The following is a 57671-nucleotide window of genomic DNA, read 5'->3' on the forward strand; positions in this document are numbered from 1 at the left end:
TTATCATTAGCTATGATTCATATTTGGATTAATAAATTATTAGTGGGATAGGTTCGAGGAGTAAAAGGCAAACCACCACCACCACACACAGCCGTTCTAGTAGCATAAATACCAGTAGGGATTGGAGCTTCAGCAATCCAACGTACAGGAACATTAGCTAGGGCTGGGATTGAGGTAAGACTAGTAGGACATACCCAACTGAGGGCATATCGCAAAAATACCCTAGAGTTGCCTGATAAAGACGATCAAGCTGATGCCTTGGCACTAGCTTGTTACGGTTTCGATCACTTAAATAGCGATCGCAAATTTGTCCAAATCAGAGAACCAATAGTAGTTAAAATTCGCGAACTCGTTCTAAGACTAGCCCACTTGAACCGTTGCCAGTCCCCGATAGTCAATCGCTTAAGACAGGATCTAGCTTGGCAATTTCCCGAAATGGCTAAAGTTAGATTTACGCAAAACAGTTTAGCTTTACGTTGGCTTGGGGGTTCAACGGAGTCTAAAAAGTACGAAAAGCTGCTTTTAAACTCCGTTGGCTTGGGTATCTCTTCTACGGTAGTTTACCACGCCGAAAGGTTGATTCATCTCCATCAAGAAGAAATTGAGATTGAAGATAAATTAACCTTTTTGATGACTGATTCTAGGTTTGATGTTTACCGCCAAGTATTCGATCGCTTTGGTTTTGGCGATCGCATACAGGGGATGATATTAAGCCAGATTTACCCACTAGAAAACTATCTAACCGATGAAGGTAAACCATTAACCATTTATCGCAGGGGTAGAAACTCAGGCAACATTACCAAGCGTTATCTATCCCGCAGAAGGTTCGAGAAAGCTTTAGGTATTGCCCCCACGGGCGACAGTTCAGGGGATAAAGAGAGCAAAAAGATAATTGGCGGATCTGACTTATGCAGGATTGCTTTATGGCAGTGGATCTTTGTCAGAATAGAAGTTAAGCGTAATCGACCAAAAAATGAAATCGGTCAATCTTTGGGGGAAATTTGCGATCGCGAAAAGGCAACGGGTAAACCTATCCGTTTGGTGCGTATGAGAATAGCAGCAAAAGCGGTTCGGCTTTTGTTCAAGGAATTAGTTAAGGCTAAAAACTCTTAACTATCCCCAAGGGGGTAGTATGTCTATTACCCCTATTTAATGACTAGAGGGAAGTAAGAATGCGTTGATTGTTTTTACAGATAAAATTAAATATAAATAAAATTATTAGGAATCCGACTAGAAACTATTGACAGTTACTATTTAAAAAAACAGCACTAGTTAAATCAACACGTCCAACTTCCAAAAGAGCGCGGTCGCGAATACGGCAAGAATCGCACAAACCACAGGGTATCTCCTCACCTTGATAACAAGACCAAGTATCTGCAATCGGTACGTTGAGCTTTAAAGCGCGACGTACTATATCGGCTTTAGAATCTTTTACCAGGGGAGCAATCAATTGAGGTGTATTTCCTTCAATTCCTGCTTTGGAAGAAAGATTGGCTAACTGCTGATAAGCTTGAAGATATTCGGGACGACAATCAGGATAACCAGAATAGTCTACAGCATTAATTCCCAGATATATGGCTTGGGCATTTTTAGCTTCAGCCAAAGATAAAGCGATCGCAATAAAAACTGTATTACGTCCTGGCACATAAGTAGAGGGAATAATGTCTGGTTCTATACCATCTTGGGGAATATCTATCGATTCATCCGTTAATGATGAGCCTCCCCACTGGGATAAACTGACATCAATCACAAAATGTTCTTGAATTCCCAATGCTTCTGCGATTTTTTTCGCAGCTTCTAGCTCTTTATAATGACGTTGACCGTAACGAAAAGAAAGAGCAATTACCTGATATCCTTCAGCAATCGCTATTGCAGCGGTAGTGGCCGAATCTAAGCCTCCTGAAAGTAATACTACTGCTTTGTTCATAACCAAATCTTGTATCTAAATTAAAGTTACATATTAAATGAATTGTCGCTCTCTTTTCAAATTAACCTCCTTTGCCCCTTAACCTTATTATCAGACCATTAATTATAATTTGTGCCAAAAATTTCATGTCTTTGATTCAGGGAGAAACCATTGTGGCGATCGCCACTGCTATTGTACCAAGCCAGGGTAGCGTGGGTATTGTCCGTATGTCAGGAATGAATGCAGTCAATATTGCCAAAGTTTTGTTTAAAACTCCTGGTTATCAAGATTGGTCGACTCATCGCATTCTCTACGGCTATATTCGCCATCCCCACACCAAACAAGTAGTAGACGAAGCATTATTACTGTTGATGTTGCAACCCCGCTCTTATACCCGCGAGGATGTGGTAGAGTTACACTGTCATGGAGGTATTATCGCCGTCCAAGAAGTTTTACAGCTATGTATTGCTAGTGGAGCGAGATTAGCCCAACCAGGAGAATTTACTCTGAGAGCTTTTCTCAATGGCAGAATAGATTTAACCCAAGCAGAAAGTGTCGCCGAATTAGTCAATGCTCAATCTAAAGCAGCTTCTCAAGTTGCCCTAGCAGGATTGCAAGGTAAACTCGGCAGTCCTATTCGCGATTTGCGAAGAATTTGCTTAGATATTTTAGCTGAGGTAGAAGCCAGAATTGATTTTGAAGATGATTTACCCCCTCTAAATGAAGCTGAAGTTAAGCAACAGTTAGAAGATGTGTTAGATCGAGTAACTACTATTCTTGCTACTGCCGAACAAGGAGAACTATTACGCAGTGGTTTAAAAGTTGCTATTGTTGGCTGTCCTAATGTAGGCAAATCTAGTTTGCTCAATGCTTGGAGCAAAAGCGATCGCGCTATTGTCACCGAACTTCCTGGCACTACCCGTGATGTCGTTGAATCTACTTTAGTGGTGGGGGGGATTCCTGTAAAAGTTCTCGATACGGCAGGAATTAGAGAAACTACCGATACCGTAGAAAAGATTGGTGTCGAACGATCGCGCCAAGCCGCCACCGCAGCAGATTTGGTTTTATTGACTATTGATGCCATAGCGGGTTGGACCCAAGCAACCCAAGAAATATACCAACAGGTCAAAGATCGACCTTTAATCTTGATAATCAACAAAACAGATTTGGCTTCTCCCCAAACAATTACTTATCCTGAAGAGATTTCCACCGTAGTTACTACTAGTGCTGCTAATAATCAAGGAATCGATCGCTTGGAAAGAGCCATTCTCAGTCTGGTATCCCAAGGTAAAATTACGGCTGCCGACTCGGAAATGGCAATCAATCAAAGACAAGCTTCCGCATTAACTAAAGCTCAAGTAGCTCTAGAACAAGTCCAACAAACCGTGGTTGATCGGCTGCCTTTAGATTTCTGGACAATCGATCTTAGGGGAGCAATACAAGCTCTAGGAGAGATTACGGGAGAAGAAGTCACCGAATCAGTCCTAGAAAGTATTTTTAGCCGTTTTTGTATCGGTAAGTAGCTGCTTGAATTTGGCGTATTAATCTATCTTCCTTTACCTAAAATTACTACTCTCAAAGTCTTGAAGGCGATGGTTAAATCCAACCAAAGAGAATAATTTTTGATATAAAACAGATCGTATGCCACTTTTTGATAAGCGTCTTCTACCGAAGCACCATAAGGATAGGATACTTGCGCCCAACCAGTGATCCCTGGCTTGACTAAATAGCGAAAATCATAATAGGGAATTTCCTCTCTTAGCTGAGTATCAAATTCAGGACGTTCGGGACGAGGACCAACCATACTCATTTCTCCTTTGAAAACATTCCAAAGTTGAGGTAGTTCGTCAATTCTGGTCAACCGAATAAAAGAACCCACAGTGGTGATGCGAGGATCTTTCTTCTTCGCCCACTGAACTCCTTTTGCTTCAGCATTTTGATTCATCGAACGGAACTTGTGTACTTTAAATGTTTTACCATTAAGTCCTGTTCTTACCTGAGAATAAAAGATTGGTCCTTTACTAGTCAGTTTTATCGCGATCGCCGTGGGAATAGTCAAAGGAAAAGTGGCAATTAGCAATACTGCTGCTGCCAAAATATCAAAAGCTTGTTTTAATTTAGCTTTAATTCGATTGTGTAAGATATTAAACCCAGAAGTGAAGGCGAACCAATCATCTTGAATATACGCGGGGGGGATTTTTTGCCAAAACTGTTCGCAAAAATCAGCCAAGCTATAAATATAAATACCTTTGAGTCTCATATCCATCAACTCGCGAACCATTTCTTTAGATAGTTGACCTTCTGCACCATCAATCAAAATTCCCGACCAATATTGCTTCTTCCAGACAGTATTTAAAGGTTTGACGCTGTTTAATACCAGAGAATTTCCACCACTATTACGTGCCATCTCAGGTCTATTATTTCTTTTTCCATAACGTTCGGAGAAAGAAACAAATTCTATAGCTTCGTTGTTGAGTTTGCGATGTTTGCTGCTAAAAGCCAGAACTTTATCATAGTCTCCCAAAACTAAAAATCGGCTAGTTTGATGGTTGGCTTTGAGCCAGCGATCAACCAGAGTTCTACTAGCGACAGCCCAAACAGAAAAAATAGCATCACTAATGATTAAAACTCCCCTACCGACGATTGGTTCGCTGCCCCACAATCCAGTGATATAAATAGCACAGGTGACTATGGTGACAGTTAAAACAATGCCTAAGATAGCTCTTTCGGATAACCTAACTCCCGAAACTTGTCGGTTTAATTTGTAGGTATCGGTTAGATAAAGTCCAAATAAGTACATTCCCACTAGAGCATACAATAGGGGATTTCCCCAATCTAGAGACTCAGATAAACGCCATTGAAGGGCTACATATATAGAGCCAAACAGACCGATGATATCTCCAATGATTAGCAACCAGATGATAATCATGCGAGAAGTTCGACTATATATCAGGAGGTTAGATAGAGGTTTCGAGGGACGTTCAGTGTGCAACATTAGTTGATAAAAATACGAAATTCGTAAGTTTTTGTAATTTAGACATAATTTTACATGACAACCAGTATTTTTACTTAAACAATCTTATTCATTTTACTTAATTTTAAAGAGATGCTTGCTATTAGTACTTGTTGTAATATTTCTTTTAACAAAAATAAGTAAAAATGCTGAGTAAAACATTTAAAACATTTATATAGTATCTTTATAGTATCTTTACATTTAGAGATAAGTAATATTAATCGACCTTGGTAAAATTGAGTAGCTAAAATTTAATTTTGAGTACTATATTTCTGAGAACTTTTTGTAGCTTGCAACACCTTATAGATGGGCAAAAATTTAAGCGATAAAAACCAATTTATATTAAAGCTTCTAGTCAATGATTTTTAGATTGCTATTTATTTTGAGTCCGCTCTTAATTAGCAGTTGCACTTCCAGCTTGCTAATTCAACCAGAAATTGTGACGGGAGGTATCAATAGTAACTCCACAGAAGAATACCCCACTTATAGTTCGGATGGTCGCTATCTAGCTTTTGCTTCAGATCGTCGTGGTCCTAGAGATATTTTTCTTTACGATTTACAAAACAGGAAGTTAATGTCGTTACCCAATCTAAATCGTCGTGACTCTAGTCAAGATCAACCCGCACTCAGTGAAAATGGACGTTATATTGCCTACGTTTCTACGGAAAGAGGAAAAACCGATATTTTTTTTTACGATCGCTCTACTCAAAGATCGGAGTTATTAACCGCCAATGTTAAAGGTTCTTGTGCTAATCCTACAATTAATGGAGATGGTAGCAAAGTAGCATTTCAAACTAGTGAGTTGGGAAAATGGAAAATCTCAATTGTTTCCCCCAATGTAGCCAATAATTAGGGCGACACAACTATATTTTTTCAAATTAACTACTTCCAATTGGGAACTATAAATAGAGATTAACCCCAGGGAGAAGCAATTAATTAAAAATTTTTCTTTAATTGATTGCTATGTATAATTGTGTTAAAAAAAAATCAAATTAAACTATTTTTGGCGACTTCAATCGCGATCGCTATTGCTCATCATTCACCAACCGTCTTGGCTAGTAAGATCCAGACGAAAACCAGCGATCGTTTTACCTCTATAACTTTGAACGGGAAGATTATTCAATCTGCCAATCTAATTGCTAAAAAAAGTGGCGGGCGCAGTGGAGGGGGATCTTTCAAAAGCAGACCATCTCGCTCTCAAAAAAGTTCTCCCAGCAGAAACTCTAATCAACGCAAGTCAAGCTCTCCCAGTCGTAGCTATGATCAAAGAGATTCTACTTATAGAGAACGCGATCGCACTTATCCCAGACATTCTAGCCCTACCTACTATCATCGAGGCACGACCCATAGTAGAGGAAGCTCTGGTTTTGGTAATTTTATTATCTCAATTTTTATCTTAGTTTTTTTGGGGGGGCTAATTTTTGTTCTCTTTCATGTCTTTCGTCAAATGTTTGGCTCGAATTCTGATTCTTCGAGCAAGGCGGAGAGAAAAATTGCCCAAGAAAGAGATAACGATCGCGTGACAGTATCTTTATTGCAAATCGTTTTGTCTTCTGAGGCTCAAAAGATTCAACAAGATTTATTGACATTGAGTACTAGGGTAGATACCAGTAGCGATGAGGGATTAATGGAGTTGATGCGAGAATCTGCCTTAATATTATTACGTAACGACCTTAATTGGACTCACGTTTTAGCCAATTCTCATTCTTTAGATATCAGTCAAGCAGAACAAGAATTCGATCGATTGTCTTTAATCCAAAGAAGTAAATTTAGTGGAGAAAGTTTCAGCAATATAGATGGAGTGATCGAAACCAGACAAGCTCGTAATCATGATGAGTCGGGTTTTCCTGCTTATGTTGTAGTCACTTTGCTCTTTGGTACGGCTGATGACAATGCCTTATTTGCTAAAATTCATAATTCAGAAACTCTCAAAGAAGTTTTACTTCAACTCTCTTCGATGCGAGAAGATTATCTAATGAAATTTGAATTGCTGTGGACTCCCCAAACAGTCGATCGATATTTAACTGATGAGGAGTTGTTGATAGAATATACCGATGCTATGCCTCTATAGGATTAACTTCTACTCCATCCTGAGAATTAGCCTTAGAGCCTGTAAACTCAGTACAGGTTACGTGACCTTCCTTACTGATACCGTCTTTTTTGATAACCTTTTCTACGGTAGCAAATAAAATTTTCAAATCTAGCCACAGACTCCAATTATCCACATAAGCAACATCCATCTTAAATCTATCGTCCCAACCTAGAGTATTACGTCCGTTGGTTTGAGCTAATCCAGTAATACCTGGTAAAACTTGATGACGGCGCATTTGCTCTGGGGTATATAGATCGAGATATTTGGGTAACAAAGGACGGGGTCCGACAAGACTCATATCTCCTTTGAGAACATTGAGTAATTGGGGCAATTCATCTAAGCTAGTTTTGCGAATTATTGAACCAAAGGGAGTCATGCGATCGCTATCGGGTAAGAAATTACCAGACTTGTCCCTTGCATCTGTCATAGTACGAAACTTGTAGAAAGTAAAAATTTTGCCGTCTTTACCAGGACGAAGTTGGGTAAAAAATATGGGGCTGCCTAAGTTTACTCGGATTAAAATTGCCAAAATTAAAATCAACGGGGAAAACAACAATAAAGCGATCGCAGCAGCCAGGCGATCGACAGTGCTTTTAATTAATCTACTCATAGTTTTAGTGAGATTTATTAGTTATTAAAATTTTATTCTTCAGTAGTATCCAACTCTAGTTTAATCCCTGAATTTGATTTCTTCATCGATCCAAAATAGTCTATATAGGCAAATTAATTGTAGGTTTTATATGGAGCTTTGTTGGAATTTATAAATAGTTCAGTGATGTTATGGGATGGCAAATAAAGTATATAATTACATCTTAAATTATGTTAAGAATATAAAAATGTATGATGAACTCTCGAAATAGCAGGGAAGCAACGGACTATTTAAAAGGCTTGGCTATTTTTTTTGTATATGTCGGTCACTTTCTCAATGTTTTTGCTCAGCTGAGGACGGGATACGGTAATGGATTTGTTTCCATCTTTTTTTTATTAAGTGGTTATGGCATTTATAAATCTTTGCAACGCCATGACAATCCAACTCATAATATTAGAAATTTTGTACTAAATTTTTTCCAAAAACGTCTCACCAGACTTTACCCTTTATTGTGGCTTAAGTTTATTCTTCTTGGTCTCCCTACTAGTATATTAGCCTTTTTTGCTTTGGATTTTATTAATCCACAGTCGCCCTGGTTTATTCCTGCAATCATTCAATGTTATCTTGTTGCGCCCTTATTATTCCTCTACTTTCGTAAGCTTAATATTAAAAAAAGTGTGCTAATAATAGTTACTACTTTTATTTTATTAAATGTTGCTTTATTGAGTTTGGGAGTCAATCCAGTTAAAACTCTTGCTTATAGAGGATTATTTTTCCAAAACATTTTCTTGTTTCTTTTAGGATTCATTCTGGCAAAAATTGATTCGTTTAAAGCCTTACCCAAGTATGCTCTGTTATTAAGCTTCTTAATCTATTTGTTTTGCATTAACGAAACATCTCCCCTATCAGTGCTTTCTTTTTCTGGCAAAAGTATCCTATTCTCTTTGCTATTTTCCTGCTCTACTTTCTTGGTGTGCTACGCATTTTTATCAAGAAGAATTAATTTACCTCTCAGCAATTTTTTCCAAACCAGTGGAAAATACTCTTATTCTATATATCTATTTCACGGTCTAAGTTTGACTGTTTTATCAGCAATTGGCATATTAAACAAAAGCTCGGAAGCCCTTTTAACAAATTCAATTATTGCCCTGTTTTGGTTTCCAATACTGCTCGGTTTTTGCTCTCTTTTAGAGATTATTATCGGGGAATTCATCTTTGGCAAGAGAGATATTAAAAATGTAAAAACAAAAACTTTAGAAACTATGGATTCGTTGAAAAATCCTTTCTAAAGCTAAATTTTAAATTATTGATGATACATCCTAGCTAAAGAAATCAATCTTAATTCCTTTTTCTAACCATATTTTTTTCCAAGGGGAAAGATCGAGGTTTAATTCACTTTCTAACATCAATACATCTTGCTTGCATAAATTAAAAATCTCACTAAATTCATCTCGACTTAGTTGAGATTTTTTTTGCTTCTTGCTAGTGAGAAGCTGCTTTACACCTAATTGCTTACCATAATCTACTATTTTATGTAGACCAGTATTGTGCAAAAGTTTTACTCCAGAATAGACTAATTTAGAAATACTATGGTTGACTGGAGCTTGACTGGCATTCGATCTTTTAGATAAGTCATAAGATACATTTTCCGCTTCTATTTCCAACTTATCTAATATTTCCAAAGCAAAATTATTGGGAGATTCTTTTAATTTTTCAAAAAAAACAACTTCAACATTGTTTGAACCAAAAACTTTAATCCATCTAGATAAGTGAAAATAATAACGAGCAGTATCTAGTAAAATTGGCTTGTCAGGCAATGCTGCTGCCAAACTAACCTCTGGTTCAATTCTGCCTCTTTGCTTCATATGAGAATAAAAAGATACGAGGCGAGATACTGGCTCTCTTAAAGTTACCAGAATTTTACATTCAGGATTGAAATCATAAATTCTTTGGGGTGCTGACTCTGAATTAAAATAACTTGGAGCTATTTCTCCCACTTTTTGGTTTTCTTGAATATCAGTAAAATGAGAATAATACCAATCTAAACCCTGATCATATTTCTTATCAAAAAAGAAAGTTTCTTTGACTTTGGTGGGCAATGCAACTCCCTCATAATTAATCAAATAATCATAAATCCAGGTAGTTCCAGTTTTAAAAGGGCCAACTGCAATAAAATCTAATTTTTTCGACATTATTTATTTGATAAATTTATCAATGAGTTAATTGAATCAATCTAATTAATTTACTACACTTTGATAAATATGTTCGTATTCCTTGACAATAGAATCTAAAGCAAATTTTTCTACTATTCTATTTCGGGCAGCTTGACTTTTTTCTGCTCTAGCATCTGGCTCTAAATTAATTATTTCTTTCCAACCTTGGGCTAAAGCATTCGGGTCTTTCGGGGGAACAGCCTTTCCTGTATCTCCCACAATCCAACCAGAATCGCCAATATCCGTAACCACACAAGGAATTCCACAAGCCATTGCTTCTCCAATCACTAAGGGGAATGCCTCGCCAAAAGCAGAAGAAGAAGTCAAAATATCTAAAGCTGGTGTAATTTGAGGAATATCTCGACGTTGCCCTAACAAATACACACTTTTACTAATATCCAACTCGGCGATTAAATCGGTTAAAGCCGAATTTTCACTATCTACATTAGTACCAATTAAAACAAACTTAGTATCAGGATATTCTGCCAACAATACTTTAGCCGCCTTTAATAGATTGGCATGGTCTTTCATCGGATGATATCGAGCCAAAGACCCAATCAAAAAAGTATCATCAGATATGCCCAATTCCTGACGGAACTTTTGTCTGATTTCAGCAGAAGGTTGAAATTTAGAAATGTCAAAACCATTAGGTACAACACAACTGTTTTCACGGTCATAACCTATTTTTTGGTGTTGACCTTGACTTTTTTCTGATACATAAGCCACCTTACTTACGTATTTAGAAGACCAACTACCAAAACGAATGATTCCTTGAGTTAGAGGTTTTTCTGAAGGTAAATCGTGAAGGGAATGATGAATACTCCACAAGACAGGAGTCTTTTTGCCACTAACGAAATTGAAAAACTGTGCTGCTAAATTTCCATGATACATCCAACCTTGAATCAGATCTGGTTCGGCTTGTTTAATTAAACCTACAACCTTTTTAACTGATGCTAAACTTGGCTTGCCTACCAACATTCCCGCACTATGAACGGGTATGCCTAATTGTTCGATTTGTTCTCCGAAAACCCCTTTGTCCATCAATGAAATAATTGTCGGTTCAAAAAGGTCTCGATCTATCTTAGACAAAAGATTATAGAGCATGACTTCCGCCCCACCCATGTTTAAACCAGTAGTCAAGTAAACTATTTTCATGATTTTTATGGTGCTAAATCTGGTGTAAATACATCTAATACTTAGTTACTATGTCTTGTTCTAGGGCGCGATCGATTCTACTTTGTTTGCTCAAAACTGCCATAAAAGCGATCGACGTCAAAATGAAAAAATTAGTAAAGACTGTATGACTAAATATGCCCCAAATCAAAGCATAAATTGTAAAAACAAGTGCATACTTTCGATGTTCTCCTTGGGCCTGCCATACAGAAGCCAAAATTAATAGAGGATAGATAAATATTCCCAAAAATCCATATTCAATCATTCGGTCGAGATAAATATTGTGAGATCTCGGTGCTTTATCCGAATCGGGTTTAATTCCTTCGTGTTCCCCGCTACCCAAGCCACTACCAAAGATAGGACTACTGGTGAACTTTTGCCAACCCAACTCCAATAATAGAATACGAGAATCTTCTTCCTCTTCTACTATTTCTTCACTTTCAGCAAAAGGATTGGCTATAACTCTAATCCTTTCAATCGTTCCTTCATTAAATATTTCTTCCCCATTAGGAGTTTTGATATAAGACAAATTATCAACTTGCGCCGAAACAATTGTAGCTGTCACCAAAATTGAAACTATTAATATTGGTAATTGGGCGACAGGAATAATTTTGACCGCCATAAATAGCAAGACAATTAGTAACCAACATGCGATACCACCACGAGAAAAAGTTGCAACATTACCTATCAAGACAAATAAAGCATAAATCAAACGATATTTTGGTTTAATTAAACCAATTGTGAAAATCAAGCCCATATTTAAACCACAGCTTGCCATATTCGGGTCAATATAAAAACCACCAGCTCTTCCTGGTACGTCTTGAACTTCTTGTAAAATTGTTGGTTTGAGAAATTGAGCTGTCAACAGAAAAACGTTGAAGAATGTGACTATTAAAACGCTAATTTTAGTAAATTGTTGAACTACAGAATGTTCTGAAAAAATAAGCAACATCAAACTGATAAAAATCATCGATCTAATCTGATCTTCCATAATCTGCTGAATAGGAGCAGAAGAACTAGGCATAGCTAATACTACAATGGATGTCATTGCCAGATAAATAGCAAACCAAACAAAAATAGACCGAGGCAAGTATGGTAATTTTTTGAAGATTGATGGATACAAAGGTACAGCCAAAAACAGAAATCCAATCACCCACAATAAAGGTATTCCTATACCATAAGCAGTCAAAACACCGTCTAGTTTGCTAAAAAAGACCAATATTGCCGCTACTGCCACAAAACATTGGTAATTAATCAGGAAGTTGGTTTTTTGTTTATTAGTGTGCCGAGTTAAACTACTCATTATCTTTAATTAATTATTAATAGTTATTTAATTTTATTTTTTATAATCTAATAAGGTTTCGAGGTATTGAGGAACAATCTGCTCGGTTGAAAATATTTTAGCTCTTTGTTGCAAAGTATCTCTAGATGTTGGTTTGTCTAAGACATTTAACATGGCTTCTGATAAAGATTTACTATCTTGAATGGGAACTAAATAACCATATTTTCCTCCTGCCAAAATTTCCTCTGGACCACTAGGACAGTTGGTCGATACTACCGAACAACCGCAAGCCATTGCTTCTATCAAAGCAGTAGGCAATCCTTCATAGCGAGAAGATAGCACGAATGCAGTTACCCGATTCATATAGCCATAGGGATTATCAGCAAATCCTGGCAAATCGATATCATCCTTAACCCCTAAAGTATTAGCCAATTCTTCTAATTCGCTTCTTAATTCTCCTTCACCTAAAATTATTAGTCGAGCAGCTTTTTGTTGTCTAACCAAAGCAAAGGCTCTAATCAAATTAACAAAATCTTTTTGAGCAGTTAATCTCCCAACAGCTAAAAAAACAGGTAGCTCTCCAAACTTTAACCAAGGATGGGAAACAGGAGTATTGGCTTTTGCGAGTAATTCCTCATTAATGACTGGATTGTATATGGTTTTGACGGAGCCTGGGGCAAAATTCAATTGATTTTCTAAGTCAGCACTAACTCCTTCGGAAACTCCTATAATGGCATCGGCACTGGGATAAAAACGCTCCATAAACCAAGGTGTTACCTTTGCCCTGAGGGAAGTGGCATCGGCTACAGACAAAGTGTTGTGTTCTACTACTGCCAATCTAGTTTTTGAACCCGCCAGCTTGTTAGCTAATAGAGCAATCACATTAGCATGACCGAGATGGGATAATAAAGCATCTGGTTGAGTATTTTTTAAATATTTAACCAATGGCAATATAGCAGTAGCAACCCGTGGAGACTGAAGATTAATAATATTGACTCCTTCTGGCACTTGCTCTAAAAAAGAACCTTCAGCTATACCTAATACTAAATCTAAGACTAGGTTTTTGTTGTCAACCATACCTTTAAGTAGGTTTACTGATACTCTTTCTGCACCCCCACCGTATAAATTGGGCAGAAAAAAAGCAATTCGTTGCTGAGACATTTTATTTTCCTCCCCTACCATGTTTTTCTAGGATTGCTTTCTGACTCAAATCAGTCCAACCTTGGATAATTTTCTCCAAACTAAATCTAGTGCCAACTTCAGGAGCAGACTTAGCAAAATGCTCTCTTTCTTCGGGGTTTGTAATTAAACGCTCGATCGCTTTAGTTAATGCAACTTCATCCTGATTGGGTATTAAGATACCATCAACCCCATCTCTGACAAGCTCTCTTGGTCCACTAGGACAATCTGTGGCAATTACTGGCAATCCACATAACATTGCTTCGCCATGAGCCATGGGAAATCCTTCAAAACGAGAAGACATCACAAAAAATTGAGCGCGTTCCATTAATAGGAAAGGATTTTTGACTCTTCCTGGTAATACTACCTGCTCTCCTAAATTTAATTCGGCTTTTAGTTCTTCTAATTCCCTGCGAAGTTCTCCTTCTCCCAGGATAATTAGCTGCCAGTCTGGATATCGGGGCGCGACTTTGGCAAAAGCCTTGAGCAAAATATCAAAACCTTTTTGATTGGTTAAACGCCCCATGCTCATAATCCATTTGCGATCGCTATGAACTCCTGTAGGAATTTCAATTTCGGAACTAGCATTTTTGGATACGAAAAAGGGATTATATACTACTTCTTTTTTACTTTTAGGCAACCAAGTAAAATAGTCTTCTACTCCTTGGGATACGCTAACTAGTTTGGTAGCAAAGGGATATACAAAACGTCTGAGAGTTTCCCAGAATTTACCGTAAGAGATTAAATTGGGGTCGCAATGTTCTGTAATCAAAACTGGATATTTAGTTTTAAGAGTAGCTAACACCGTCAAAATATTGGTTTCGGTTAAGTGTGCCATGACAATATCTGGTTCGCTTAACTTAATGGCTTTTCTGAGGGCAGACACTCGCTGGAGATTGCTTTTAATCGCATCGAGAGGATTCTTGGATACGCCCATAATTCCCAAGGCTATTCTCTTAACGCCTGGGGGAAGCTGATAAAAATCTGTATCTTTTTCAGTTCCAGTAATAACTGTGACTTGATGTCCTTGTAGCTGAAATCCTTCTGCTAGAGAAACAACAACTCTTTCTGCTCCACCACAAAATAGAGATGGGGTTACTAAGGTAATTTTCATCTTTTTGTTGGTTACTTATTTAGAGATTTTGCTGTTAGCCAGTGACTCAAATCTCGATTGATCAATTGGGCAAGTTTTTGGATATCGGTACTAAACTCTTCCATCATATCGGCTCGCAAATCCTCAGAGAGGGGTTCGCGGGCTGCAACCTTAGTATTGAAAGAACGGATTGTATCGAGAATACCCAGTTCTTTAATACCTAACATATCTCTAGCTTTGAGAGCCACGTTAGTTAATAAAGCAGGAGGTTTTGCTGTGAAATTACCAACTGCACCCATTTTGTGAGTTTTGTTTTCGTTAATTCTTACAAATTCAGTACGTTCGTCATTAGGTACGGCTAAAAATTCTAGAACTTCGTCATAGACATCTTTAGTTGATTTAACAAAGTCTTCAAACAGAATTATTTTGACCTGTTCGGCAGGGAAAATAGTTTGTAATCTTTCAACTTGCTCTCCCAGCTTTCCCATTTCGGCGTATTGTAAAAAGGCGGCTTCTCTGCATTGAGAAGGAATTTGCTTTCCTTGCTTTCGAGTTGCTTGTAATCTCCAAGCTTTCTCAAAACTTTTTTCACTTTCATCAGCAGTAAAAACTAGTTGAGAATGAAAAGAATAAATCATGTCTACGGGGTTGCGTAGCATGACAATTATCTTTGCTTGTGAATCGTATTCTTTAATTTTGTCTAAAGCTACAGTCGAACAAAGATAGAAAACAGAACCTTCTCCAATTGCTGTATGTTTTGCGGTACTTTCAGAAAATAAGCCAGAGTATTCCGACCAAGTTTTGGTTACGCGATATTGTTCAAAATCGAAAGTAAAGTAATGTGGTTCTTTGGGTTCGCTAATATAAATATTGGGATGATCTCTTAGATATTCACTCAAAGCAGTTGTGCCACATTTGGGCGCACCAGCAATAAAAAAATTGGGTTTATTCATAATTTGGAAGATCTCGGTAATAAAATTTGATTTTATCGATCGCTAAGGGCAATTTATCAAAGTAATAAGCTGATGGTGTTACTGAATGGCGATCGATCTAAAGTTCAGTAGCTACAGAAAAAGGCAATTGTTCGGATGGCTCAATTTTAACCCTTTAAAAACTTCGTGTAACTAGACCCCGACAAAGTCTCTAAAACCTCATCATAGTTAGCTATTTTATCGGAATATTTTCCTTGATTTATGCGCTTTAGTTCACTTTTAAAAGTTATAGAATCGCTGCTTACTTCTAGAAACTCAGCGACAGAACATAAGACTTGGTTATAATCTTCCTGCATTGATTCGTAGGTTATTTCTAGTACTGACAGAGGCATTATCTTGAGTAAAGAACTGAAAAGCTTGTTATTTCTCGTGCATCTATCTAAATCTTTGATGAGATAAGAAGTGTCAATAGTGACTTGTCTGGTTTTAGACTGTACTGTATTAGAGTGAGCTATGTGGTGTTGGTTTTTTGCTGCTCTAGAAATTATGACATCGAGATAATTTTGACGAATTAAATGAATAATTCGATAATTATCTAAAAGTAGTTTTAGCATTATTTCAGGATTTTCCTGAATCTGATTGTACATGATCTTGAAGCCGATAATATCAAAATTAGTATCAGATTTGTAGCTATCTAAAATATCTAAATACTTAAACGCAGTAAAAATAGATTTTTTATTTGCATTAGTTTTGTAATCGTAATATGTAGGAAATTGCTTATCTGTCCAATTTGGTCGATCAGCTCTCCAAATAAAGGGTTCTTCAAAGGATTTTATTTTAGGATGACTATCTAGAAGAGTTGCCAACCAAGTTGAGCCACTCCTAGGGGTTGTAATTACGCAGAACTTTGGTTTTTTCTTAGACATAATACTTGGTTGATACTTGAGTGAAATATTTATTAATAATACTAAGAAATGGGAGACAAATTTAATCAATTGGGTCAAATTTTATAGATTCAGGTTATTACCTAAAATCAATTAAACTTATTTTATTTCCATGGTGATAAGTCTAACTTAAAAGCCTCAGCCAGTTTTTGATTGTGGGGTCTAAAGTAATTTTCCAAACGTTTTAAAGATTCAGTTCCCGCAGGCTCGGGAGGAGTAGTGTTGAACTTAAAATAAAATGATTTTAATAATCCTCGAATCTGACTCGTACCTAACAATGGAGCAAGTTTGAGTAACAATTTATGAGTAAATCTATTTTTAATAGCTAAGGTTTGAGTTCTTTTTTCAAAGTAAAATTCTTGATAAAAATCAGCATCAATCCCTATATTTTGGGCGAGTTTAATTAGAGTAGCTTGAGGATTTGACACCATATCTTCAAACAAGATAATGTGAATCTTGGATAGAGGAAATCGTTCCGCCCAAGGAGCAATAAAATTGTAGTAGCAATTATTGGGTAATTGAGTATTTAACCATTCGTAGAAAAAATCATTTGGGGGATAGTTTAGTTTTTTGACTAATTCTCCCGTTTCATCCAACAATAAATCTGTCACTTGCTCAAAGGTAAGATTGCTATCCAAACGGGCTAAATTATTCTGAACAAAGCTAAAAGAGGAAAATACTCTTTTAGCAGGTTTGCGTAAGAGAAAAACAACATGGGGTTGAGTTTCACATTCTGCAAAAAAGTCTAAAGCAGTTTGTTGATAAATATAGTGAGGAGTTGCTTCCAAAACAATTTTGATATCTTCAGGACAGTTGGGGAAAAAAGCTTCGTATTTTTCGATGCCGTGCAGATTATAGTTAGCCTCTGGGCGCAACAAAGAACTATCGCGATCGATAAAGTAAAAAGTTTCTTTACAGGGTGCGCCATAAACTTCTGGATGGGCAGCAAGCCAATGAAATAGAGAACTACTTCCTGCTTTAGGTGCCCCAGCAATAATCAAATTTGGTAATTTCATATTTTTATTTATTGAGAAAATTTTTCTGGCTATTTATTTTTGGTTTTGGGACTACCAAAAGAATAAAGAGAAATGCCTAACTTTTTCTTGACAGAAATAGCCTTGATAATGTTAATCACAATCAAGCTAGTAGTGGTTGCTGTTGCTGCACCATTAATTCCCCATCGAGGAATTAGCACTGAATTTAAAATTATATTTAAAATTGCGCTCAAGCCTACAGCGATCGCCGTCTCATTTTGATGTCCCGTCATATTAAGCAGTAAACCAACTGCTCCTGTAAAAGAAGTAAAAATCGTACCTATAATTAGAATATTCATCGCTGTACGACCAGGAAGAAATTCCGAGCCAAAGATTAATAATACTTGATTACCCAAAAGCATTAACAGACCTCCCGTGACCAAAGAAAACAAGAACACACTTAACATACTTTTGCGAACTATTCTTTCTAGCTGCCGAATTTTACCTTCAGAATAAAGAGTGGCAATGTTGGGACCGAGAACACTGTTAGCTGCATGATGGATAAAAACAGTTAATCTAGTAATACCCAAAAGTACTGCATAAATTCCCACGGCTTCTACACCTTTGATCGAACCTAACATGATAATATCGATCCGGGAATTGAGTAGTTGTGATGCCCCCAGAAACATAAAAGGCAAACCATCAGCAATCCATTTTTTGGTGTTATATTTTGGTGTAACTTGACTTACTTCTGGAGGAAGAGATTGCAACAACCATCTAGTACCGATAATTAAAGTGACAATCGAAGCAAAAATCTTGATTCCTAATACCCAAAAAACATTAAAGCGATCGTTGAATAAGAAATAGGTGGCGACAGTTAAGGCAATAACAATAATTGGTGAAAATAAAGAGTCTGGCATTTGCCCCAAAACAATTTTACGCAGACCCTTCATTGCTCCTAATCGCAGATTGCGTAAAGACATGATAGGAACGGCGACCATTGATAAAGCGATCGCCAAAACTACAGTAGAATCTGAATCTCCCTTAAGATTCCAAGCTGCAATTATTGCTATTAAAGTAATAGTAATACCAGCACTCAACACCATCAAATTAGCCCAACGTAGAAATCCGCCGATTAGATCGTACTGAGCTTTGTTACGATATATGGCAATTTCTCGAACTATTAATTGATCGAGTCCCAGCGCTGCGGGAATACTTAATAAGTTTGCCCAGGTCGTAGCATAAGAGTAAGTTCCCAATCCAGATGTTCCCAAAAAACGAGCGAAGATAACGCTCATCACAAAAGCTAAGAAAGCAGAGGCAACTTTCAAGCCTAGAGATCCAGCCACACCTTTGATTAGTTGATTTTTAAGATGGTTAGTTTGTCCTTGGGATGCCCAAATTAGCTGGATTTTTTTGGTAATTGCTTTGAACATTGACAAAATTTGATAATTTAATTAGTTTTGAGTAGGCAATATTATATGTCGACAAAAGAGGTATGCAATGTGAATACTCTGACTAAAAAGCCTTTCTTGTCGTTTGTCAATACTTGACTATATCCTAGATAAGATTTACCGAGGCGATATGAGATAGTCAAAGTCTTAGCATATAAGTATCAGAGATAGACGACTTCATTAAAAAATTTGATTTCTCAAACGGTCAACCAGATTTTTGCGATCGCTGGTTGTAGAATCTTCTGTTATCTTTTTGTACTATACAGTTAATAGCCTACAATAAAAAAGCAATTTTAAATTAATTGTTAAAATAACAGTCGAGTTTTATTATTTAATATTTTTCAATTAAAAATCCATCTGAATAATTAGGAAAAATTCATTCAAATGGATTATTTTCTAAAATTTTATTTTTTGCTTAATTACTTTTTTTAAACATAGCCTGGCTTTTACCAGTCATGAGCTTTATAACATCATTACTATTTAAGGGCTGTTTTAAGTAATATCCTTGACCGTATTCACAAAGAATACCTTTTACTTTATTTAATTGAGGTATATTTTCAATTCCAGTTGCAGTAATTTCTAGGCCATAGTTTTCTATATCGATTATAATATCTTGCAGAACTTCCCAAGCCTGATGCTCTTGTTCGATTCGTGACATCAAGTGTCGGTCTATTTTGACGCGATCAAATTCTCGGTAAAGCAAATTTGGTTGAACGCGACCATATAAAGATGCAACTCTGCCAAAGTTATCAATTTGTAGTTGAATTCCCAATCTTTTTAACTGGGGCAAAACATTCATTGCTACTTGAGGACTTTCTCCCAATAGATATTCTGATATCTCTAAAGAAATTAATTTAGGATTGATTTCGTGTTTATCCAAGTTATAACTTAAATGCTTAACCAAACTATTTTGCAATATTCCTTGGCTAGGAATATTAATACTAATGCCAACATCTGATGCAAAACTAGAATTTTCTTGCCAAGATTTTAACTGCATACATACAGCTTCAACAATCCAACGTTCAATAGGAACAAGTAAACCTGATTCTTCAGCTGCGCCCATAAATTTTTGGGGCATAATTAAACCAAATTCTGGATGATTCCAGCGGAGTAAAGCTTCAAACTCTTTTATTTTACCAGTCTGAAGATTCATTACAGGTTGATAATAAAGGCTGAATTCTTGATTTTCTAATGCGTGTTTCAATCCTTCGTCTAGCTCTGTTGAGGTTAATCGGTTAGATGAGGTGGAATGGGGTAAGCTCAACTGAGAGGCAAAATCACCAAAATCACTTTCTGAAATAGCAGTTATAGGATTTAGATCGCAAGTTTGACTGATAATTTTCTCTAAGTTATCTTGAGCGAGTTCTATATTAATTTGTTGATATTTGGTTTTGTATCCTACTACTAATCGATCTAGTAGGAATACGATTAAATTGGTGTCGTTTTTCTGCGCTGCTTCGCACAAAATATCTATACTCAAGTCAAAGTTTTGCGGAACAATTCGGCTGGCATTTTTAACAACTAAAACCTTTTCGTGAGAAGTACTTTCATATTCTTCTCCTTCTACTAGTAACTCTTCATAAAGTTTTTCACCTGGTCGCAATCCCGTAAAGACGATCTCAATATCTTTACCAACTTCATATCCAGAAAGGTGAATTAAATCTTTAGCCAAGTCAACAATTTTGACTGGTTGACCCATATTGAGCATAAAGATTTGGCCTTGACTATTTTTATTGCTTAAAACAGAAGCCTGTAGCACTAACTGCACCGCTTCGGGAATAGTCATAAAGTAGCGAGTAATTTCGGGATGGGTGATGGTTACAGGACCACCTTTGGCTATTTGCTGTTTGAACGTAGGAACTACACTACCTCGACTGCCTAAAACATTACCAAAGCGTACCACAGCATACGGTCTACCGCTAATTTGAGCAGCTTTTAAGACTAACATTTCAGCAGTCCGCTTACTCGCTCCCATGACGTTGGTAGGGTTAACTGCCTTGTCAGTAGAAATCATGACAAAGTTGCCCACATTGTATTTGATGGCGAGATCTAAAAGATTTTTTGTCCCCATCACATTGTTGGTGATAGCCTCGGGGGGATTAAGCTCCATAAGAGGTACGTGCTTGTGAGCGGCTGCGTGAAATACGATATCTGGCTTATAGGTACGAAAAGCGTTTTCTACTCTATCTTTGATTCGGAGGTCGGCAATAAATGGAATCAACTCAGTTAACTCTTTGTCTGGTTGTTCTTGTTGTTTGAGTATTTGTAATACTTGATCTAGTTCTTGTCTAATGTTAAAGATAGAGTTTTCGCCATGTCCGAGCAAGATTATTTGAGAGGGACGACAACGGAAGATTTGACGACATAACTCGCTACCAATTGACCCTCCTGCACCAGTAATCAGAACTTTTTTACCTTCTAACAGCTTAAAAACGCCTTGGGCATCGGTTTGAATTGGTTCACGACGCAACAAATCTTCAATTTTGACTTCTCTAAGGGTATTGACTTTATTACTATTATCAAGAATTTCGTTGGTAGCTGGCAATGTATTAACAGCAACGCCAATTGCTTGACAGACATCAACAATTTCTCGAATCACCTTACCCGAAGTGGTAGGCATGGCAATTACTACTTGACGAATGTTCTGGGCAGCTACTATTTCAGGAATTTGGAAGCGGTTGCCAACTACAGGAAGTCCTTGAATATTTAAGCCTTTTTTCTGAGAGTTATCATCAACAAAGGCAATAGGATTGAATCCTAGTTTTGGGTTACGACGCATTTCTTGAAGGATAGATACTCCTGCATCTCCTGCTCCTACAATTAAAACGCGATCGCGTCGATAAAAGTTCTTATTTTGCTGTTTTTTTCTTTCGGCTGCTCTAATACTAAAGCGAACACCTCCAATTAATATGAAAGTGAGAATACCGTCTAAAAGAGTTAAGGAGCGAGGTACTAAAAATCTTTCTAACTCTGTTATGTATTCTAAGACGCTTAAGATCATAGTATTGGCTACAACCGCACCCGCAGTTAAAACTGCAATTTGGGTTAATTCATCAATACTCGCATATTTCCAATATCGTTTGTAGAATCCACCGAAGGTAAAGATTATTAATTTAACGCAAGAAAAGATAATAGTCGCAATAATCAAACCAGTGCGATATTGCCCTAAAATCATCAGATCGTCTAGTCGAAGAATGATACCCAACAAAGGTGTTATGGAAAAAATAAGCGCATCTAAAAGGAAAAAATGACGATTATTTAATCCCAGTAATTTTTTATCTAAACTCTTTAAGTTTTTATCTATCGTTGTTTTAAATTTCATCTTTTGTTCCTTTTAAACTTTAAAACTTTCAAACTTTATATTTATCTATAATCTGATTTTACGGTGTATTCCAAAATTGCTTTGTGATCTTGTCAAGTGACATTTGGTTATTAAACAAGCAAAAAGCTCAATTGAAATTATTAAGTAGAATTTGACAATTTTGAACATTCCTATTTACATAAGCTTTGAAGGATGTTGTAGGTAAATAAAAAAGTATATGTTTTAAGTCATAAATATCTCGATTGCTTAAATAAACTGTAACTTCATTGCATTATCAATCATAATATCTAATCTGCTTTTATAAGTATATACTCGTAAACTTCATCTTCTTTATTAAGAATTTTTCTTAATAAATCAAAGATTTATGATGATGAGATAAAGTAACAAAAGCTTTAAATATCCTTGATTTTAGGTACTTTATCAGTATTGACTGTAAAATATTATGCTTACAATTTGTATTTAAAGTATCAATATGAATTTTTGATGTTTTTTTTCAAAGGAATTAGAGTGAAAAAATCATCACAAAGCCTTAACTGAAAAATCATCACAACTTGATTTGAGATAACTAAAATTTCATCAAAGTTTCACAAAATTTTCTGGGTTGTTTTGGTGTGGTAACTATTTAAGTTTTCCCGATCGCAAAATACTAATTATGAGCCAAATTCCCAACAAACTAGCTACAGCAAAAAGCACGTTACTTAAAATGGATACTTGAGTAGTGGGGGAACCTGTAGAGATAATGGCTGCCCCCATAATTAGAGAACCAACTAAAATACTAAAAGAAAGACGGTTGGCTGAATCTTCTAGGCTAAGAGCTAGAATATCGAGTCGAGCAATATCTATATTCCACTTGAGAGTTTCTGAAGTGATGCGGTCTAATAATAACTCTACTAAACGAGGAGATCGCAATGAAAGACTTTTTAAATCTAAACCTATGCGTAATAGAGTCTCTGCGGGTCTTTCTCCCAAAAATTGACGGCGAAAAACATCTGCTATGAGGGGTCTAATTTGGTCTAATAAATTAATTTGAGGATAAAAACCTCTGGCTACTCCTTCCAAATTGGCTATGGTTTTGGCATATAAACCCATATTGCTAGGAAGTCTAATCTTATTATTACGAGATACCTGTAAAACTTCATAGATCACCTCGCTGAAGTTAATCTGAGAAATGCTGCGGTTATAGTACTTTCGCAGCATGCGATCGTAATCGTTAGTTAATCTGCTTAAATTAACTTTTTGACCGCCTTCAGCTAATTCTAAGGTCAATTGGCTACAGCGATGACCGTCCAAATCGACAATTGCTAACAGCATTTCTGTCAGAATCTGTTGAGTACGAGGGTCTAAACGACCGACCATACCACAGTCGAGGATGGCGATCCGACCGTCTTGGAGATAAAAAATATTTCCTGGGTGGGGGTCAGCATGAAAAAAACCATCAATATATACTTGTTTAAAAAAAGCTTTAAATAAAATGGTGGTAATTTCGCTGCGCTGGGTGGCTTCGTCTTTACTATCTCGAACTTGGGGTAATTTCGCCTGTAAAAGAGGAACTCCGTCCAACCACTCGATAGTTAATAGTTTGGTAGTAGTTAGATTGTTATAAACCTGGGGAATGACCAATTTTGAAGAATCAAACCACTTGCTGTTTATAAGATTAGTGCGTAACTGTTCGGTATATTCCGCTTCACTAGTAAAATCCAATTCTGCTTGGAGAGCATTACTAAACTCCTCTGCCAAACCAACAATATCAAAGTTTTTGCCGAATTCAGTGCGAGAAGCTAGTTCTGCCAGACTTTTAATCAAGGAAATATCTTGAGCAACTATAACTTCAATCCCAGGACGCTGTACTTTTAGAGCCACTTGCTGTCCGTTGGTCAAAACAGCACGGTATACTTGACCGATAGAACCTGCTGCGATCGCATTTCGATCAATATCGCTAAAAATCGACTCTAAGGGTTGGGATAACTCCTGTCTAATCAGACTTTCTACCTCCGACCAAGGTACGGGAGGAACATTCGCCTGAAGATCCGTTAGGGTATCTACGTAGCGTCCTGGAAGAATATCGGGGCGAGTTGAAAGTAATTGTCCCAACTTTACATATACTGGGCCTAATTCAATCAAGATGTTGCGTAAAACTTCTGGAGATGGCAAACGGGGTTCGTCTGATTTATCTCCAGCCAATAATCCTCGTGCATAATCCCAACCATTACGAAAGACTACTTCAGCAATTTCTCTCTGACGAGAAGTGTTTTTAGTTAGAGCAAACATTTAGATTTTCAATAGATAGCCTATTTTCCCCTATAAGTTATAACGCAGCAAAGCGATCGGTTGCTTGAATTAGAGCATCTTTAATTCCTGGTTCGGATACAGAGTGTCCTGCATCTGGGATGACAATAAATTCAGCTTCTTGCCAAGCCTGATGTAGTTCCCAAGCACTCTTCATCGGGCAAACAACATCGTATCTTCCCTGAACAATTACTCCTGGCAGATGCCGAATGCGGTCGATATTTTCTAGAAGTAGATTTTCTCGTTCAAAAAAGCCTTTATGAACAAAATAGTGACATTCAATTCGAGCAAACGCTTCAGCAAATTCTGCCATGGCAAAACGCTCTTTACTAGCGGATGAGGGAATTAATTTACTAGTGCTGGCTTCCCACACAGACCAAGCTTTTGCTGCTGCGAGTCGAGTCTGTTTGTCTTCACTAGTCAGTCTTCGATAAAAAGCCGATAGCAAATCGTGTCTCTCTTCTGGGGGAATGGGTTGGAGATATTCCTCCCAAGCATCGGGATAAATATAGCTCGCTCCTTCTTGATAAAACCAGCGAATTTCGGAGGTTCGCAACATAAATATGCCTCGCAGAATTAAACCCTTGCAGCTATCGGGGTGAGTCTGACTATAGGCTAGAGCTAAAGTACTACCCCAGCTACCACCAAAAACCACCCATTTTTCGATGTTTAGATGCTTGCGTAACTTTTCAATATCACTAACTAAGTCCCAGGTAGTATTTTCTTTTAGTTCGGCATAAGGTGTACTTTGACCGCAACCCCGTTGGGCAAAAATTACGATCCGCCACTCCTGGGGGTCAAAATATTGACGATACATCGGTACTATACCCCCTCCAGGGCCTCCATGAAGAAAGATGACTGGTTTTCCTTGAGGGTTTCCTGATTCTTCGTAATGAATTGTATGGAGTTGAGAAACCTTTAATTTGCCTTTACTGTAGGGTTCTACGGGTGGATATAAATCTCTCATTTATTAGACTTTGCCTGGGTAATATACGACAATCAAAACGTTACTTGCGATCGATCATTAGAAGTTATAACCTCTGATGTCTAATATTACTAAATTACTTACGCCCCATATTCAAGATTTAGGGGGATTTAATGCCCGTCGTATTTTGCCCCATGACGAATATTCAATGGTTGGGTCGTTTATTTTCTTCGACCATTTGGGCCCTGCAACTTTTCCCCCAGGCACAGGAGTCGATGTGCGTCCTCATCCCCACATCAATTTAGCTACGGTAACTTATTTGTTTGAAGGGGCATTATTACACCGAGATAGTTTGGGATCTGTCAGAGAAATTAGGCCAGGTGCAGTTAATTGGATGACTGCGGGTAAAGGTATTGTTCATTCAGAAAGAACTCCCGAGAGCGATCGCGATGTTGAAAGTACCCTCCACGCAATCCAAGTTTGGGTAGCTTTACCTGAAGAGGCGGAAGAAATCGAACCCAGTTTTGCTCATTACTCTTGTGACGACATTCCTAACTGGACAGCAAATGGTGTAAAGATTGCTTTAATCTGTAGGCAAGCGTTATAAGTGGTGGAACTTTGTTTCTAGTCGCAAATCAAGAATCGAACAAGCCAAACAGGATTGGCAAGGGAGTAAATTCGACTCTGTACCAGAAGAAACCGAATTTATTCCTCTACCCGAAGATATTGCACCACTGTAATTTTTTATTAGAAATTGCTAGGAAGTAGGACTTAAAAAGTCCTCGTTCCTCATTCTTCATTTACCTTAACCGAACCCAATTGTTGCTTCACATCGTCGATAGCCAAGTTCAACTGAGCAATCTTATCTTCTAGACCATGACGAGCTAGTTCGATACTTTCGTCACTAGTAAAAGGAATTTCTCTACCACGTTGTAAAACTTCTGGATCTCGCTCTGAAATCTGCTTTTCGTTACGACTAGCTAATACTGTACCCAGAATACCCCCCACTACACCGCCTACTATCGAACCTATGATAAATCCACTACCGAAACCCTTTTGTTGACCCATCGTAATTAAATATGGAATACTGCTTACTTAAACTACTATTCTGGCGTTGGTATTTGAAGTATTACGTATAAAGTACTTCTGTTCCTAGTCATTAGCTCTTAGCTATCAGCTATTTTGAGTTACTTAGCTGACGACAAAATCTAACTATCATAAATTTATTTACCAACGCCCTATTATTCTAAGTCCCAAAAGAGCGATCGCCCGCATCTCCTAAACCTGGAACAATATATCCTTTGCTATTAAGTCCTTCATCAATAATAGCGGTATAAATCTCTAACCCAGGATAATTTTTGCTCAACTGTCTTAGAGCTGGGGGTGCAGCCACAATTGAAATTATCCGAATAAGTTCTGGCGACACTCCTCGACTGATAATCTCTTTCATTGCCATCATAATCGATCCTCCAGTAGCTAACATGGGTTCAAGGATGACAATTCTGGTTTGAGGAGCAAAGCGATCGGGTAGTTTGTTTAGATAACAAGCAGGTTCAAGACTAGATTCGTCACGGACCAAACCTAAATGATAAATTGCTGCGGTTGGTATAACTTTTTGGGCTTCATCCAATAGTGCCAAACCTGCTCGCAATATAGGAACAATCCCAATAGGCGTTTGGGGGTTAACAAACGTGGCAGCACATTCAGTTAGGGGTGTCTGCACCATTGTATCTACCGTTGGCAGCCAATTCCTAACAGCTTCATAAGTTAACCACCGACCCAGTTCGCTCATGGCACTTTTAAACAGTACAGGCGGTGTATTAACGTCTCGTGCCACTGACAACCAATGTTTAATTAAAGGATGTTCTGGGACGTAAACGCGCAATTGTAGAGTCATAGTGGCAGTCTGAGCTTGTGCTGAACAAAATAATGTCAAACGTTATGTTGGGTTGGCATTATCTAGTTATTCTACACAAATCTGTGTCTTCAGCTAGCAAGTTGACAGTATCTAGAGCTTAGAAATTAGCACTGCCGACGCTATTATTGGCACTTTTTTCTTTACTGGATACATTGGGTAAATCCTGGTTAACTTGATTATTCTTTTGCCAATTATCGTTATTTTGAGTAGCTGAATTGTTTTTGGTGTAATAGCTTTTACCATAACGACCATGATAAGAGTAGCGATCAAAGTCAGCTGCTTTGACCCCATTAATTACCATTCCCAATACTTTTTGTCCTGTCGTAGCTAAGGTTTCCTGGGCTAATTCCGCGCTTTCTTGCTCGACGACTCCAGGTCTGGTAACAAACAAGATTCCATCTACTAATTTGCTCAGAGTCAGTACGTCGGCGGTGACGGGTAAAGGTGGTGCATCAATCAAAATTAGATCGTAGTCTCGACGAGAACGACCAACCAAATCACTCAACCCAGGAGAATCCAACAGTGCAAGGGGGTTGGAATTGACCATTCCACTAGTTAAAAGACTCAAATTAGGCATTGGTTTGGCGATGACGGAGGCAAGACTTACATTACTAGTTATTATGTCTTTTAAACCCTTATTATTGCCTACTCCCCACAAACGATGTTGGGAAGAGCGACGTAAATCGCCATCTATCAATAATACTTTACGGTCTAATTGAGCGATCGCTGCTGCTAAATTAGCTGTAACCGTTGATTTTCCTTCTTCGGGAACGGAACTTGTGACTAAAATAACCTTGGGTGGCTTATCGCTAGTCAAGAATTTTAAGTTGGCTTGAATCATGCGATAAACTTCACTAGAAAAGGAGTCGGGTTCTTCTCTGGTAACAATTCTACCTTGATAATTAGGTGCTTCTAAAGGAATGATGCCAATGGTTTGATAAGAAAACTTCTTCTTGATTTCTGCCAAGGTTTTTAAGGAACGGTCTTGCATTTCTAGCAGAACAACTGATAAGTTAGCCAAAAACGCACCCAAGACAAGACCCAAGCCAAGTAGCATTGTTCTACCAGAAGCACCTTTTTCTGGAACAGAGGAATACTCAACAACTTTGGCATTACCGCTTTCTTGGCTGGCTGCTATTTGAACTTTCTGCAAGTTATCCAGTAAGGTTTCTAGGGTATTACCTGCTGCTTCTGCATTACGAATTAATTCTTGTTCTTGTTTTTCTAATCTGGGGATATCTTTAGCTCGTTTTAAATAGTTCTGTTGAGATTGATACAAAGAAGTAACTTGTCTTTGTAGACTGAGTTCGTCAATTTTGAGAGTAATGAATTTTTCTAATTGATTTTCTTTGATACCATTGTTTTCTTGCAATAATCCTTGAGATACGTTAATGCCCTGACCAACCGTATTGGCAATTAGTCCTTTAAGTTGACTGTTGAGGTCATTTTTCTTTTCTGTCAGACTAATAATACTGGGATGTTCTTCACTAAATCTCTGGCGTTCTTGAGCCAAGCTAGATTCTGTTTCGGTCAATTGTCCTAAAATACTCTGTACTTCCGGAGAAGCAGCTAATTGATCTGTGGCAACAGCTTGGTTAAGGTCTAAACCTAACTGACTTTGTAAAGCACTGGTTTGAGCTTGTAAGCCTTGTAACTCAGAACCCGTGGTAGATATCTGTTGATTTAATGCTCCCAAGTTAGTTACTAGTCCTTTTTTCTCTTCAGTTAAATCGACTATATCGTTTTCGCTTCTAAAAGCTGATATGTTTTGTTCTGCTTGTTCTACTTTGGATTCTATAGTGGGTAGCTCTCGATTAATAAAATCTTTGGCTGCTTCTGGCTCTGATTGGTTGCCTCTAATTTGCTCTTGAATATAGACATCCATCAGAGTGTTGACTACTTCAGCAGCAATTTTAGGATCGGGATGTTTGTATCTAACTTCAACTACATCTGTTCCACCAATTAACTCCGTACTTAGTTTTTTGCGGAAATCATCGGTTTTTAAAGGGTTGTTTTCGTCGTCGGTAAGTTTTTGACGGTCGATTACCTGTTGGATTACGGGTTCAGATTCTAGTACTTGGATTTGGGTGCTGACCGGAGTTTGATTAGGCAGAATTGTATCTAATCTGCCTGCATTCTCACCAATTCCCACTTGATCGGCGGCACTAAGCTGTTTGAAAACTAATTTGCCTTCTCCTTGATATGTTTTTTTCTGTAATAAACTCAATCCCCCCGTCACTCCCAAGGTGAGAAGAAATATGGCTAAAGCTGGTTTCCACCGTCTTTTTAATTTAACTAAATATTCGCTTAAATTTACATCAAGACTATCTCGCGAAGAAGTTGGAGACGAACTGGAGTTATTTATATTTTTATCCTTAGAGTTATTACTCAACATATTCTGTTAGAAAATTATGATTTTTTATGGTGGTACTATGATTTTTTCTAATTATTTTGACAGTATGTCAGCATTTATACTGATGCTTTACCTAAGATATATCATTCACTACAGAATAAACTGTCTCAATTGCTATAATTTCTGAGATAATTATTATTTGAGTTTTCCAATTAGTTTATTACAGTTTATAGAAATTTCTTTGACGACCTCTTCTGCTTACTTTTTGGTTATTCACGGTAGTCGAAACCTTAAGACTCAAACTGCTGCTGCTAAATTGCAACATTTAACCAGTTTAAAAATTAAGTCTAAGGATATAATAACTCAGCAAAATTACGGAAAAATCATCTTTTCTTCTTTTGAGTCGAAAACGGTTACTAAATTGGACTTTAGCCAAACTCCTTTAGTGGGAATTGCTGCTTTAGAATTAACTTCCTTATCTTTGAACCAAAGTTTGGTTGAATTCGCTCTAAAAGCAGATTCACTAGGATTTAGTCGGGTTAAAGTGTTACCTTTGTTTCTTGCACCTGGAGTTCATGTACGAGAAGATATTCCTGAAGAAATTGCATTAGCTATAAAACAAATAAAAAATAGAGTGACAATAGAATTATCCCCATTTCTAGGTAAATATTCGGGAATGGTACAACTTTTGAGCGATAAATTTTTAGAACTATCGGCTCGATCGCGAATTTTAGTCGCCCACGGCAGTCGTTTGCCAGGAGTTGCCGATTATTATGAAAATCTGGCACAGAAGCTCAATGCCACGACTGCTTATTGGTCGACAGATCCTAGTTTGGCTCAACAAGTAAAAGCTCAAATTACTGCTGGTCATACTAAAATTGCGATTTTGCCGTATTTTTTGTTTCCAGGCAAAATCGTCCGAGCGATCGCAGTTGAGGTAGCATCATTACAGGCAGACTATCCCAACGTCGAGCTAATCCTAGGTCAGCCTTTGGGGGCGACAAAAGCTTTAGCAGAATTAATTGCCAAGGAAATTTAAAGCATGAATAAAATAAAATATGTGGGTAAAGTTTATTTAGTTGGTGCGGGACCTGGAGATCCAGGGTTACTGACAGTCAAGGCTAAGACTCTACTAGAACAAGCTGACGTAGTTCTTTATGATGCCCTAGTAAGCCCAGAAATTCTAGAGATTATCAGCCCTTATGCCAAAAAAATTAATGCAGGGAAACGCAAAGGTCGTCATTCTTTGCCCCAAGCTGAAACTACAGAATTATTAAGATCTCAAGCTGAAACCAAAGCCATCGTAGTTCGTCTCAAAGGTGGAGATCCTTTTGTTTTTGGTAGAGGAGGAGAGGAAATGGCAGATTTAGTCAAGGCAGGAGTATCGGTAGAAGTTGTACCTGGTATTACTTCAGGAATTGCTGCCCCCGCTTATGCTGGTATTCCCGTAACCCATCGTCAATATAATTCTTCAGTTACCTTTGTTACGGGACACGAATCTACTGAAAAATATCGCCCCGAAGTCAACTGGCAAGCGATCGCTCAAGGTTCAGAAACTATTGTAATTTATATGGGGGTTCATAACCTACCCCAAATTATTCCTCAATTACTGGCAGGGGGGATGACCCACCAAACACCTATCGCCATGATTCGCTGGGGTACAAGACCCGACCAAACTCAATTAATAGGCACGTTGGGTACAATTGTCGAGCAGTTACAAGTAAGAGAATTCCAAGCACCTGCGATCGCCGTGATCGGTCGAGTTGTGGATCTTCATTCTTTACTACTTCCTCAATCACCTGACACCTAACCTTTAAAAGAAATTTTTGCTCAAATTGGGTCTAATAAATGGGATGATGATTAGCATAACTTGGCAACAATAGTTTTGTTGAGTATTATTGCTCTACAAAACTTTAAAGTAATCTTTGTATAATACATGATTACTTGATCTTGACAATTTATTCAATCTTCATTGAAGAGATTCACTTAGACCGTGCTTATGGGCTTTGCAGAACTATCAATTGCTGATATAGCAGCAGAATACCAAATCGAAGAACAAACTGTATTCGAGCTTTGCGATCGCTTTAAAATAAACTATAAAAACGAACGCACTTGTCTGGCTTTAGAAGATGCTAAGACAATTATTCTGGAAATCATGGCTGCCAAAACCAATTCGCAAGCCAATTAATCAATATATTATTCTAGCTCTTTTCTAGTTATAGATTCACCCAGAGCGATAAGATTGGTTACTGTTTTTTAAAATTACAAGGTATTCTGTCAAGATAAATAACTGAAGATTATGTATATTGGTGCGTTATTTAATAGCACCGCCATCAAATTAAAATTTTTGAGGAGAACAATGTTGAAGCGATTATTATTTGCTGCTGTAGCTGCCCTATTTTTGGCAATTCAATTTAACATCGGTAGTGTTAATGCAGTTGAACTAGACGAAAGTATTCGTACGGTCAAAGCTAATGACCAAGGGGAAGAAGTCGTCTTAAGTCTAAAACAAGTTAAACAAGGACAAAGGGTATTTGTTGACACTTGTTCTTATTGTCACAAAAACGGCGTAACTAAGCCCAATCCTAACGTGAACTTAGGCTTAACTGCTTTAGCTGGTGCTTATCCAGCCAGAGATAATATTGAGGGAATCGTTGATTATCTTAAAAATCCTACAACTTATGACGGAGAAAGAGATATCTATGAATTTCATCCTAATACTACTCGCTCGGATCTTTATCCTTTAATGCGTAATTTAACTGATGACGATCTAGAGGCTGTTGCAGGACATATCCTGATTCAGCCAGAAGTTCGTGGCATTCTTTGGGGTGGTGGAAAAGTTTACAACTAAAACTAATGAGTTGAAGGTTTTTAAATATCAACTTTTAGACTTAATTTTTTAGAGAGATATCTAGAGATATTTAAAGGATAAGGAATTAAAAGATTACCGTCTTTGATTTCTTATCTTTTTTTTGTGTTTCAATATAATTATTCAACATAACAAAAACGTATGAATTGGCTAGCTCATCTATTATTAGCCGAATCTAATCCTGAAGTTAGTTTGGGAAATTTACTGGGGGATTTAATTAAAGGAGAAGCCAGGGAAGCTTTAAATCCGACTTTACAAAGAGGTCTAGAATGCCACCAGGCGATAGACATTTTCACTGATAAACATCCTCTTGTTAAACGGAGCAAACAAAGGATAAGTAACGAATATCGTCGTTTCGCAGGTATTTTGATCGATGTTTTTTACGATTATATTCTGGCTAACAATTGGCAGCATTACTCTAATGTGTCTTTAGAAGAATTTACGACCTCATATAAATAATTGGCATTTAGTTAACTAAAAACATTTTATTTAGTTTTTTTACCTTGCAAATCGGCAATCAAAGTATTAACCATAACCGAATCATCCCAGTTTTGAGCATCTTCACCAACACGAACGATAACTAATTCTTGAGATGGGATAATATAAACTCGCTGGAGAGATGCGCCATCTAAATAAAAAGTATCTTGGGCTAAAAAAGGTTCTGATGAGTTAACACTATAAGCACCAGTTTTCTCTGGAGTACGAGCTTCTAGCCATATATGATAGCCATATTTAGATTCTAGAGGTGAGGGTTGAAGCATTTTCTCCAGCCAACTAGAAAGAACGATTTGTTTGCCGTCAACTTGACCGCGATCGAGCCATAATTGTCCGACTTTTGCCCAATCTCTGGGGGTAGCAAAAAGACAGCAAAATGGTTTGGGATTTCCACCGACGCGATCGAGCCATAGATAAGCGTCACTTGCTCCTAAAGGTTGCCAAAGCTTGTTTGCTAAATAGTCGGCATATTTTTTTCCTGTAGCTCTTTCTAAGACTTCACTTAGTATTTGTGTGTTGCCGCTGTTGTAATCAAAAACTGTTTGAGAATCTTGTTTAGCAGTAAGATTTAAAGCGATCGCATCAGCATTTTTACCTGCATACATCTGCACCAAATCAGATAGTGGATTTGCCGTATTATCTTGATTTTGCAAACCAGACTGCATATAGAGTAAATTTTGAATCGTAATCTTACTGCGCTTGTCATTCGACCATTCGGGGATGTAGTTAGCGACGGGTTCTAATTCTGACTTAATATCCCCTTCAGCGATCGCAATCCCCATCAGCAACGCCACAATAGTTTTGGACAAAGACATGGAATTAAAAGTAGAACTAGGGGTAAATCCTTGCCAATAGCGTTCTAAAACTATTTCTCCTCGATGCAATACTAATAAAGCCGAAGAATTATTTTTTTGAGCATAATCTGAAATTTGATTCAGACTAGCTTGAGAAATAAGGGTTGTATTTGCTTGCTCAATTGTGCTGGGTTTTCCTGGTATTAATTCAAGAGGTTGATACCAATCAATACTAGTTATGGGATTTTTAGGATAAGTAAGAAGACGAAGGATAAAAGTCAGATTGGGAATGATGGTTAGTGATGCGATCGCAGTTAATATTCCTGCTAATGAAAGAAGAATTTTTTTGTTCTTTTTTAGCATCGTCACCTCAGTAAATCTCGCCTGGTTCTTTTTTAGTTAAGTCTATAGTCTATTAGAATTAAGCGATCTCCATCATCTTCTTTGACAATTAGGCTACTTTACAATTTTTCTTAAAAACTAAAAGCTAAAAACTAGAACGAAACTAATTCACATCAGGCGTATATTATTAAAGAGTTTTCTAATTTCAAATATAACAATCTAATCTTAGGAGTAAACCCAGTCGTGGAGTCGCGATATAACGCAGCAGAAATAGAACAGAAATGGCAACAGCAGTGGCAAGAATCGGGAATCGATAAAACCCCCGAACACAAAGACAAGCCAAAATTTTATGCCCTCTCCATGTTTCCCTACCCTTCAGGAAACCTACATATGGGTCATGTCCGCAACTATGTAATTACTGATGTAATTGCTCGTTTCAAAAGAATGCAGGGCTATCGAGTGCTACATCCTATGGGTTGGGATGCCTTTGGTTTGCCAGCCGAAAATGCAGCGATTGATCGCGGTATTCCTCCTGCAAAATGGACGTATAAAAACATTGAACAAATGCGCGATCAACTGAAGCAGCTAGGACTTTCTATCGACTGGGAAAGAGAAGTAGCTACTTGTTCTCCTGACTACTATAAATGGACGCAATGGCTATTTTTACAATTTTTGGATGGGGGGTTAGCCTATCAGAAAGAAGCTGCGGTTAATTGGGATCCCATCGACCAAACCGTTTTGGCAAACGAGCAAGTAGACAGTGAAGGGAAAAGTTGGCGATCTGGGGCAGTTGTCGAGCGCAAACTTCTCAAACAGTGGTTTTTCAAGATTACCGACTACGCTGAGAAATTACTACAAGATTTAGATCGGCTTGATGGTTGGCCAGAAAGAGTTAAAACTATGCAAGCCAACTGGATTGGTAAATCCGTGGGGGCTTATTTAGAATTTCCTATTGTGGGTAGAGAGGACAAGATCGCCGTTTTTACCACTCGCCCCGATACAGTATATGGCGTAACCTACTTAGTACTCGCCCCCGAACACCCTTTGACACCTGAAGTTACTACAGCCGAGCAAAAATCTGGGGTGGCTGAGTTCATGGAGAAAATAAAAGGGCAAAGCGAAATGGAACGAACTGCCGAAGATAAACCGAAACAGGGAGTACTTACGGGAGGGAAAGCAATCAATCCCTTTAATGGGGAAGAAGTTCCTATTTTAATCGCCGACTACGTATTATATGAATACGGTACTGGTGCGGTAATGGGCGTACCAGCTCACGATACCAGAGATTTTAAATTTGCGACTGAAAAGGGTTTGCCCATCAAAACGGTAATTGTTCCTGAAGAACAAAATGCTGATACACAATTGAAACAGGCGTACGTCGAACCTGGCACAATAGTTAATTCAGGAGAATTTGACGGTATAAATTCCGTTGAAGCTAAAACCAAAATTATCGAATATGCCGAACAACAAGGCTATGGTAAAGCTCGCGTGCAATATCGTTTAAGGGATTGGTTGATTTCTCGCCAGAGATATTGGGGTTGCCCAATTCCTGTAATTCATTGTGATGATTGCGGTACTGTACCCGTACCAGATACAGATCTTCCTGTCGAGTTGCCCGAATCTGTAGAATTATCGGGGCGAGGTGGTTCTCCTTTAGCACAATTGGAAGACTGGATTAATGTAGATTGCCCTTGCTGCGGTAAGGCTGCAAAGCGAGAAACCGATACGATGGACACCTTTATTGATTCTTCCTGGTATTATCTCCGCTATAGCGATGCCAATAATACAGACATTCCTTTTACTCAGGATAAAGTCAATGACTGGATGCCTGTAGATCAATATGTCGGCGGTATCGAACACGCTATTCTGCACTTATTGTATTCTCGCTTCTTTACTAAAGTATTGCGAGACAGAGGTTTATTAAATTTTGACGAACCATTTAAACGCTTGCTTACTCAAGGAATGGTGCAGGGTTTAACTTATAAAAATCCTCAGACTAATAAATATATTCCCTCGGCTGATGTCGATCGCAATAATCCTCTAGATCCTGAAACGAAAGATCGATTAGATGTTTTTTACGAAAAAATGTCTAAGTCTAAATATAACGGTGTCGCACCCGAAGATGTAATCGGGCAATATGGTGTGGATACTGCTCGTATGTTTGCTATGTTCAAAGCACCCCCAGAAAAAGATCTAGAATGGGATGATGCGGATGTGGAAGGGCAATATCGCTTTCTCAATCGCGTTTGGACTTTAGTTACTAGTTTCGATCCTGCTGCGGTTAAAGAGATTACAGAAGATTTAAACAAAGACGAGAAAAGCTTGCGCCGTGCAATCCACACAGCTATCAAAGAGATTACAGAAGATTTAACAGGAGACTATCAGTTTAATACTGCTGTCTCAGAGTTAATGAAGTTAAGCAATGCTCTCAAAGATGCTAAGTGCGAAACTTCCCCTGTATACCAAGAAGGTATCGAAACTCTAGTTTTATTACTCGCTCCTTTTGCACCCCATATTGCCGAAGAATTATGGAGTAGTTTGGGACATTCTGAATCCGTTCATCAACAGCAATGGCGGGAAGTAGATGAGTCTGCTTTAGTGGTAGAGGAAATAACTCTAGTCGTGCAGATTATGGGTAAAACTCGCGGTACAATTCAAGTCCCCGCAGGTTCGGATAAAGTAGCTTTAGAAAAGTTTGCCACCGAATCGGATATTGCTCAAAAGTATATCGAAGGTAAGGAAGTTAAAAAGGTAATTGTCGTACCGAATAAATTGGTTAATTTCGTTGTTGCTAAATAGTTCTATATTGCAATATTTATTGTCGATCTCTCATTTGATTTTGGGGGATTTTTTTATGGTTAAGAATTAAATAATATCGACAATTCAATTATGGTGGGCATCAGAAAAAGCGATCGCCTTATTGTCATAAAAGCGATCGCTTTTGCGGTCTTTAAAATTGGAAATTAAAAGGCGAAATTAAGCTTTAAACTTGTCCGTAATGCGCTTCATTGCTTCGTTAACATTGTCGCGACTGTTGAATGCAGAAATGCGAAAGTAACCTTCTCCTGCTGCGCCAAAACCAGATCCAGGGGTACCAACTACGTTGCAGTTCAACAATAATTTATCAAAGAAATCCCAGCTAGATAAACCATTGGGAGTTTTAACCCAGACATAGGGAGCATTTGTACCACCATATACCTTGATTCCTGCTGCGGTTAGTTGTTCGCGGATAATTTTGGCATTTTCTAAATAGAAAGCAATTAATTCTTTAGTTTGTGCTTGTCCTGCTTTAGAATAAACTGCCTCTGCACCCCTTTGAACGATATAAGATACGCCATTAAATTTGGTAGACTGACGGCGATTCCACAATTTCCATAATTCCACATCAGAACCATCACTAGCCTTTCCCGTGAGATTTTTGGGAACAACTGTTAAAGCACAACGAGTACCTGTAAAACCTGCGTTTTTAGAAAAAGAACGAAACTCGATCGCGCAGTCTTTTGCCCCTTCTATTTCATAGATAGAATGGGGTAGATCGGGATCGGTAATAAAGGCTTCATAGGCTGCATCAAATAAAATTAATGACCCGTGTTGTTTGGCATATTCTACCCAAGCTTGGAGATGTTCTTTGGTAGCAGTTGCTCCTGTCGGATTGTTAGGAAAACAAAGATAGATTAAATCTACTTTTTCTGTGGGAATTTGGGCGGTAAAGTCATTATCTGCACTGATAGGTAAATAAACTAAACCTTCATATTTGCCGTCTGCGGCGGCATCTCCTGTATGCCCCGCCATGACGTTAGTATCGACGTATACGGGATAAACGGGATCGGTGACGGCAATTTTATTATCGTCGCCAAAAATATCGAGGATATTCCCGCAATCGCACTTAGAACCATCTGAGATGAATATTTCCGAAGCATCAATATCACAACCGCGAGATTGGAAGTCATGTTGCGCGATTTTGTCTCGCAACCAGAGATATCCCTGTTCGGGGCCATATCCTTTAAAAGTAGCGCGATCGCCCATTTCTTTGGTTGCTTCAATGATTGCATCGCGACAAGCAGCAGGTAAGGGTTCGGTGACATCCCCAATACCTAATTTAATAATCGGTGCATCGGGGTTATCCGCTGCATAAGCACTGACTCTTCTGCCAATTTCGGGGAATAGATATCCTGCTTTGAGTTTGAGATAGTTGTCGTTAATTGTTGCCATTAATTTTTTGCTAGAAACGCCACCGATCTATTATCAACGATCGGCGAACAATTATTAGGATTGCTACATACTATAAATCCAAAACAATTTTGTCTGTCTTCGGTTTAGAGACGCAAATTAATACTGCATTTTCATCGGGTTCGCCCCCTGGTTCTTCGATATATTCGACTTCTCCCTCGTGCAACTGACACATACAGGTTAAACAGATCCCCTGGCGACAGCTAAAATCAGGATTGATATTATTGGCTTCGGCAAATTCTAACAAAGTACCGTCTTCAGTCGTCCAAGTTAAAGTTTGGTTAGATCGGGCAAATACAACTTCTGCACTACTAACACTTCCCTCATCGTTAGAAGTTGCTTTAGCTTTTCCTTTAGTTTTTCCTCCACCAAAAGATTCAAAAAATACTCGATCTTCTGCTACGTCTAATTCCCTCAAACCTTCCCTCAAAGAGTCCATAAATGCAGGAGAACCGCATAAGAAATATTCTGCATCCGGCGCACCGTCATGATTCGATTTTATTTCGGGGATAATAGTATCTGCTAGCAGTTGTTTATCTGCATAACCCTGACTGTGGTATTTGCCTTCATCTTCAGGGCGAGGACGACTATAACAATAGTGGATATGAAGGTTGGGATGGGATTGAGAAACTTGATTTACTTCTTCGCCAAAGGCATGATATTCTCCATTGCGCGCGCCATGAATAAACCAGACATGACGCTGAGGATTTTGACGGGCAACGGTTTTTGCCATACTAATCATGGGAGTAATGCCAACGCCATTGCTGATTAATACCGCAGGAATAGAATTATCTACTTCTAAATAAAACTTTCCGCTAGGAGGCTTGCAGGGAATAATCGAACCTGTTGTAATGCGATCGTGCATAAAATTGGAAGCTACCCCAGGAGGCACATCTAGGCCTTTGGGCGAACCTTCCCGCTTGATTGACAGCCGATAATAATCTTGAGATTCGGGATAGTCTGAAAGGGAATATGTCCTAATTACAGGGCGATCTTGTTCTGGTATGTTTAGTTTGATGGTGAGGAATTGACCTGGTTGGAAATCGGGTAGTTTTCCTCCATCAACGGGTTGAAAATAGAAAGAGGTGATTTCTGTGCTTTCTGGTTCTTTTCTGACAATTTTGAAATCTCGCCAATCTTGCCAAGTGTTGTCTTGGATATTGTCGTTTTTAACTTGCTTACTTTTAGCAGGGGAATTATCTTTGACCGCCAAACCAACACCCGCACCAGCTACAAAAGCTAATAGAGAAGCATATATACCAATTTTGTTGACTGACTTATTTTTAGGATCGGGCAAACCAAGGGCGACTGCTGCAATGAAGATTACCATAGCAAATGATGTGCTGGCAGCAGCGATCGCTCTAACTAAAGGATTGTCAATCTTACCAAGACTATTTAACATACATTTTATTAGATGCTTTATTCTGACATTACCAATCAAAAGGAAAAGCAGCTACATTATTTAGATCGATTTAATATTACTACAGTATTGTTTTGCATCCCCTAGCAGTTTGAAGTTTGTCCCATTGGCTAGCGATAGGATGGTTTAAAATTTGAGCGATCGCTATTTTTCTTCGGCAGCTAACTAAAATAACAGCAACATTGCAACAAGAGAAAAAATCCAGCAGATTTTCTAGAGTATCTTGGGGATGAAGATAGCAATCATCAATCACGATCATTTTCAATCCTGCATCTTTGATGGTGGTAGTCAATAAAGATTTTGGTGAACTCTCTCCTGATTTGCCCATTTTGGAATCTAACTCGTCTTGGAGAGTACTTAAAAACTCGATGGCAGTTTCTTCTGGAAAAGCTTGATAGTAGATTATAGGAGTTTTGAACTGACGATCCTCACTGGCAATAAATTCTTGTATTTCCTCGAAACTACTGCGATCGCCTTCGTCAAAAATCATTCCATTATCACCACTAGTGAATTTAGTTTTGAGCCAGTTAGTAATCGATCTTGTTTTTGTATATTCAATCATATTAATTGTTGTTTTTTAGTAATAAATTGACCTCGAAATTAACAATTATCTAAAAATATTTCGTCCTCTTCTTTTTACTTAAAATAATAAAAAAAGAGTCAACAATAGTTATAATTCTCTATTCACAACTAGAGGATCTGCGGAATTGAGATTTTTCAGCCGATCGCTCAAATCTAAAGTAGGTTGTAGTTGTCCTGGTTGGAAAGTGCGACTCATGACCACATAAATAGAAGTGCGATCGCAACCTATGTCTGCTGACAAGACATTATCCCAAGATTGTGCCATCAAGCGATCGCTAATTTGCCAATGTTTTCCTTGCCAGTGTAAATCACGAAAGAATTGAAAAGGCGCATTTTCTTTGCCCGTAATCAGCATTTTTTGTAACAAACTGCGAATTAAATTAGGAAAAAATCTTCCAAAAGATAACATTACTACTCGCAAGACAATCAGATTGAAGGAATTCATCTGTTTTTGTTTTGCCCAACCCAAGCTACCTAAAACAGAAATACGATCTTCTTGTAACTCAACTTGATAATTGTCGACTAAATGTCCCACGGCATTACTTAGTTGCTTTCCTTGTTGTACTAACAAAGAAAATTGAGTATCGGAAACCACTAATTTATTGTCGCGAAATAATTTAAAGACACCACCTTTATTTAAAGCAATATACAATTCAGTATTATCGCGGCGATCGATCAAAATCCCCCCTTCTTTGAGATAAAAACGTCCTTGGGGACGGGGCTGGAGGGGAGGGCGAATGGTTACAAAATCGCGCCAGGCTAAAAGATAATTCCAAGTATGATGACCGATGATGCGATCATCAGCATAACAAGAGCCTAAACCATTTTTTAATCCTTGCAAAAAGCGATCGTTGATGTTTAATGCTGCTGGCAGCCATTTGCCGACCAATTCAAATCCGTGGGGGAAAAAGTTATAAGTATTACGGCTAGTATATTCTCCGCCATAAGAGCCATCAGGATGTACGAATTGGGCAGCCAACTCTACTGCCAGAGCGATCGCTTTTTTCAATCTTGCATCGGGATTTAGTTCGTATATCTGTGCTAGGCAAGAAATAGTTAAAGTATGGTAGCCAGGATCGCAACCTTCATATTCAATAAACCAGCCTTCAGTATTTTGCCAAGATAATACTTGTTCTAAACGTTCTTGTTTAGACTCATGCCAGCGTTTGGTTGATAATAAATTACCCAACAACTCCAGACACAAAACGATCAAAGCCTGATGATTGGTCAAACGTCCGCTTTCTTGATGTCCTGCCAGCCAATCTGCTCGACGAGCAAAGAAATCTAATATAAGAGGATTATCTAAACCCATGAGAGTATAGCTTTCGATACAAGCTAATAAAGAAAAAGCTGCTGCCCCTGCTGCTCTTTCGTAGGGAAAATAATCATCGCACGAACCATTAGCGTGGCTACTAGCAGCAGCATACAGGATTCCTGCTTCGACCCATTCTTTAATGATGGACTGTTGATAAAAAATATTATTTGGTAAGTTGCAGTGATATGCCAATGCCAAAGGATAGACAAACTCCTGAGACATTCCCGCAGGAAAATCAATTACTTTATATTGCCAAAAAGTGCGATCAAAACAACCATAAGTAGGACTATGGGGGTTGCGATCGAGCAAGGTCAGAATTTTAGGAATTTGAGCCAAAGCTTCTCTAGCAAATATATTTTGATCGTTCATAAATAAAACGAGAATTAGCTGTTTTTTTCTCTGTTAGTAGTTATTTCTACGGAGAGTTATTACCAGTCAAAAGATTAATTTAATCTAAAACAACAACATTGAATACAATTATCGATTGTTAAAATAATTTTAACAATCGATAACAATCTCCGTCTCATTGCCAAATCATGCACTAATGTAATTCAAATAACATTGTAATCTAGCTTACTTTTTTCAACCTAATCTTTATAATGTAATTTATTTAACTCAGAAAAAATACGGTCAATTTAAGAATGATATGTCCCACATTAATTAAATCAAAATAAAGCAAAAAAAATGGCAGGAACATTACTGGTTAGTAATGTTTCTGCACATAGACTCAACTATTAACTATTAAACTATTAACTATTAATCAACTAACAGGTGCGGGAGGATTTGTAGCCGAAGGACGACGTTCGATTACGCGATCGATCAGACCGTATTCTTTGGACTCCTCCGCAGACATAAAGAAGTCTCTTTCCGTATCCTCTTCAATCTTGGATAAAGGTTGACCCGTATGATCTGCTAAATGTCCGTTGAGTTTCCCCTTGAGATATAAGATTTCTTTGGCTTGAATCTCAATATCTGTTGCTTGTCCTTGCGCGCCACCCAAAGGCTGGTGAATCATGATCCGAGAGTTGGGCAAACTCATGCGCTTACCTTTTTCTCCTGCACTAAGCAAGAAAGCACCCATACTTGCAGCCAAACCAATACAAATAGTGCAGACATCGGGACGAATTTGATTCATCGTGTCAAACATCCCCATTCCTGCCGATACCGAACCCCCAGGAGAGTTAATATAAAGATAAATATCTTTTTCAGGATCTTCCGCTTCTAGGAATAACAATTGAGCTACCACTAGGTTAGCGATTTCGTCGGTTACTTGCTGTCCGAGAAAAACAATTCTTTCTCTAAGTAAACGAGAGTATATATCAAAAGCGCGATCGCCGCGACCTGAACTTTCTATAACTGTAGGAATCATGCAGCTATGCCTTATGTATGTTTTATCTGATTGTATGATTGTAGCTAATTTAGGTGTTAGACGTTACTACTGATAGCGGTCTAGTAGGGCTTGTAATCCACCTTGATAACCCGCTCCCACTGCGTTAACTCGCCACTCGCCATCTTTGCGATATAGTTCCGCCATGATTAGAGCAGTTTCAACGGAAAAGTCTTCTGTTAGATCGTAACGGGCTACTTCTTCTTGGTTTTCAGCATTGACCACTCGTACAAAAGCATTTTGTACCTGACCAAAGTTTTGCTGTCGTTCTTCTGCTTCGTGAATGGTCACAGTCATGACAATTTTGTTGATTTCAGCAGGAACTTGTTTGAGATTTACCTTAATAACTTCATCATCTCCTTCTCCTGCGCCAGTACGATTATCTCCCAGATGTTCTACAGATTTATTTCCATCGGGACTAGCAAGATTGTTATAGAAAATTAAATGATTGTCAGAAAGTAATTTTTCGTTATCATCTACCAAAAAAACTGAGGCATCAATATCAAAGTCCCTTCCCGTATCGGTGATATTGGTATCCCAACCCAATCCAACAAATACCTCGCTCAACCCTGGAGCGACTTTTTCTAAAGATATCCGCTGTCCCTTACTTAGATTTACTGCCATATTTATCTATCAACTATCAGTTATCAGTTATCAGTTTATTTTTGATATCGATCTACCAAAGCTTGTAAACCACCTTCGTAGCCCGCACCTACCGCATTCATGCGCCATTCCCCATCTTTGCGATATAGCTCTGCCATGATTAAAGCGGTTTCGATCGAAAAGTCTTCGGTTAAGTCGTAGCGAATTACTTCTTGTTCGTTTTCTGCATTCACAATTCGCACGAAGGCGTTACTGACTTGTCCGAAGTTTTGTTGACGCTCTGCTGCTTCGTGAATCGTAACAGCGACAATTACTTTATCGATATCAGTGGGGACGGTTTTAAGATTGACATCAATAATTTCATCATCTCCTTCTCCCGCACCAGTACGATTATCGCCTCGTTGTTGGATTGATTGTTCTGGATCTGGACTAATAGGATTATTGTAGAAAATAAAGTGTTGGTCGGAAATTATTTTTTCATTGCTATCGATTAGAAACAAAGAAGCATCAATATCAAAGTCAGATCCAGTATCGGTAACATTGATATCCCAACCCAAACCGATAAAGATTTGTTTCAATCCTGGGGATGCTTTTTCGAGGGAGATTCTTTGTCCTTTGCTGAGATTAATTGCCATTGAATTTATTTAATGTAGGTTAGTTTCGTTGTCATTAAACGTTTTCAGCTATTAGCTTTTATAATGAACAAGCAAATAACAAGGTTTTCTTGTCTACCTTCTTCATCATAGTTATTTTAGTCAGCTATGTTTTAGACTACTTTTAACTAAAGTAATTATTAACAATTAGGGTTTTAGTTATGATCGGCATTCTCAATCAACCATCGCGGACTTATCAAGGGCAATTTGGTGAGTACACAATTACTAAAGACGATCGTTTGGAAGTAATTATTTATCGTGCTGGATTAGTTCTGGCTGCGGTCAGTTTTGCGATCGCCAGTAACTTGTTTTTTCTCCAAGGTGAGGCTGCTATACCTGCTATAACGCCTTTATTTGCTTTGTTTTCCCTTGGTTTGGGAGTTAGCCTTTACTTTATTCATATCTATATGAAGCCTTTACACAGGTTGCTTCAAGTCTTTTGGGCGATCGGGACAATTGCGACTATTGCGATCGCATTTCAAGCCAACGAGCCTTTAGCTCAATATATTTACAACCATCCCCTAACTTTATTTGGCACTGGTTTTACTTTTGCAGCTTTGACGGGAATCTTTTTTAAAGAAGCTGCCTGTTTTAATCGAGCCGAAACCAAGATTCTGACTCCTATTGTGCCTCTATTGCTATTGGGACATATGACAGGAATTATCCCTGTAGAAATGGAGCAAGTTTTATTGGGTATTTGGTCAATTGGTTTTAGTGTCTTTGCTATTCGCAAAATGACTCAAGAGATCGATCCTGATATTGGAGACAAATCAGTCTTTGCTTATTTAAAAACAGAAGCAGCAAAGACTAGCTAATTTCTAAATTGCCAACCCTTTAGAAGCCAACCACTCTGGATTATAAAGACGAGATTGATATCTGCCCCCACCATCGCAGAGTACCGTAACAATAGTATGACCAGGGCCCATTTGTTTGGCGAGAGCTACCGCTGCACCGACATTGATGCCTACCGATCCCCCCATAAACAATCCTTCCTGGTTTAATAATTGATAGATTACACGAACACATTCTTGGTCGTCAATTTGGATCGCATCATCTATCGGTGCGCCTTCCATATTTCCCGTGATACGGCTGTTACCAATACCTTCTGTAATGGAATTTCCCGAAGATTTTATTTCCCCTGTTTTAACGTAGCTATACAAACCGCTACCCATAGGATCGGCTACTACACAGCGAACTTTAGGATTTTGGTCTTTAAGGTACATAGAAACCCCGGCATAAGTCCCTCCCGTACCCGTAGCAGCTACCCAACCATCGACTTTACCCTCGGTTTGCGCCCAGATTTCTGCTCCTGTAGTTTCATAGTGGGCGTTGCGGTTGGCTAAGTTTTCAAACTGATTTGCCCAAATAGAGTTCTCCATTTCTGCTGCTACGCGCCCCGATACCTTGACGTAGTTGTTAGGATTTTTGTAAGGTACGGCGGGAACAAGACGCACCTCTGCGCCCAATGTTCTTAGGGTATCAATTTTTTCTTGGGATTGGGTTTCGGGAATAATAATCAGACATTTATAGCCTTTGGCATTGCAGATATGAGCCAAACCAATGCCTGTATTACCCGCCGTACCTTCTACTACCGTGCCACCTGGTTTGAGGAGTCCTTTTTTTTCTGCATCTTCAATAATATAAAGAGCAGCCCGATCTTTAACTGAGCCACCAGGGTTGAGAAATTCAGCTTTACCAAGTATTTCGCATCCTGTTTCTTCGCTAAAGCTTTTGAGGCGAATCAAAGGGGTATTTCCTACTGTAGCGACAAAACCATTTTTAATATCCATATTTATAAAATCTTGAATCTAAATTATTTTTGTTGAAGTTTATTATCCCTTAGTCTTTGGCTACTACATATAATATTATTTATCTAAATAAGAATATTGGTATGTGAGAAATACGCAACATTTGAGCCGTAGTACTACCAATTACTAAGTGGCGAATACGACTATGACCATAAGCACCCATTAGTAATAAATCTATATTTTCTTGTTCTATATATTGTTCTATTTCTGGTTCTGGTTCCCCCGATAATAGTTGGCAGATCGGATTTAATCCAGCTGCTTTGACTTGATTGGCGGCAGATTCTAGAATTTTTCTAGCTTTTGCTTCGTTGCTTGTCGCCACAGAAATTATATGTAGCTCTAGGTCATGAAAAATTGGCAATTTGACTAGATAATCTAATGCTTTCTGACAGCTTTTGCTACCGTCATCAGCGAGCAAAACCCGATAAACAGGCTGGAATTCTCTGGGGGTTACTAAACAAGGCTTTTGACTAGAACGCACAATGCGTTCCATGTTTGCACCTAAATGTTCCCTAGCAAAATCTGCGTTTTCGCCTCTTTTGCCTAAAATAATCAGATCGCTATCTTTTTCTAACTGATGAAATAAATCCACTAAAAAACCAGTTTCATGGGTTAGTTTAACTCGGTCGATCTTGCGATCGCGAAAAAAATTCCGCGCTTCTTTTAAAATAATCTTGGCTCTTTCATGATTGATTTTGGCTCTAGCTGCTTCTATCTCTACTAGTTCGCTTAAGAGTTGTTGATAAGAATCAATGCCGATGTTACCTGAAAAATCAACACTTTGGACTGCCTTTTCCCCACGACGATCTGTTACATAAAGGATTTCAATTTCAAAATCCATTGTTTGAGCTAGCCATGCTGCATATTCGTAGCTTACCTGGGAATATGCCGAGCCATCAGTACACAAAAGAATCTTTTTCATAAATTATTGGAGAATGAAGAACTAGAATTTTTTTCTAGAATGGCGAATAATGCTATTTTACGAATTAGAAGCAAAATCTATTTTACGAATTAGAAGCAAAATCTATGAAGAAGAAGATTAAAAAGTAATGAAATATGTCATGTGGGGTAGTTATTGTGACAACGCCCTCGAAAAACGCACCCCTTTCCGTCAAGCTCATTTGGATGGTCTTACAGGTCAAAAAGAACGAGGAGTCTTGGTTACTTTAGGCCCAACTAAGGATAATACTCAGGTTTTTGGTATCTACGAAGCAGATGATGAGCTGACAGTACGTAACTTAATAGAGTCCGATCCTTATTGGCAAAATGGCATCTGGACGGAATACCAAGTTAAAGAATGGATTCAGGCATTTTAATTAATTTAACGTCCTAGCATCTGATGAGTTTGTTGGCTGAAAAACATATAGTTCAATCTAACTTTCGTATTGACACTATTATCAAGTTTCCAGAGATAATTATCTTTAGATAATTATCTTTGCTGATTAGTTGTTTACACTTTTACCAACGACTGATTATTAATATTAGGAGAAATAGGAAAAACTCGCGGAGAAGCGATCTTCAAAGTTAACTTAACCTTTGTTCCTACTGAGATCGCATTACTAAGATCTGTGCGGGCATGAATTCTTTTTCCCGATCCTGTTTCTACACAATAATCATATTCTCTACCCAAAAATTGCCTGTCTACTACTACTATATTTGAACTCAGATCGGGAGCTAGCAGAATATCTTCTTGACGCAACATCAAATCTCCTTCCTTATCTGAAGTCTTGGTTGCGTTATTAAATATTGCCACTTCTCCTAATTCAGTAATCCAGACTTGATTTTCTCTTTTAGCAGGTACAAAGTTTGCTTGAGTAACAAACTCTGCCACAAAACGAGATTGAGGATTGAGATATATCTCTTCTGGCGTTCCGACTTGTTCTAGTTTGCCATTTCGCATGACGGCAATTTTATCGGAAATAGCGAGGGCTTCCTCGCGATCGTGAGTAACGAAGATCGCCGATGTTCCTGCTGCTTTTAGAATAGCTCTAATTTCTGCTCTCAGACGATGTCTTACTTGAACGTCTAAATTGCTCAAGGGTTCATCTAGTAAAATTAAGGCTGGTTGGGGTGCTAAAGCTCTTGCTAGAGAGATACGTTGCTGTTGTCCTCCAGATAGTTGATGGGGATAGCGTTTTTGTAATCCCGTCAATCCTACTAATTCTAGAACGTCGACTACTCTTTGTCGTATTCGATCGTTAACTATTTTTTTACTGGAAAAGATACCTTTACTGTGTTTTTTAACTTGATTTTTTAAACCAAAGGCAATATTTTCTGCTACTGTTAAATGAGGAAATAAGGCATAGTCTTGAAAAACCATTCCTGTGTTACGTTTTTCAGCTGCTATAAAATCACAATTGGTACAAACTACTTTTCCTGCTATCTCTACTACTCCTTGAGAAATAGACTCAAAACCTGCAATTATTCTAAGTAAGGTAGTTTTACCGCATCCCGAAGGACCAAGTAAACCAAGTAATTCTCCATGCTCCAAGGTTAAACTAACATCATCTAGAACTAATGTTTGACCGTTATCTGATCGATTAGAATAGGTTTTAGTAATGTTTTTGAGTTGAAGAATTACTGAATGTTCCATATTTTATTTTTGAGGGAACTTTGAGACAGATTCCCTAGTTGATTGGACAGTGTTTGATAGGAATTGTTTTCAATTAAAGTTTAACTCATTCTCTCCCATCAAACTTTCTCAAACTTATTTTTATCTCAAGCTATAGGGAAGAGAGAGATCGTTACTAACCAAAAGTAGTAAGCGACGGCGGTTATTTAAAGCTTTCTCATAGTCAGGATTTACTTGTAATGCTTGATTGTAGGATTTTATGGCTTCCTTGGTTTGTTTTAGAGCTTCTAGTGCAGCACCGCGATTATTCCACGCCAAATCGTAATCAGGTTTGAGAGCGATCGCTTGGTCGTAAGCAGCGATCGCCTGTTGATATTTTTTAAGCTGGAGATATATATTACCTAAGTTGTACCAAGCTTGATGTTGCTCTGGTTCTAGCTCAATAATTTTTTGATAAATGGTAATTGCCTCTCCATGTCGCTCTAATTTATTTAACAGACTACCTTGACTATATAATGCTGGGTAATAGTCGGGGTTTAAATAGCTAACTTGTTGATAGCTGATAATTGCCCTTTCGTAGTTTCCTGTTTTTTCTAAAACCTTTGCCATCTGATAGTGAGCTACATGAAAGTCAGATTTTATAGAGATCGCTCGTTCATAAGCTGCGATCGCTTTATTATATTGTCCTAGATGCTTATAAGCATTACCCTGGTTATACCAAGCCGTATGCTCGCTATCATCTAGTTGAATTGCTCGTTCGTAGGCATCAACTGCTTGAGAATACTGCTGGAGATGACTCAAGGCAATACCGCGACGATACCAAGCTTGTTCGAGATCGTCACGCAGAGATAATGCTCGATCAAAACAAACTATTGATTCGCGATATTTTTGTTGCTGTTGAAGGGCAACGCCACGATTGAGCCAAGTTTGATAATGAATTGATTGAGCATCATTGCCTAAAGCATCACAAGAAATATTCTGTTCGTGTTGTTGCAAACGGTTAACCAGTTCCCTTGATTGACCGTAAGCATAATAAGCCTTTCTGGCGTTTATTTCTAATTCTTCTGGAATACTAGAAATAGTTGCTAAAGATGGTGGCACAGAGATTGTCAAAATGCTGGTACTTATTACTGCTACAGTTAACCAATTGGGGTGCTTCATGGATTTTTCATCGACTTCTTTACTTTCTTTATCTAAATTTGATATCGAATTAAAGAGTGCGATCGAGATCGGTTAACCGTTGCGATCTACAACCAGCAATTGTCGTTTTGAGCAAAACAGAACATTAGTTCTACAAAAGCGATCGCGTATTCCCAGATATAAACGAAGTCAATCCACATCAGGCGTATTAAACTGGCGGTAACTCTCTACGGTATTACTCAATAACATTGCCACTGTCATAGGACCAATTCCCCCTGGTACGGGAGTGATATAACTAGCTATCTCAGCCACTTCTTCAAAAGCCACATCCCCAACCAATTTAGATTTACCTTCTTTTCCTTCCACTCGATTAATCCCCACATCAATTACTACTGCCCCAGGTTTAACCAGATCGCGGGTAATCATCTCTGGTTTACCTACGGCTGCTACCAAAATATCTGCTTCGCGACATACTGCACCCAAGTTTTCCGTGCGAGAATGAGCCATAGTTACCGTGGCATTTTGTTCGAGCAACATCAAAGCTACGGGTTTGCCCACCAAAATACTTCTGCCAATTACCACCGCTTTTTTACCAGAGATCGGAATGTGATATTCTTGCAAAAGTCTCATTACTCCTGCGGGGGTGCAGCTACGCAAACCAGATTCGGATCGCACTAATTTCCCCAAATTAACTTGATGTAAACCATCGGCATCTTTATCAGGATGGATACAGTGAAGCAAAGAAATTGAATCTAGATGTTCTGGTAATGGTAGTTGTACCAAAATTCCATCCACGCGATCGTCTTGATTTAATTCTTTAATTGTTTCCGCCAATTCTGCTTGAGTTGCATCCCCTGGGAAATGCTTCCCAAGAGATGCAATTCCCACTTTTTGACAGGCTCGCTCTTTATTGCGGACATAAACAGCACTAGCAGGATTATCTCCCACCATTAACACTGCCAAACCAGGAGGACGACCTATCTTAGATTCTAGGGTCGCTACTTTTTCTTTTAACTCTAACTGAATCTTTTGAGCCAAAGCTTTACCGTCGAGTATCTGAGGTATGGAAGCAGACATAGATAAATTGAAAAATTAAAAAGTTAAGCTGGAGTCGATGACTGGTAAAAAGGATGAAAAATGTTAGTTTCCCATTTTAGATTTGAACCAGTTCTAAACAAACTCAAGTATATTAGCCTGTGGGGAATATTGTTGAGTAGTTTAGTTGGTTGTAAGCCACCGCATATATCTATCGAGCAAATTTCTCCGAAAAAAATCGGAAAAATCGTCTATCTTACGGGTAAAGTAGTACATTTAGCCCCTTTTGTCGATAACACGGCATATCAAATAGAAGATATCACGGGTAAAATTTGGATTATTACGACCCAACAAGCTCCAAAGTTAGGTCAAAAGATAAGTATTAAAGGAAAGATTGAATATCAAAGTTTGCCTTTTGCCGATCGCGAATTAGGCGATTTCTATTTGGTTGAATTAGAACAGTTACCACCAACAACCGAGCAAACTAATTGATCGATCAAGTAAAATTAAACAAGATTTTTTACAATTAATTAAGTTTTATGAAAAAAACTTTTATATCTTCAGAACCAATAGCCGTGGCGATGGCAATAATATATCAAGAAGGAAAATATTTGATGCAGTTACGGGATGATATTCCAGGAATTCTTTACCCAGGAGTTTGGGGGTTATTTGGCGGTCATTTAGACCCTGGAGAAGAACCAGAAGCAGGGCTAAAAAGGGAATTGATTGAGGAAATAAACTACAGTGTCGATCAACTAACCAAATTTCGTTGCTACGCCGATAGTAAGATTATTCGTCATATGTATTCCTGTCCTTTACTCGTTCCCATTGAAAGACTCCAGCTTAATGAGGGATGGGATTTGGGTTTGTTAACTGTGGCAGATATCCAGAGGGGTTATGGCTATTCGACTAAAGCTCAACAAGAGCGTTCGCTAGGGGATATTCATCGTCAAATGATGTTAGATTTCATTGCTACCCAAACACGTTAAATCGATTTAGCTAGTTATTGCCTCAAGCAGATAATAACTGCAAAATGTTATACATATATGGAGGATAGACTTTTGTAATATATTAATTATTAATGTTGTTTCTATTTTGGTAAATTAAAGTATTAAAGTATTGACAGTCTTTGCTAAGATTTCTCAGTCTAATTCATTACTATAAAATTAGCTCAATTATGAACTATTCTTCTAAGGGTTTTGGTTTCATTTCCAACTTCTTAAAATCAAACAAGAGTGCTAGAACAGTCAAATTAGTTGCTGCCTTAGTCACAACTTCCGCCTTAGTATCTCAAGGTAGTTCTCCTGTAACAGCAGCATTAGAAGATAGTCCTAAAAATGTAATCGATGAAGTTTGGCAGATTGTCAATAACGAATATGTAGATCGAGAATTCAATCATGTAGATTGGAAAATTACCAGACAAGATCTGTTACACAAAAGTTACAGCGATCGCAAAGCAGCCTACAAAGCAATTCGCCAGTCTCTCCAAGACTTAGGAGATCCCTACACTCGCTTTTTAGAACCAAAAGAATATCAAGAGTTAACCAGTCAAACTTCAGGGGAACTTTCTGGTATTGGCATTCGCTTGGGAATTGATAAAAAGACGAGTAAGTTGACCATTGTCGAGCCGATTCCCAACTCCCCTGCTAGTGAAGTAGGATTAAAATCGGGCGATCGTATTGTCTCGATTGACGGAAAACCAACTGAATTGATGACTTTAGAACAAGCCTCGGCAGAAATAAAAGGAGAAGTCGGTACGGAAGTAGAATTAAAAATAGTTCGGGAAGGAGAGCCAGCTTTTGAAGTTGCGATCGCCAGAGCGCAGATCGAACTACCTTCTGTTAGTTATAACCTCAAACAAGAACAGGATTCCAAAGTAGGTTATATCAAGCTCGATGAATTTAGTTCCCACGCAGCCGAACAAATGCAGAAAGCGATCGAAGATCTTAGCAATAAACAAGCTTCAGGCTTTATTTTAGATCTGCGGGGCAATCCTGGGGGCTTGCTCTTTTCTAGCGTAGAAATCGCTCGTATGTGGATGAAAGAAGGTGCAATTGTTTCCACCATTGATCGCAAGGGGGGTAATGAAAAATTCTCTGCTAATGGCAAATCAATAACTGATTTACCTCTAGTGGTTTTGGTAGATGGTTATTCCGCTAGTGCTAGCGAAATTTTAGCAGGGGCATTAAAAGAGAATCATCGCGCCAAAGTGGTAGGGAGTCGTACCTATGGAAAAGGAACAGTACAATCAGTTCATGCTCTTTCTGATGGTTCGGGTTTGGCTGTTACCATTGCTCGTTATTATCCCCCTAGTGGTATAGATATTAACAAAAAAGGTATTGCTCCCGATATCAAGGTAGATCTAAGTCGCGAAGAACAAACTAATTTAGCCGTTAATCCCGATTTGATTGGTACAACAGCAGATCCTCAATACAAAAGAGCCGTTAGCATCTTGAAGGGCGAGTTTGTCAGTCAAACAAGGAACAATTCCCCCAAAGCTTTTAATAGCGATCGAGCTATCCCCAATCTACCCAATCTCAACTAAAACATCAGACTTACGATTAAGATAATTTAGCAAAATGTGAGTTTGATACTTTTTTTGGGCAATTTACTTATATACGTCTAATGTGTATATTCAATCTTAAAGATATCCTCATTGGACGTTATGTGTATATGAGTAGTAGTTTTTGACCGATTAAAATTTTATGACAACATCAAACGTGGCATCTGCGGTAAATTCTTCTAGCGCAACTCAATCTATTGAAGAAGTATCAATCATCATTGCAGCCAAAGACTTGACTCCGACAATGATGAGCCAAGATTTTCTTAAATTTAGCGGTATTATTCCCCAAGAATGGGAATTAGCTCAAAAGCCCGTACTCAACCCCAATTATGCCCAGCTAAACTTCACTAATGGCGTCAATATCAATGCTCAACCTCGAAGTATTACTATCAGCGAATCTTTAGGGGCGAAAAAGCTAGAGGAGTTATATCTTGCTTCTGTTGCTAGCAAATACATCGAAAAATTACCCCACGCAGAATATGTGGGTTTGAGTTGTAGTCCTAAAATTTTAATTCCCTTTCCTTCCGCCCCTGAAAACGTACGCAAATATATCACTGGAACTTTATTGGGTTCTGGATCTTGGAAAAACATTGGTAAAGCTCCCGTACAGGCAGGTATTAACTTGATGTATCTACTAGATCGATGTCAACTAACCATGAGCATTTCCGAAGCTAGACTACAACAACCCGAGAAACAACCCATTACCGCAATTTTATTTTCAGGAAACTTTAACTACAGTATTAATCCCCAAGAAAAATCAAAAGATCCCTCGGCTCAAATCAGCAGCTTTTTAAACAACTGGAAAAATGATTTTGAAGAGTTCCAAACTATAGTCAACGAGAAATTTCTCGATGCCAATGCTCAAGATGGGAGTAACTCTATTGGCGAAACTAGTTTATTTCCCAATCAAACTCTCTAGCTTTTTTTTGGGAAACCATTACAATAGAAAGGTTGTTCTTTTAAATTAATTCATTATGGCAGTACCAAAGAAGAAAACTTCTAAATCAAAACGTGATAGTCGTAAAGCAGTCTGGAAACGTAAAGCAGCAGTAGAAGCTCAAAAAGCACTGTCTTTGGGTAAATCTGTGTTGTCTGGACGTTCCAACAGTTTTGTATATCCTCAGGACGATGAAGACGATAACGAAGAGTAGATTTAGATTTGCTCCTGATCATTCTCAATAAGCTTAGAATAATGGTGTGTCTCCTTTGGGTGTCGCACCTTTGTTATTTTTGTAACTAAAATTAGCAATTATGCCTGGAAAATATTTTACCAAACCAGAACCAGCCCAAAGCGATCGCGTTCCCCCTGGTCAATATTTGGCCAAAGGTTTTCCCGTTCTTTCCTATGGAGAGACTCCCCAAATAAATACCGATGATTGGTTATTTAAAGTATGGGGGTTAGTAACGGAAAGGCGTTTTAGTTGGGCGGATTTTATGGCTTTACCCCAGCAAGACTTTACTGCCGATTTTCATTGTGTAACTCGCTGGTCAAAACTAGATGTTAAGTGGACGGGAGTTAGAGTGACAGATTTTCTTGCTGCGATCGCGATGGACGATCGAGCAACCCATATTATGCAACATTGCTATGGTGACTACACCACCAATTTGACTTTAGAAGATTTTGCTCGACCCGAAAACTTTTTTGCTCATACTCTCGACGGCGCGCCCTTACCCGCCGAACACGGGGGACCAATGCGCTTGGTAGTACCTCATCTTTATGCTTGGAAAAGCGGAAAATGGATTAATGGTATTGAATTTTTGGACCATAACGAAGAAGGTTTTTGGGAGCGTAATGGCTACCACAACCGAGGCGAACCTTGGGCAGAAGAGCGTTATGCTGGAAGGTAATAATTATTGATTGTTTGATAACTAAAAATTGCCTTATTTATAAAATTATTGAGAACAATTATTCACACCAAACAGTTTTAGTGTATATGTAAGATTACTGACAATAAAAATATCTATTTATGCTGTCTATAGAAACAACTCAAGCTCCTGCTGAATCTAAATTGGCGCAGAAAAACCGCATTTTATTAATTGAAGACGAAGACTTAATTAGAGAAATGGTTGTTGTAGCGTTAGAAGAAGAAGGCTATGAGATTCATACTGCAAACAACGGTCGTTCGGCTCTCAGCATGTTGCAGAACCCCGATCGCGACCACGCAAAATTGACTCCAGATCTAATTATTTTGGACTTGATGTTGCCAGAGGTAAATGGATTAGATATTTGCCGTTTATTGCGCTACCAAGGAGATATTACTCCTATATTAGTAGTTAGTGCCAAAAGTAGCGAAACCGACCGAGTATTAGGCTTAGAAGTGGGTGCAGATGACTATTTGACCAAGCCTTTCAGCATGAGAGAGTTGGTTGCTCGTTGTCGCGCTTTGTTGCGTCGCCAACGTTATAGTAATTCGACTCCCAGTTCGGTGCAGAAATATCGAGATATTAGTCTGTTTTCCCAGGAATGTCGCGTGATAGTTCGCAATATTGAAGTAAATTTATCTCCCAAAGAGTTTCGCTTACTGGAACTATTTATGAGTTATCCCCGTCGAGTTTGGTCGCGAGAACAATTAATCGAGCAGGTATGGGGACCAGATTTCATGGGAGATACCAAAACTGTAGATGTACATATTCGGTGGTTGCGAGAGAAACTAGAAGAAGAACCCAGTCAACCTGAATATATAATTACCGTCAGAGGTTTCGGCTATCGTTTTGGATAGTAACGACAATACCTTTACTTGTGATTAAATCTTGACAAATCAACTGAAAATAGACGGTTAAAAGTCAGCAATAGTATTAAGATGATAGTCTCGACTGAAAATTAGCAATATTACTTATTGATAGCTAAGAAAAAATTAATTAAAGTTAGCTCAGTAAAGGATTAATAACTAACCTATGGCAGCTATAAATTTTTTCTTAGGACTGACAGTTGGTATAGGAATTTATGTCGGACAACAATATCGTTTTAAACAGCAACTTAAAAGTACCCTAAAGTCCTATGGTACTGGCGAAGACGAAGAAATTTCTTTACCTTTACACTCTTTGATTCGCCGAGAGTTAATTGACTTAAACCGTCAACGGAGAAAATTAGAAAAAGATAAACAAGCTTGGCAAGAATTAATCGAACAAGCCCCCATTGGATATTTACAAGTAGATGGAGAAAACCAGCTTTTAGGGTGCAATCAAGCAGCGAAAGATTTGCTCAAAATTGATTCAAGGCGATCGCAGCGGGTGCGCTTATTATTAGAATTAGTTAGGTCTTACGATCTCGATAGCCTAATTGAAGAAACTCGTCGTTCTCTCCGCCCTCAACAAAAGGAGTGGATTTTTTATTTTACGCGCTATGCTTACCCTGAAGATAAGGAATCTGAAACAAATGCCTATAAATCCTCCAGACGAATTGTAGAATCGATCGCCCTAAAAGGTTATGGATTTCCCCTCTCTAATCGACAGGTAGGAGTTTTTATTGAGAATCGGCAGCCTTTAGTAGAATTGTCCCAATCTCGCGATCGTACTTTTTCCGATCTTACCCACGAATTGCGTACTCCCCTCACCTCGATTTCATTGGTAGCGGAAAACTTACAACGGCGTTTACAAGATCCAGAAAAACGTTGGGTAACTCAAATGCTGGGGGAAACTAATCGACTAATTGAATTAGTTCAAGAATGGTTAGATCTGACACAATTAGAAGCTGCTCCAGAGCGTACTCTGAAATATGAAGAGATAAAAATATATGATCTGATTGAATCAGTTTGGCTCACTCTCGAACCCATTGCCAATCGCAAAAAAGTCACCTTATCTTATTCAGGCGATCGCTCTATAATACTTGAAGGCGATCGCTCTCGTCTAACTCAAGTTTTTCTCAATCTTTTGGACAATGCGATCAAACATAACCCGCCTCAAAAAGAAATCTTCGTTCAAACATCTTCGATCGAGTCAGAGGATATTTCTCTCCCAGAAAAAATAAAAGTGGATGTGATCGACTCGGGGAGGGGATTTACTGCCAACGATCTGCCCTATATCTTTGAAAGACTCTATCGCGGAGACAAATCCCGCACTAGGGAACAAGAAGATCGAAATTATTCTCTTGATGGTAGTGGTTTAGGATTAGCCATTGTCGAGCAAATTGTACGGGCTCATGAAGGTGCGATCGCTGCCAACAATCATCCAACTATGGGAGGGGCGTGGGTAGAAGTCATTTTGCCTGTCAAGAAA

At 38.3% G+C, this 57671-nt stretch carries 54 protein-coding genes and 1 pseudogene (1 of these 55 running past the window's edge); 23 read left to right on the forward strand and 32 right to left on the reverse strand.

The window, feature by feature from the left end:
• Positions 1-17: 17 nt before the first annotated feature.
• Entirely contained in the window at positions 18-215 is a 198-nt protein-coding gene (locus I4641_RS10530; protein WP_229640477.1) for a hypothetical protein, read from the reverse strand.
• On the opposite strand from I4641_RS10530, the gene I4641_RS10535 reads away from it, so the two are divergent.
• Positions 199-1113, forward strand: a complete 915-nt coding sequence (locus I4641_RS10535) for an IS110 family transposase (RefSeq protein ID WP_439655340.1) — start codon at positions 199-201, stop codon at positions 1111-1113. The genes I4641_RS10530 and I4641_RS10535 overlap by 17 nt on opposite strands.
• 124 nt (positions 1114-1237) lie before the next feature.
• On the opposite strand, the gene queC is transcribed toward I4641_RS10535, so the two are convergent.
• Positions 1238-1927: a 7-cyano-7-deazaguanine synthase QueC gene (gene queC / locus I4641_RS10540; protein ID WP_229640479.1), complete on the reverse strand. Its 690-nt coding sequence runs from the start codon at positions 1925-1927 to the stop codon at positions 1238-1240.
• Positions 1928-2052: 125 nt separating this feature from the next.
• Between queC and mnmE the strand changes: the two genes are divergently transcribed.
• Complete coding sequence (mnmE, locus tag I4641_RS10545) at positions 2053-3429, forward strand: tRNA uridine-5-carboxymethylaminomethyl(34) synthesis GTPase MnmE (protein ID WP_229640480.1); 1377 nt, start codon at positions 2053-2055, stop codon at positions 3427-3429.
• Between the two features lie 23 nt (positions 3430-3452).
• Here the strand turns inward: mnmE and I4641_RS10550 are convergent, their stop codons facing one another.
• Positions 3453-4901, reverse strand: a complete 1449-nt coding sequence (locus I4641_RS10550; RefSeq protein ID WP_229640481.1) for a sugar transferase — start codon at positions 4899-4901, stop codon at positions 3453-3455.
• A gap of 376 nt (positions 4902-5277) precedes the next feature.
• On the opposite strand from I4641_RS10550, the gene I4641_RS10555 reads away from it, so the two are divergent.
• Together I4641_RS10555 and I4641_RS10560 are read left to right on the forward strand one after the other, a co-directional pair.
• Positions 5278-5772 carry a TolB family protein gene (locus I4641_RS10555; protein ID WP_229640482.1) on the forward strand — a complete coding sequence of 165 codons (495 nt, stop codon included), beginning with the start codon at positions 5278-5280 and terminating at the stop codon, positions 5770-5772.
• A 150-nt stretch (positions 5773-5922) separates the two neighbouring features.
• Positions 5923-6990 carry a DUF1517 domain-containing protein gene (locus I4641_RS10560; protein ID WP_229640483.1) on the forward strand — a complete coding sequence of 356 codons (1068 nt, stop codon included), beginning with the start codon at positions 5923-5925 and terminating at the stop codon, positions 6988-6990.
• On the opposite strand, the gene I4641_RS10565 is transcribed toward I4641_RS10560, so the two are convergent.
• The gene (locus I4641_RS10565; protein WP_229640484.1) at positions 6977-7621 is read right to left on the reverse strand and encodes a sugar transferase; all 645 of its coding nucleotides are present in this window, start codon (positions 7619-7621) and stop codon (positions 6977-6979) included. The genes I4641_RS10560 and I4641_RS10565 overlap by 14 nt on opposite strands.
• A 230-nt stretch (positions 7622-7851) precedes the next feature.
• Between I4641_RS10565 and I4641_RS10570 the strand changes: the two genes are divergently transcribed.
• The gene (locus I4641_RS10570; protein WP_229640485.1) at positions 7852-8889 is read left to right on the forward strand and encodes an acyltransferase family protein; all 1038 of its coding nucleotides are present in this window, start codon (positions 7852-7854) and stop codon (positions 8887-8889) included.
• Positions 8890-8919: 30 nt separating this feature from the next.
• On the opposite strand, the gene I4641_RS10575 is transcribed toward I4641_RS10570, so the two are convergent.
• From I4641_RS10575 to pip, 12 genes are all read right to left on the reverse strand, one after another.
• Positions 8920-9792 (reverse strand): sulfotransferase domain-containing protein, encoded by an 873-nt coding sequence (locus I4641_RS10575; RefSeq protein ID WP_229640486.1) that lies wholly within the window; start codon positions 9790-9792, stop codon positions 8920-8922.
• A gap of 45 nt (positions 9793-9837) precedes the next feature.
• The gene (locus I4641_RS10580) at positions 9838-10968 is read right to left on the reverse strand and encodes a glycosyltransferase family 4 protein (RefSeq protein WP_229640487.1); all 1131 of its coding nucleotides are present in this window, start codon (positions 10966-10968) and stop codon (positions 9838-9840) included.
• A 34-nt stretch (positions 10969-11002) separates the two neighbouring features.
• The gene (locus I4641_RS10585) at positions 11003-12289 is read right to left on the reverse strand and encodes an O-antigen ligase family protein (protein WP_229640488.1); all 1287 of its coding nucleotides are present in this window, start codon (positions 12287-12289) and stop codon (positions 11003-11005) included.
• A 33-nt stretch (positions 12290-12322) separates the two neighbouring features.
• Positions 12323-13429, reverse strand: coding sequence for a glycosyltransferase (locus I4641_RS10590; RefSeq protein WP_229640489.1), 1107 nt, complete (start codon positions 13427-13429; stop codon positions 12323-12325).
• Position 13430: 1 nt separating this feature from the next.
• Positions 13431-14561 carry a glycosyltransferase family 4 protein gene (locus I4641_RS10595; protein WP_229640490.1) on the reverse strand — a complete coding sequence of 377 codons (1131 nt, stop codon included), beginning with the start codon at positions 14559-14561 and terminating at the stop codon, positions 13431-13433.
• Between the two features lie 11 nt (positions 14562-14572).
• Positions 14573-15493: a sulfotransferase domain-containing protein gene (locus I4641_RS10600; protein ID WP_229640491.1), complete on the reverse strand. Its 921-nt coding sequence runs from the start codon at positions 15491-15493 to the stop codon at positions 14573-14575.
• 146 nt (positions 15494-15639) lie between these two features.
• The gene (locus tag I4641_RS10605; protein ID WP_229640492.1) at positions 15640-16398 is read right to left on the reverse strand and encodes a sulfotransferase domain-containing protein; all 759 of its coding nucleotides are present in this window, start codon (positions 16396-16398) and stop codon (positions 15640-15642) included.
• 122 nt (positions 16399-16520) lie between these two features.
• Positions 16521-17432, reverse strand: coding sequence for a sulfotransferase domain-containing protein (locus I4641_RS10610; RefSeq protein WP_229640493.1), 912 nt, complete (start codon positions 17430-17432; stop codon positions 16521-16523).
• Between the two features lie 29 nt (positions 17433-17461).
• Positions 17462-18826, reverse strand: a complete 1365-nt coding sequence (locus tag I4641_RS10615; RefSeq protein ID WP_229640494.1) for a flippase — start codon at positions 18824-18826, stop codon at positions 17462-17464.
• Between the two features lie 433 nt (positions 18827-19259).
• Positions 19260-22166 carry a polysaccharide biosynthesis protein gene (locus I4641_RS10620; RefSeq protein WP_229640495.1) on the reverse strand — a complete coding sequence of 969 codons (2907 nt, stop codon included), beginning with the start codon at positions 22164-22166 and terminating at the stop codon, positions 19260-19262.
• Between the two features lie 618 nt (positions 22167-22784).
• Positions 22785-24434, reverse strand: a complete 1650-nt coding sequence (locus tag I4641_RS10625) for an ABC1 kinase family protein (protein WP_229640496.1) — start codon at positions 24432-24434, stop codon at positions 22785-22787.
• 37 nt (positions 24435-24471) lie between these two features.
• On the reverse strand, positions 24472-25419 hold the full coding sequence (pip, locus tag I4641_RS10630) for a prolyl aminopeptidase (protein ID WP_229640497.1): 948 nt from the start codon (positions 25417-25419) through the stop codon (positions 24472-24474).
• A 76-nt stretch (positions 25420-25495) separates the two neighbouring features.
• Between pip and I4641_RS10635 the strand changes: the two genes are divergently transcribed.
• Both I4641_RS10635 and I4641_RS24425 read left to right on the forward strand, forming a co-directional pair.
• The gene (locus tag I4641_RS10635; protein ID WP_229640498.1) at positions 25496-25984 is read left to right on the forward strand and encodes a pirin family protein; all 489 of its coding nucleotides are present in this window, start codon (positions 25496-25498) and stop codon (positions 25982-25984) included.
• A 28-nt stretch (positions 25985-26012) separates the two neighbouring features.
• Positions 26013-26117 (forward strand): annotated as a pseudogene (locus I4641_RS24425) (pirin family protein); the annotation flags it as partial.
• 49 nt (positions 26118-26166) lie between these two features.
• Here I4641_RS24425 and I4641_RS10640 read toward each other — a convergent pair.
• From I4641_RS10640 to I4641_RS10650, 3 genes are all read right to left on the reverse strand, one after another.
• Entirely contained in the window at positions 26167-26445 is a 279-nt protein-coding gene (locus I4641_RS10640; protein ID WP_229640499.1) for a ssl2009 family thylakoid membrane protein, read from the reverse strand.
• A 178-nt stretch (positions 26446-26623) separates the two neighbouring features.
• On the reverse strand, positions 26624-27274 hold the full coding sequence (upp, locus tag I4641_RS10645) for a uracil phosphoribosyltransferase (RefSeq protein ID WP_229640500.1): 651 nt from the start codon (positions 27272-27274) through the stop codon (positions 26624-26626).
• Between the two features lie 118 nt (positions 27275-27392).
• The gene (locus tag I4641_RS10650; RefSeq protein WP_229640501.1) at positions 27393-29690 is read right to left on the reverse strand and encodes a GumC family protein; all 2298 of its coding nucleotides are present in this window, start codon (positions 29688-29690) and stop codon (positions 27393-27395) included.
• A 157-nt stretch (positions 29691-29847) separates the two neighbouring features.
• Here I4641_RS10650 and I4641_RS10655 point away from each other — a divergent pair, with 157 nt between their 5' ends.
• From I4641_RS10655 to I4641_RS10675, 5 genes are all read left to right on the forward strand, one after another.
• On the forward strand, positions 29848-30687 hold the full coding sequence (locus I4641_RS10655; protein ID WP_229640502.1) for a CbiX/SirB N-terminal domain-containing protein: 840 nt from the start codon (positions 29848-29850) through the stop codon (positions 30685-30687).
• Positions 30688-30690: 3 nt separating this feature from the next.
• The gene (gene cobA / locus I4641_RS10660) at positions 30691-31458 is read left to right on the forward strand and encodes a uroporphyrinogen-III C-methyltransferase (RefSeq protein ID WP_229640503.1); all 768 of its coding nucleotides are present in this window, start codon (positions 30691-30693) and stop codon (positions 31456-31458) included.
• Between the two features lie 189 nt (positions 31459-31647).
• Positions 31648-31836, forward strand: coding sequence for a translation initiation factor IF-2 (locus I4641_RS10665; protein ID WP_229640504.1), 189 nt, complete (start codon positions 31648-31650; stop codon positions 31834-31836).
• Between the two features lie 171 nt (positions 31837-32007).
• Positions 32008-32499 carry a photosystem II cytochrome c-550 gene (psbV, locus tag I4641_RS10670; RefSeq protein ID WP_229640505.1) on the forward strand — a complete coding sequence of 164 codons (492 nt, stop codon included), beginning with the start codon at positions 32008-32010 and terminating at the stop codon, positions 32497-32499.
• Positions 32500-32658: 159 nt separating this feature from the next.
• Complete coding sequence (locus tag I4641_RS10675; RefSeq protein ID WP_229640506.1) at positions 32659-32976, forward strand: ACP phosphodiesterase; 318 nt, start codon at positions 32659-32661, stop codon at positions 32974-32976.
• A gap of 26 nt (positions 32977-33002) precedes the next feature.
• Here the strand turns inward: I4641_RS10675 and I4641_RS10680 are convergent, their stop codons facing one another.
• Positions 33003-34169 carry a serine hydrolase domain-containing protein gene (locus tag I4641_RS10680; protein WP_229640507.1) on the reverse strand — a complete coding sequence of 389 codons (1167 nt, stop codon included), beginning with the start codon at positions 34167-34169 and terminating at the stop codon, positions 33003-33005.
• A 222-nt stretch (positions 34170-34391) separates the two neighbouring features.
• On the opposite strand from I4641_RS10680, the gene leuS reads away from it, so the two are divergent.
• The gene (gene leuS, locus I4641_RS10685) at positions 34392-36947 is read left to right on the forward strand and encodes a leucine--tRNA ligase (protein ID WP_229640508.1); all 2556 of its coding nucleotides are present in this window, start codon (positions 34392-34394) and stop codon (positions 36945-36947) included.
• Positions 36948-37124: 177 nt separating this feature from the next.
• On the opposite strand, the gene I4641_RS10690 is transcribed toward leuS, so the two are convergent.
• From I4641_RS10690 to I4641_RS10720, 7 genes are all read right to left on the reverse strand, one after another.
• Entirely contained in the window at positions 37125-38360 is a 1236-nt protein-coding gene (locus I4641_RS10690; protein ID WP_229640509.1) for an LL-diaminopimelate aminotransferase, read from the reverse strand.
• Positions 38361-38430: 70 nt separating this feature from the next.
• The gene (locus I4641_RS10695) at positions 38431-39780 is read right to left on the reverse strand and encodes a 2Fe-2S iron-sulfur cluster-binding protein (RefSeq protein ID WP_229640510.1); all 1350 of its coding nucleotides are present in this window, start codon (positions 39778-39780) and stop codon (positions 38431-38433) included.
• 79 nt (positions 39781-39859) lie between these two features.
• A complete protein-coding gene (locus I4641_RS10700; RefSeq protein ID WP_229640511.1) occupies positions 39860-40360 on the reverse strand; it encodes a hypothetical protein in 501 nt (166 codons plus the stop codon).
• 108 nt (positions 40361-40468) lie between these two features.
• Positions 40469-42064 (reverse strand): hypothetical protein, encoded by a 1596-nt coding sequence (locus I4641_RS10705; protein ID WP_229640512.1) that lies wholly within the window; start codon positions 42062-42064, stop codon positions 40469-40471.
• A gap of 391 nt (positions 42065-42455) precedes the next feature.
• Positions 42456-43064, reverse strand: coding sequence for an ATP-dependent Clp endopeptidase proteolytic subunit ClpP (gene clpP / locus I4641_RS10710; RefSeq protein ID WP_229640513.1), 609 nt, complete (start codon positions 43062-43064; stop codon positions 42456-42458).
• A 66-nt stretch (positions 43065-43130) separates the two neighbouring features.
• Positions 43131-43706 (reverse strand): TerD family protein, encoded by a 576-nt coding sequence (locus I4641_RS10715; protein WP_229640514.1) that lies wholly within the window; start codon positions 43704-43706, stop codon positions 43131-43133.
• A gap of 35 nt (positions 43707-43741) precedes the next feature.
• Positions 43742-44320 carry a TerD family protein gene (locus I4641_RS10720; RefSeq protein WP_229640515.1) on the reverse strand — a complete coding sequence of 193 codons (579 nt, stop codon included), beginning with the start codon at positions 44318-44320 and terminating at the stop codon, positions 43742-43744.
• Between the two features lie 179 nt (positions 44321-44499).
• Between I4641_RS10720 and I4641_RS10725 the strand changes: the two genes are divergently transcribed.
• Entirely contained in the window at positions 44500-45153 is a 654-nt protein-coding gene (locus I4641_RS10725; protein WP_229640516.1) for a DUF2301 domain-containing membrane protein, read from the forward strand.
• Positions 45154-45156: 3 nt separating this feature from the next.
• Here I4641_RS10725 and I4641_RS10730 read toward each other — a convergent pair whose 3' ends face one another.
• Both I4641_RS10730 and I4641_RS10735 read right to left on the reverse strand, forming a co-directional pair.
• Positions 45157-46128 carry a cysteine synthase A gene (locus I4641_RS10730; protein WP_229640517.1) on the reverse strand — a complete coding sequence of 324 codons (972 nt, stop codon included), beginning with the start codon at positions 46126-46128 and terminating at the stop codon, positions 45157-45159.
• A gap of 79 nt (positions 46129-46207) precedes the next feature.
• A complete protein-coding gene (locus I4641_RS10735) occupies positions 46208-47068 on the reverse strand; it encodes a universal stress protein (RefSeq protein WP_229640518.1) in 861 nt (286 codons plus the stop codon).
• 127 nt (positions 47069-47195) lie between these two features.
• Here I4641_RS10735 and I4641_RS10740 point away from each other — a divergent pair, with 127 nt between their 5' ends.
• Positions 47196-47462 carry a YciI family protein gene (locus tag I4641_RS10740; RefSeq protein ID WP_229640519.1) on the forward strand — a complete coding sequence of 89 codons (267 nt, stop codon included), beginning with the start codon at positions 47196-47198 and terminating at the stop codon, positions 47460-47462.
• A 134-nt stretch (positions 47463-47596) separates the two neighbouring features.
• Here I4641_RS10740 and I4641_RS10745 read toward each other — a convergent pair whose 3' ends face one another.
• The 3 genes from I4641_RS10745 to folD all read right to left on the reverse strand — a co-directional run bounded on the left by I4641_RS10745 (position 47597) and on the right by folD (position 50935).
• Positions 47597-48739 carry an ABC transporter ATP-binding protein gene (locus tag I4641_RS10745; RefSeq protein ID WP_229640520.1) on the reverse strand — a complete coding sequence of 381 codons (1143 nt, stop codon included), beginning with the start codon at positions 48737-48739 and terminating at the stop codon, positions 47597-47599.
• 120 nt (positions 48740-48859) lie between these two features.
• On the reverse strand, positions 48860-49879 hold the full coding sequence (locus I4641_RS10750) for a tetratricopeptide repeat protein (RefSeq protein WP_229640521.1): 1020 nt from the start codon (positions 49877-49879) through the stop codon (positions 48860-48862).
• A 168-nt stretch (positions 49880-50047) separates the two neighbouring features.
• On the reverse strand, positions 50048-50935 hold the full coding sequence (gene folD, locus I4641_RS10755; protein WP_229640522.1) for a bifunctional methylenetetrahydrofolate dehydrogenase/methenyltetrahydrofolate cyclohydrolase FolD: 888 nt from the start codon (positions 50933-50935) through the stop codon (positions 50048-50050).
• A gap of 60 nt (positions 50936-50995) precedes the next feature.
• On the opposite strand from folD, the gene I4641_RS10760 reads away from it, so the two are divergent.
• The 8 genes from I4641_RS10760 to I4641_RS10795 all read left to right on the forward strand — a co-directional run.
• Positions 50996-51385, forward strand: coding sequence for a hypothetical protein (locus I4641_RS10760; protein WP_229640523.1), 390 nt, complete (start codon positions 50996-50998; stop codon positions 51383-51385).
• Positions 51386-51432: 47 nt separating this feature from the next.
• On the forward strand, positions 51433-51882 hold the full coding sequence (locus I4641_RS10765; protein WP_229640524.1) for an NUDIX hydrolase: 450 nt from the start codon (positions 51433-51435) through the stop codon (positions 51880-51882).
• A gap of 188 nt (positions 51883-52070) precedes the next feature.
• The gene (gene ctpB, locus I4641_RS10770; protein ID WP_229640525.1) at positions 52071-53438 is read left to right on the forward strand and encodes a carboxyl-terminal processing protease CtpB; all 1368 of its coding nucleotides are present in this window, start codon (positions 52071-52073) and stop codon (positions 53436-53438) included.
• A gap of 160 nt (positions 53439-53598) precedes the next feature.
• A complete protein-coding gene (locus I4641_RS10775; protein WP_229640526.1) occupies positions 53599-54375 on the forward strand; it encodes a hypothetical protein in 777 nt (258 codons plus the stop codon).
• A gap of 55 nt (positions 54376-54430) precedes the next feature.
• On the forward strand, positions 54431-54607 hold the full coding sequence (gene rpmF / locus I4641_RS10780) for a 50S ribosomal protein L32 (protein ID WP_229640527.1): 177 nt from the start codon (positions 54431-54433) through the stop codon (positions 54605-54607).
• A gap of 100 nt (positions 54608-54707) precedes the next feature.
• Positions 54708-55304 carry a sulfite oxidase-like oxidoreductase gene (locus tag I4641_RS10785; protein WP_229640528.1) on the forward strand — a complete coding sequence of 199 codons (597 nt, stop codon included), beginning with the start codon at positions 54708-54710 and terminating at the stop codon, positions 55302-55304.
• A gap of 119 nt (positions 55305-55423) precedes the next feature.
• A complete protein-coding gene (locus tag I4641_RS10790) occupies positions 55424-56176 on the forward strand; it encodes a response regulator transcription factor (RefSeq protein WP_229640529.1) in 753 nt (250 codons plus the stop codon).
• 175 nt (positions 56177-56351) lie between these two features.
• On the forward strand, positions 56352-57671 hold the 5' portion of the coding sequence (locus I4641_RS10795; RefSeq protein ID WP_229640530.1) for a sensor histidine kinase. 15 nt of this gene lie beyond the right edge of the window; 1320 of the gene's 1335 nt are visible here — the first part of the coding sequence; it begins with the start codon at positions 56352-56354; its stop codon lies off the right edge, out of view.

Source organism: Waterburya agarophytonicola KI4, from assembly GCF_020640915.1.
GTDB lineage: Bacteria > Cyanobacteriota > Cyanobacteriia > Cyanobacteriales > Xenococcaceae > Waterburya > Waterburya agarophytonicola.

What these genes read in the sequence shown, in the direction of transcription:
- queC (WP_229640479.1), bottom strand. Translation starts at nt 1,927, where the DNA reads ATGAACAAAGCAGTAGTATTACTTTCAGGAGGCTTAGATTCGGCCACT.
- mnmE (WP_229640480.1), top strand. Translation starts at nt 2,053, where the DNA reads ATGTCTTTGATTCAGGGAGAAACCATTGTGGCGATCGCCACTGCTATT.
- I4641_RS10550 (WP_229640481.1), bottom strand. Translation starts at nt 4,901, where the DNA reads ATGTTGCACACTGAACGTCCCTCGAAACCTCTATCTAACCTCCTGATA.
- I4641_RS10555 (WP_229640482.1), top strand. Translation starts at nt 5,278, where the DNA reads ATGATTTTTAGATTGCTATTTATTTTGAGTCCGCTCTTAATTAGCAGT.
- I4641_RS10565 (WP_229640484.1), bottom strand. Translation starts at nt 7,621, where the DNA reads ATGAGTAGATTAATTAAAAGCACTGTCGATCGCCTGGCTGCTGCGATC.
- I4641_RS10570 (WP_229640485.1), top strand. Translation starts at nt 7,852, where the DNA reads ATGATGAACTCTCGAAATAGCAGGGAAGCAACGGACTATTTAAAAGGC.
- I4641_RS10575 (WP_229640486.1), bottom strand. Translation starts at nt 9,792, where the DNA reads ATGTCGAAAAAATTAGATTTTATTGCAGTTGGCCCTTTTAAAACTGGA.
- I4641_RS10580 (WP_229640487.1), bottom strand. Translation starts at nt 10,968, where the DNA reads ATGAAAATAGTTTACTTGACTACTGGTTTAAACATGGGTGGGGCGGAA.
- I4641_RS10585 (WP_229640488.1), bottom strand. Translation starts at nt 12,289, where the DNA reads ATGAGTAGTTTAACTCGGCACACTAATAAACAAAAAACCAACTTCCTG.
- I4641_RS10590 (WP_229640489.1), bottom strand. Translation starts at nt 13,429, where the DNA reads ATGTCTCAGCAACGAATTGCTTTTTTTCTGCCCAATTTATACGGTGGG.
- I4641_RS10595 (WP_229640490.1), bottom strand. Translation starts at nt 14,561, where the DNA reads ATGAAAATTACCTTAGTAACCCCATCTCTATTTTGTGGTGGAGCAGAA.
- I4641_RS10600 (WP_229640491.1), bottom strand. Translation starts at nt 15,493, where the DNA reads ATGAATAAACCCAATTTTTTTATTGCTGGTGCGCCCAAATGTGGCACA.
- I4641_RS10605 (WP_229640492.1), bottom strand. Translation starts at nt 16,398, where the DNA reads ATGTCTAAGAAAAAACCAAAGTTCTGCGTAATTACAACCCCTAGGAGT.
- I4641_RS10610 (WP_229640493.1), bottom strand. Translation starts at nt 17,432, where the DNA reads ATGAAATTACCAAATTTGATTATTGCTGGGGCACCTAAAGCAGGAAGT.
- I4641_RS10615 (WP_229640494.1), bottom strand. Translation starts at nt 18,826, where the DNA reads ATGTTCAAAGCAATTACCAAAAAAATCCAGCTAATTTGGGCATCCCAA.
- I4641_RS10620 (WP_229640495.1), bottom strand. Translation starts at nt 22,166, where the DNA reads ATGAAATTTAAAACAACGATAGATAAAAACTTAAAGAGTTTAGATAAA.
- I4641_RS10625 (WP_229640496.1), bottom strand. Translation starts at nt 24,434, where the DNA reads ATGTTTGCTCTAACTAAAAACACTTCTCGTCAGAGAGAAATTGCTGAA.
- pip (WP_229640497.1), bottom strand. Translation starts at nt 25,419, where the DNA reads ATGAGAGATTTATATCCACCCGTAGAACCCTACAGTAAAGGCAAATTA.
- I4641_RS10635 (WP_229640498.1), top strand. Translation starts at nt 25,496, where the DNA reads ATGTCTAATATTACTAAATTACTTACGCCCCATATTCAAGATTTAGGG.
- I4641_RS10640 (WP_229640499.1), bottom strand. Translation starts at nt 26,445, where the DNA reads ATGGGTCAACAAAAGGGTTTCGGTAGTGGATTTATCATAGGTTCGATA.
- upp (WP_229640500.1), bottom strand. Translation starts at nt 27,274, where the DNA reads ATGACTCTACAATTGCGCGTTTACGTCCCAGAACATCCTTTAATTAAA.
- I4641_RS10650 (WP_229640501.1), bottom strand. Translation starts at nt 29,690, where the DNA reads ATGTTGAGTAATAACTCTAAGGATAAAAATATAAATAACTCCAGTTCG.
- cobA (WP_229640503.1), top strand. Translation starts at nt 30,691, where the DNA reads ATGAATAAAATAAAATATGTGGGTAAAGTTTATTTAGTTGGTGCGGGA.
- I4641_RS10665 (WP_229640504.1), top strand. Translation starts at nt 31,648, where the DNA reads ATGGGCTTTGCAGAACTATCAATTGCTGATATAGCAGCAGAATACCAA.
- psbV (WP_229640505.1), top strand. Translation starts at nt 32,008, where the DNA reads ATGTTGAAGCGATTATTATTTGCTGCTGTAGCTGCCCTATTTTTGGCA.
- I4641_RS10675 (WP_229640506.1), top strand. Translation starts at nt 32,659, where the DNA reads ATGAATTGGCTAGCTCATCTATTATTAGCCGAATCTAATCCTGAAGTT.
- I4641_RS10680 (WP_229640507.1), bottom strand. Translation starts at nt 34,169, where the DNA reads ATGCTAAAAAAGAACAAAAAAATTCTTCTTTCATTAGCAGGAATATTA.
- I4641_RS10690 (WP_229640509.1), bottom strand. Translation starts at nt 38,360, where the DNA reads ATGGCAACAATTAACGACAACTATCTCAAACTCAAAGCAGGATATCTA.
- I4641_RS10695 (WP_229640510.1), bottom strand. Translation starts at nt 39,780, where the DNA reads ATGTTAAATAGTCTTGGTAAGATTGACAATCCTTTAGTTAGAGCGATC.
- I4641_RS10700 (WP_229640511.1), bottom strand. Translation starts at nt 40,360, where the DNA reads ATGATTGAATATACAAAAACAAGATCGATTACTAACTGGCTCAAAACT.
- I4641_RS10705 (WP_229640512.1), bottom strand. Translation starts at nt 42,064, where the DNA reads ATGAACGATCAAAATATATTTGCTAGAGAAGCTTTGGCTCAAATTCCT.
- clpP (WP_229640513.1), bottom strand. Translation starts at nt 43,064, where the DNA reads ATGATTCCTACAGTTATAGAAAGTTCAGGTCGCGGCGATCGCGCTTTT.
- I4641_RS10715 (WP_229640514.1), bottom strand. Translation starts at nt 43,706, where the DNA reads ATGGCAGTAAATCTAAGTAAGGGACAGCGGATATCTTTAGAAAAAGTC.
- I4641_RS10720 (WP_229640515.1), bottom strand. Translation starts at nt 44,320, where the DNA reads ATGGCAATTAATCTCAGCAAAGGACAAAGAATCTCCCTCGAAAAAGCA.
- I4641_RS10725 (WP_229640516.1), top strand. Translation starts at nt 44,500, where the DNA reads ATGATCGGCATTCTCAATCAACCATCGCGGACTTATCAAGGGCAATTT.
- I4641_RS10730 (WP_229640517.1), bottom strand. Translation starts at nt 46,128, where the DNA reads ATGGATATTAAAAATGGTTTTGTCGCTACAGTAGGAAATACCCCTTTG.
- I4641_RS10735 (WP_229640518.1), bottom strand. Translation starts at nt 47,068, where the DNA reads ATGAAAAAGATTCTTTTGTGTACTGATGGCTCGGCATATTCCCAGGTA.
- I4641_RS10740 (WP_229640519.1), top strand. Translation starts at nt 47,196, where the DNA reads ATGAAATATGTCATGTGGGGTAGTTATTGTGACAACGCCCTCGAAAAA.
- I4641_RS10745 (WP_229640520.1), bottom strand. Translation starts at nt 48,739, where the DNA reads ATGGAACATTCAGTAATTCTTCAACTCAAAAACATTACTAAAACCTAT.
- I4641_RS10750 (WP_229640521.1), bottom strand. Translation starts at nt 49,879, where the DNA reads ATGAAGCACCCCAATTGGTTAACTGTAGCAGTAATAAGTACCAGCATT.
- folD (WP_229640522.1), bottom strand. Translation starts at nt 50,935, where the DNA reads ATGTCTGCTTCCATACCTCAGATACTCGACGGTAAAGCTTTGGCTCAA.
- I4641_RS10760 (WP_229640523.1), top strand. Translation starts at nt 50,996, where the DNA reads ATGTTAGTTTCCCATTTTAGATTTGAACCAGTTCTAAACAAACTCAAG.
- I4641_RS10765 (WP_229640524.1), top strand. Translation starts at nt 51,433, where the DNA reads ATGAAAAAAACTTTTATATCTTCAGAACCAATAGCCGTGGCGATGGCA.
- ctpB (WP_229640525.1), top strand. Translation starts at nt 52,071, where the DNA reads ATGAACTATTCTTCTAAGGGTTTTGGTTTCATTTCCAACTTCTTAAAA.
- I4641_RS10775 (WP_229640526.1), top strand. Translation starts at nt 53,599, where the DNA reads ATGACAACATCAAACGTGGCATCTGCGGTAAATTCTTCTAGCGCAACT.
- rpmF (WP_229640527.1), top strand. Translation starts at nt 54,431, where the DNA reads ATGGCAGTACCAAAGAAGAAAACTTCTAAATCAAAACGTGATAGTCGT.
- I4641_RS10785 (WP_229640528.1), top strand. Translation starts at nt 54,708, where the DNA reads ATGCCTGGAAAATATTTTACCAAACCAGAACCAGCCCAAAGCGATCGC.
- I4641_RS10790 (WP_229640529.1), top strand. Translation starts at nt 55,424, where the DNA reads ATGCTGTCTATAGAAACAACTCAAGCTCCTGCTGAATCTAAATTGGCG.